A 57,467-nucleotide genomic window follows, 5' to 3' on the forward strand; every position below is an offset into this window, starting at 1 on the left:
GAAGACGGCGTCGTTACCGGTACCGTCATCGAGGTTGTCAAGGGTGGCCTCATCCTGGACATCGGACTGCGCGGCTTCCTGCCCGCCTCCCTCGTCGAAATGCGTCGCGTCCGCGACCTCGCTCCGTACATCGGTCAGCAGATCGAAGCCAAGATCATCGAGCTGGACAAGAACCGCAACAACGTTGTTCTGTCCCGCCGTGCATGGCTCGAGCAGACCCAGTCCGAGGTTCGCTCCACGTTCCTCAACAAGCTGGAAAAGGGCCAGGTCCGCCCCGGCGTTGTTTCCTCCATCGTCAACTTCGGTGCCTTCGTGGACCTTGGCGGCGTAGACGGCCTCGTCCACGTTTCCGAGCTGTCCTGGAAGCACATCGACCACCCGTCCGAGGTTGTCGAGGTTGGCCAGGAAGTCACCGTCGAGGTCCTCGAAGTGGATCTGGACCGCGAGCGTGTCTCCCTGTCGCTCAAGGCTACGCAGGAAGACCCGTGGCAGACCTTCGCCCGCACCCACGCCCTCGGCCAGGTTGTTCCGGGTAAGGTCACCAAGCTGGTTCCGTTCGGTGCGTTCGTTCGCGTCGAAGACGGCATCGAAGGCCTCGTGCACATCTCCGAGCTGGCTGTCCGCCACGTGGAGCTCGCCGAGCAGGTTGTCTCCGTTGGCGACGAACTGTTCGTCAAGGTCATCGACATCGACCTCGAGCGTCGCCGCATCTCCCTCTCCCTCAAGCAGGCCAACGAGGGCGTTGACGCAGACAGCACCGAATTCGATCCTGCTCTGTACGGCATGGCCGCCGAGTACGACGAAGAGGGCAACTACAAGTACCCCGAGGGCTTCGACCCCGAGTCGAACGAATGGCTCGAGGGCTACGAGGCACAGCGTGCCGCTTGGGAGCAGCAGTACGCTGACGCCCAGGCACGTTGGGAATCCCACAAGAAGCAGGTTGCACAGCACGCTGCCGACGACGCTGCTGCTGCAACGTCCGGCGAAGGCGACTCCGGCGCTACCAGCTACTCCTCGGAGCCGGCTGCTGCTGAGTCCAACGCGGGCACCCTGGCTTCCGACGAGGCCCTCGCCGCCCTGCGCGAGAAGCTCACCGGCAACTAATTCCGCCGCACTTCGGGGCTGTGCTGAATAGCCAACAAAAGACCCCCACCCTTCCGGTGGGGGTCTTTTGCGTTGCCTGCAGCCTAAGCCTGGCGGGGAACGTCGATCCATTCGGTTCCCCGGGGCTCCAGGGTGGAACTCCCGGCCGTCAGTGCAGCCACCCTCGACTGCGCCTCCTCGATGGCCGGGACATCGTCGGGAAGGGCCAGCCTCAGGACGGCCTGGTGTGCCTGGTACTCTGTTTCCGCCATCACGAAGCCGCTGCTGCGGAGGTCGTTTTCCAAGCGGCCCGCTTCGGCATGGGGAACGCCGAGGTCACAGAGCCGCAAGCGCTTCCTGTGCACCAGTGGCGCACGTTCCAAGGCCGTGGAAACCGATTCGGAGTAGGCCCGCACCAGGCCGCCGGCACCCAGCAGGATCCCGCCGAAGTAGCGGACGACGACGGCACTGATGTCGCTGAGGTCAGTCACCCCGGGTGCCGTCTCCCGTTTGATCAACGCCTCAAGCATGGGTATCCCGGCGGTGCCGGACGGCTCTCCGTCGTCGGAGGAGCGCTGGATCATGCGGTCGGGGCCGATGACGAAGGCTGAGCAGTGGTGCCCGGCGTCGTGGAACTCCCGGCGTAGCGAGGCAACAAGTTCGCGTGCTGATTCCTCGTCTGCTGAGCGGCGGAGGACGGTGATGAAACGGGACCGTCGGATCTCGAGTTCATGGCGGAAATCGGGTCCCGTGGCGAGGGTCGTGTAGCTGGTCGCGCGGCTTTCGTCCTCATTTTGCACCGCTTCAGTCTAGTGTGGAGGGGTGCTGAAGATTGGGCTGACGGGCGGCATTGCCTCGGGAAAATCGTTGGTGGCCGCTCGACTCCAGGAGTTGGGGGCCACCCTCGTTGACGCGGACCTCCTGGCCCGGCAGGTAGTGGAGCCCGGTACAGCCGGCCTGTCCCGGGTGGTGGCGGCTTTCGGAGAGGGTATTCTCGCTGCGGACGGCAGCCTGGACCGTCCGGCGCTGGGTGCCATTGTCTTCCAGGACCCGTCCAGGCGGCAGATGCTCAACAGCATCATCCATCCCTTGGTCCGTGCGTCGGCTGCTGCAACGCTTGCCGCGGCTGAGCCCGGTGAGATCGTGGTCCAGGACATTCCGCTGCTCGTCGAGACAGGGCAGGGGAGTGCCTTCCATCTGGTCATCGTGGTGGATTCCCCTGACGACGTGCGGTTCCAGCGCATGGTTGAGCTCCGTGGAATGTCTCCGGACGAGGCCCGCTCCCGGATGGCAGCCCAAGCCGGCAGGGAGGAACGCCTGGCCGCGGCAGACGTTGTCCTGGACAACTCCGGCAGCCGTTCGGACATCCTCGGCGCCGTCGACTCCCTCTGGTCTGACAGGCTTGTGCCGTTTGCGGAGAACCTCCAGTGGAACCACCGCGCTCCACGTGTGTCCGGCCCGGTACTGTCGGAATCCCTGCCGGAGTGGCCTCTGGAGGCTGCGCGCCTCCTGGCCCGCATCGAGGCGGCAGTTCCCACCGGCATTCTCTCCTTGGATCATGTTGGATCCACGGCCGTCCCCGGCCTGGCTGCCAAAGACGTTCTGGACCTCCAGTTGGGCGTTCCGGACCTTGATGTGGCCGACCGGCTTGCGCCGCTGCTGGCTGCCGCGGGCTTCCCGGTGGTGCAACACGTCACCGGGGACACCCCGAAGCCGTCCCAGCCGGATCCTGCGGGCTGGCTCAAGAGATTCCATGCCAACGCCGACCCCGGCAGGGCGGTCAACCTGCACGTCCGCGTGGCCGGCTCACCGGGATGGCGGTACGCCCTGATGTTCCGCGACTGGTTGCGGGCCGACGCCGACGCCCGGAAGAGCTATGAGTCGCACAAACGGGACCTGGCTGCGCGGTACGCCGAAGACGAGGACACCGCCGGGTACGCCGACGCCAAAGAGCCGTGGTTCACCGACGTTGCCTGGCCCCGCATGGAGGAATGGGCCACGGACTCAGGGTGGATGCCGCCGTCGTCCACCGCTGAACCCCCGCTGCCGGGTTCTCCCTTGGCGGAAGGGTCCCAATCCGGACAGTAGCTGTCCGTGGGCGGGGGTAGATTGTTTCCATGAGCCTTGCCCAGGAAATCAACCGCGTCGTTGCGCCCTTTGAAGTCGTCAGCGAATACAAGCCTGCCGGCGACCAGCCCACTGCCATCGCCGAACTGACCGAGAGAATCACCAACGGCGAGAAGGACGTTGTCCTCCTCGGCGCCACCGGCACCGGTAAGAGCGCCACGACTGCCTGGCTCATCGAGCAGGTCCAGCGGCCAACCCTGGTTCTGGTCCAGAACAAGACGCTGGCAGCACAGCTCGCCAACGAATTCCGGGAACTGCTCCCCAACAACGCGGTGGAGTACTTCGTCTCCTACTACGACTACTACCAGCCCGAAGCCTATGTAGCGCAGACGGACACCTTCATTGAGAAGGATTCCTCCATCAATGAGGAAGTGGAGCGGCTCCGCCACTCGGCCACCAACTCACTGCTGACCAGGCGGGATGTCATCGTCGTGGCCACCGTGTCCTGCATTTACGGCCTGGGCACCCCCGAAGAGTACATCGCCGGCATGGTGACCCTCCGCAAGGGCGCCGAACTCAACCGCGACCACCTGCTCCGCAAGTTTGTTTCCATGCAGTACACCCGCAACGACATGGACTTCCACAGGGGTACCTTCCGGGTTCGCGGCGATACCGTCGAAATCATCCCCATGTATGAGGAACTCGCCATCCGGATCGAGTTCTTCGGCGATGAGATCGAAAACATCCAGACCCTTCATCCACTGACCGGCGAAGTGATCCGCGATGAGCAAGAGATGTACGTCTTCCCGGCCTCGCACTATGTCGCCGGACCCGAGCGGATGGCACGGGCCATCAAACGGATCGAAGATGAATTGGCGGACCGGCTCAAGGTCCTGGAAAGCCAGAACAAACTGGTGGAAGCCCAGCGCCTCCGGATGCGCACCACGTACGACCTCGAAATGATGCAGCAGATGGGATTCTGCAACGGCATCGAGAACTACTCCGCCCACATTGACGGCCGCGCCGCCGGGACGGCTCCGCACTGCCTGCTGGACTACTTCCCGGACGACTTCCTCCTGGTGGTCGACGAATCCCACGTCACCATCCCGCAGATCGGCGCCATGTATGAGGGCGACATGTCCCGCAAGCGAAACCTCGTGGACTTCGGCTTCCGCCTGCCCTCGGCCATGGACAACCGCCCACTGAAGTGGGACGAGTTCCTGGAGCGCATCGGCCAGACCGTTTACCTCTCGGCAACGCCCGGCAAGTACGAGCTCGGCAAGGCAGACGGCTACGTCCAGCAGATCATCCGGCCCACCGGACTCATCGACCCGGAAGTGGTGGTCAAGCCCACCAAGGGCCAGATCGACGACCTCCTCGAAGAGATCCGGACCCGGACCGCCAAGGACGAACGTGTCCTGGTGACCACCCTGACCAAGCGCATGGCCGAGGACCTCACCGATTACCTGGTGGGCCACGGCGTCAAAGTGGAGTACTTGCACTCGGACGTTGACACCCTCCGCCGAGTGGAGTTGCTCCGGGAGCTTCGGATGGGCGTCTTCGATGTCCTGGTGGGTATCAACCTGCTCCGTGAAGGCCTCGACCTGCCTGAAGTGTCACTGGTCAGCATCCTGGACGCGGACAAGGAAGGCTTCCTGCGTTCCTCCACGTCCCTGATCCAGACCATCGGCCGTGCGGCCCGAAACGTCTCCGGCCAGGTCCACATGTACGCGGACAAGATCACCGATTCCATGGCGCACGCCATCGATGAAACCAACCGGCGCCGCGCTATCCAGGTGACGTACAACCAGGAGAACGGCATCGATCCCCAGCCACTGCGCAAGCGGATCGCCGACATCACGGACCAGCTCGCCAAGGAAGACGCCGATACGCAGGAGCTGCTCAACAACAACCGGCTGGCCAAGGGTGCGAAACGCAGCAAATCCACCGCCAAGGGAGCAGCCACCGTCCGGCAGGATGGCCTCGCTGCCGCACCGGCCGAAGACCTGGTTGGCCTCATCGAGCAGCTGACGGAGCAAATGCACGGCGCCGCCGCCGAGCTGCAGTTCGAGGTCGCGGCAAGGATCCGTGACGAAGTCAAGGAGTTGAAGCGCGAATTACGCCAGATGCAATCCGCAGGGCACGCCTAAGGTAAAGTTAGGTCCACGTAGGGGAGTATCCCAAGCGCTACGTCCGTCAACACGCAAGGCACAGATGCCTCGCCGGGCCTAGCGGGCCGCCACATCATGCCTTGAACGCATTTGGCTGGCCGGAGAGACTTACATCGCTTTCCCGTACCCTGCGAAAGGCCTTCTTTAATGGAGCTCCCTATCTGGTTCGAAGTCGGCTCGTTTGTCGTCCTCGGAATCATCTTGCTGATCGACCTTCTTTTGGTGGTCAAGCGTCCCCATGAACCCTCAATGAAGGAAGCCGGCCTGTGGGTCGCCTTCTATGTTGCTTTGGCGTTGGTTTTTGCCGGCGCGATGTTCTACTTCACGGGTGCCGAATACGGCAGCCAATTCGTCGCAGGTTGGGTCACCGAGTACAGCCTCAGTATCGACAACCTCTTTGTGTTCATCATCATCATGGCCCGCTTCTCGGTGCCCAGGAAGTACCAGCAGGAAGTGCTGATGGTGGGCATCATCATCGCGCTGGTCCTGCGGGGTATCTTCATTGCCCTGGGCGCTGTGGTGATCGAGCAGTTCAGCTGGATCTTCTACATCTTCGGTGCCTTCCTCCTCTGGACAGCATGGAAGCAGGCCACTGATTCCGGTGAACACGAAGAAGACGTTGAAAACCCCCTGATTGCCCGTATCCGCAAGGTGCTGCCCATGTCGGAGAAGTTCGACGGCGGCAAGATCCGCACCACGGTCAACGGCAAAAAAGTGTTCACCCCCATGCTGATCGTCTTCATCACCATCGGCATGACGGACCTCCTGTTCGCGGTGGACTCCATCCCGGCGATCTTCGGCCTGACGCAAAGTGCGTTCATCGTGTTCACGGCCAACATCTTCGCCCTGATGGGCCTGCGCCAGCTGTACTTCCTGCTCGGTGGCCTCATGACCCGTTTGGTTTACCTCAAGCACGCCTTGTCCGTCATCCTTGCGTTCATCGGCGTCAAGCTGGTCCTGCACGCCATGCACGTCAACGAACTTCCGTTCATCAACGGCGGCCACCACATCGAATGGGCTCCTGAGATTCCCACCTTCGTCTCGCTGGGCGTCATCATCGGCACCATCGTGATCGCCGTCGTCGCCAGCTTGCTGAGCCCCGCCGCACGGCAGGCGCAGATCGATGCCCGCCTGGAAGAGGACGCCAAGAAGAGCATGAGCGAGGCGGAGTAACCGCGCAGCAATCGTTGTAGTCTCGTGAGGTGACTACCACTTCATCTACGGCGCTGGACCCCCAACGGGTCCAGCGCCGTACTGTTTTCCTGCTCAGTTCCTCGCAGTTGCTCAGCGGCGTCGGAAACGGCGCCACCCTGTCCATCGGCTCCTTGCTGGCCGTGGATCTCTCGGGTTCCGAGGCGTGGGCGGGGTCGATTACCACCGTGCTCACCCTTGCCGCGGCTTTGACCGCACTGCCCTTGGCCAGGCTCGCCGAAGCCCGCGGACGCAGGGTAGGCCTCGTTACCGGGTTGGTTGCGGCCTTGGCGGGGGCCTTGCTCATGATGGCCTCGGTAGTGGCAGGATCGTTCTTGTTGCTTCTCCTGGGTGGCGCCTTCCTCGGGCTGGGCACCGCCGCAAACCTCCAGGCGCGGTTTGCCGCCGTCGACCTCGCCGAAGCCGAGCACCGCGGCAGGTCGCTGTCCACCGTGGTCTGGGCCATCACCATCGGGGCAGTTGCGGGCCCCAACCTCATCCAGCCGGGTGCGGTGGTGGGTTCTGCGCTCGGCTTGCCGCCGATCGCCGGGCCCTTTGTCTTCTCGGCCGTGGGACTCTTCCTGGCTGCGGCCCTCTTGTTCCTCGGGCTGCGGCCAGATCCCTTGCTGCTGGCCCGACGCCTCGCGTCCGAGGCTGCAGGAACAGCGAAGGCGCCCGTGCGGGGGAGCGTCCGTTCGGGGCTTGGCGCCATCCGATCCTCGCCGCGGGCGCTCCTTGCGCTGGCGGCTGTGGTGGCCGCGCATGGAGTCATGGTGGCCGTCATGTCCATGACTCCCCTCCACCTCCAACAACTGGTGGGCGGTGCGCACGCTGAACATCACACCACAGACAGCACCGACGCACTGGTAGTGATTGGCGTGACCATTTCACTGCATATTGCCGGCATGTTCGCGCTCTCGCCGCTCTGGGGTTGGCTGACTGACAAGGCGGGCCGGCTTCCCACCATCGCCATGGGGCACGGCCTGATCCTGCTTGCTGTCCTGGTTGCGGGACTCGGCCATGCCCAGCCCTTCCTGGTAACGGTGGGTTTGATCCTCCTGGGCCTGGGGTGGTCGGCAGCGACCATCGCCGGATCAACCCTCCTTGCAGAAAGCGTGGCAGAGGGCCAGCGCGTCACGGTCCAGGGTGTGTCCGACACCCTCATGGGTGCTGCAGGCGCCGTGGGTGGCGCCACGTCGGGACTGGTCCTTGCGTGGCTTGGCTATCAAGGCCTCAACGTGGCCGGGGGCATCCTGGCCGCAGCGGTGCTTGCACTGGTACTCACGTCTGCGGCCAGGTACAAGATCCGGCCAGCGGCCTAACGGGCGCCGCGGACCAGTCCGAAGAGCCTGCGGAAGATGCCTTCGCCGTCTTCTCCAATGCCATCATGGTGGAAGTCGCCAGTGACCCACGGCTGGAGGCCGCGTACCGCTGCCACGGTCTCCATGGAGAGTTCGTGGTCCACGTAGATGTCGTCCTTGTAGACGGCGGCGGCAACAGGGATGGTGTTGGTGGCCAGGCGATGCGGATCGTACAGCGGGGCCCAGTCCTCTTTGGCGGCCAACAGTTCGGCGACGTCACGGTAGGGGACCAAGGCCGGATCCTGGTCGAAGTACCAGGGATAGACCATCTCTCCCGTCAGCAGTGGTTCGGCTGCCGTGGGCTCGAACTCCGGGTACTCCTCCAAGACCCGCCAAGCTGCCCATTTGGTGGCCTCGCCCTGGCCGTAGATGGACTCGTGAAGCACCGCATACAGGGGATTGGCAGTCCGGCTGACCAGTGAGCGTACCTGCTCCAGGAATGCCTCGGACAGCCGCGGCCCTGCTGCCGTCTCGACGAACGCATCCTCCAGGAGGTAGTGAAGGGCGTCCACCCGGGTGTTGCCGCCCAGGAACGAGCCAACCATTTGGAAACGTTCCGGCGTCAGCCGTTCACCACTGGCGAGGTACTCGGGCGTCTCCTGCAGATGCCTGGCAATGCGCGTGACCACCTCGCGGTCCTCCGGGTACCAGGCGAAGTACTCCGCGTTGCGGGCGGCCACTCGGCGGAAGGTGGCCCGGTAAACCCGGTCAGCGGGACCCTGGATGGGTGCCAGGCCGCCGGTGATCATGACTTCGCGGAGACCCTCCGGCGCAAAGGACAGGTAAGTCAACGCACAGAAGCCGCCGAAGCTCTGCCCCAGCACGCTCCAGGGAGCCGAGCCAAGTGTCCGGCGGATGAACTCGGAATCGGCAACTATCGAATCCGCGCGGAAGTGTGCCAGGTACTCTGCTTGCTCTGCTGCGTTTCCACGCAATGCCAAGGTGTGCTGCTCCACGGGGGTGGAAAGGCCCGTTCCGCGCTGGTCCAGCATGAGGATGCGGAAGTCCTTGGCCGCAGCTTTCATCCAGCCCGCCAAGGACGTGACCCGGTTGCCGCGACCACCGGGACCGCCCTGCAGGAAGAGAAGCCACGGGAGCCGCGCGGCTTCTTCTTCGCTGTACTCCGTGGACGAGTACTCGCGGGCGAAGACTGTGATGGTCTCCCCGGTGGATTCGTTCGGAACGTGTCCCTCCTTGGTTCCCCAGGCTTCCACGAGTCCATGGTTGAGGGGAACGGTGAAGAAATGCTCCGCGGTCCGCAGCCCACGGAACTCGTGGCGTGCGCGGATCCAGTGCTGTTCAGCCACGTGCCAGCGCCTTCCCGTCGTTCGCGCCCGAGGTCCCGAATGCGGCCAGCGCATCACCCGTTAAACGGAAGGTGGACCACTCCTCCATGGGGAAGGCGCCCAGGTTCTTGTAGAACCTGATGGACGGCTCGTTCCAGTCCAGGACACTCCACTCCACCCGTGCGTATCCATTTTCGACGGCGGTCGCGGCCAGATACTGCAGGAGCGCCTTGCCGTGGCCCTCGCCACGGGCTTCAGGGATGACGTACAGGTCTTCGAGGTAAATGCCGTGGACGCCCTCCCACGTGGAGTAGTTCAGGAACCACAGTGCGAATCCCTGGACCTCGCCGGCGGCGTTTTCGGCCATGGTGGCATAGACCCTCGGGCTCTCCCCGAACAGCACATCCTCCAGCATCTCCGGGGTGTTCTTGACGGCATCCGGTTCCTTCTCATAGATCGCCAGATCATGGATCATGCGCAGGATCGCGGGGACGTCGTCGACAGTTGCGGGGCGGATTAGACTCATGGTTCCGAGCTTACTAGGGGCGGCTGAGCCAAGCCGGTTCCGAGGAACCGTAGGTCACCGGCGCCGTTGAATACCCCAAGGGTGAGCCGTCCACCGTAAGGGGCGGTCCGACGAGCCGGAGGACACCGTGCGTGCTGTCCATCTGCCGGTAATCCGGCTCGGGCAGCGGGCTGTCCGTCCCCTCGCCGCCAGCCGGACCCAAGCGGAACAGCTCCTCTGCTGTCCTGGCCAAGGACATTCGGGCTACCCCTCCGCGACCGTTCGCTTGCCTTTCGGCCAGCAGGGCAAGGACGGCAGCGGCCAGGCCGTATCCCGTGGCGTGGTCCAAGGCCTGCACCGGCAGGGCACCCGGCCGCCACCCGCCGTCGTTCGTTGTTCCATAACCTGCGGCGATGCCGGAAGCTGCCTGGACCAGGCTGTCGAAGCCCCGCCGCTGCCCCCACGGTCCGGCACCCCAGGCGGACAGCGCGGCCACAATGACATCGCCGCGGTCCTGGGCCAATGCCTGGGCGTCGAGTCCGAAGGATTCCAGGGCGCCGGCACGGTACCCCAGGACCACCACGTCCGCTGTGGCCGCCAGGCCCCGTACACGCTCCAGGTCAACGGCATTGCCGAAGTCCGCCACGGCACTTCGCTTGTCGAAGCCTGAATCGATGAATGCGTCCGGCAATTCCGGGATCTGCGGAGGATCAATCCGCAGGACATCAGCGCCCAGCGCGCCCAGCAAGCGCGTTGCCGTGGGACCGGCGATGACACGGGTGAGATCCAGTACCCGCAGGCCCAACAAAGGGCGACCGGGGTCTGAGGAAGGGCGCCACTGCTTTCCGGCCGGCGCGGGTCCCGGGGCCGGATGCGTGTCGATCCATGGGAGGGATGCGACTGCGCCGTGGCCCGGTGCGTCGATCCATGCGGCGCGGCTCCGGACGGCCGCCGCCACTCCACCCCCGGCATTGATGAGCGCTTCGGCTTCCAACGCCGTCAAGTCCAGCAGGGCACCCGCAACCTGACCCTCTGCGGACAGGGACAATGCTTCCAGCAGCCGGGCCGCGTGGTGGGGATAGTTGGCGTGCAGCCTGATCCAGCCGTCCGAGGTCCGCCTGAAACCTGACAGGGGCGCAAAACCCACCGCCGGCCGTCCATCGATGCGCAAGTGTCCCAGGGAATCGAAGGAGTGGGCGGTCCGGACCGCGGAAACCTGGTACCGCCGGCTCGCCGTCAGCGCATTCAACGCTGTGGCTGCGGCCTGGACGGAGCCGATCGCCAACCCTTCCACGTCCAGGGGGCCGTGCCACCAGCGTCGGGGACCGTCCCAGGCCGCCGCAGGAACCGGGCCAATGGCGCCCAGGTTCCGCAGGCTCTCCGACAAATCCGGGACGGTTTCCATGGAGCGATCCTTTACAAGCGGTCGACGGCGGTGACCCTCACCACCGCTGTGCCGGACTGGTCAGAGGCGGCAAGGTCCACTTCGGCGGAAATGCCCCAGTCGTGGTTGCCTGCCGGGTCGTCGAAGATTTGCCGGACACGCCATAGTCCGGGCTCCTCGGTGATGATCAGCAGTCCGGGTCCGCGGGCGTCCGGTCCCGTACCGATGTCATCGTGTTCGTCGAAGTAATCGTCCAGGACGTCTTCCCACTTGTCCGCTTCCCAGCCCGCGTCGGCGTCCAGTTCGCCCAGGGCAGCTGAATCCTCGTCGGCAAACAGCTCCACGCGCCGGAACATTTCGTTGCGGACCATGACGCGGAAGGCCCTTGGGTTCGAGGTCAGGGAGGGCGGCGGTGGCGGCGGGGCATCGTGGGGCGTCGGTGCCAGGCCGGAGGTGAGTTCCTCCCACTCGTCGAGCAGGCTCGAGTCCACTTGCCGCACCAGCTCGCCAAGCCATGCGATGAGGTCTTCCAGGTCTTCGCGCAACGAATCCTGGGGCACCGTCTGGCGCAACGCCCTGAAGCCGTCGGCGAGGTAGCGCAGCACAATGCCCTCGGAACGCGCCAGGCCATAAAACTGGACGAACTCGCCGAAGTTCATGGCCCGCTCGTACATGTCCCGGATGATGGATTTGGGCGCCAGTTCGAAGTCGCCCACCCACGGCGCGGCCTTGCGGTACACGTCGAAGGCCTCTCCCAGGATGTCCGCCAACGGCATGGGATAGGTGACCTCGTCGAGCATGGCCATGCGTTGGTCGTAGTCGATGCCATCGGCTTTCATGGCCGCCACGGCCTCGCCGCGAGCCTTCTTCTGCTGGGCAGAGAGGATTTGCCGGGGTTTCTCCAGCGTCGCTTCGATCACCGACACCACGTCCAGCGCGTACGCGGGCGACTCCGGATCGAGCAACTCCAGGGCAGCCAGGGCGAAGGGGGAGAGAGGCTGGTTGAGCGCAAAGTTCGCCTGCAAGTGGACAGTCAACCGGACCGAACGCCCTTCGGCTGCCTGCTCGTCCTCCGGAACCCGCTCCACCACACCGGCGGCCAGCAGTTCACGATAGATACCCAGGGCCTTTTTCATCAGCTTGAGCTGCGAGGCCCTGGACTCATGGTTTTCGCTGAGCAGCCTGCGGGTGGCAAGGAAGGGATCGCCGGGCCGCTCCAGCAGGTTCAGCAGCATGGCATGCGTCACCGTGAAGCTGGAGGTCAAAGGCTCCGGAACGGATTCGACAAGCCGGTTGAACGTCGGTTCTCCCCAGGAGACGAATCCCTCCGGCGGCTTCTTCTTCACTACCTGGCGAAGCTTCTTCTGGTCATTGCCGAACTTTGCCGTGGCTTTGGCCATCGCCTTGGCGTTTTCCACCACGTGTTCAGGGGCCTGGACCACAACGGTTCCTGCGGTGTCGTACCCTGCCCGCCCCGCCCGTCCGGCAATCTGATGGAACTCACGAGGGTTCAGCACCCGGGTGCGGACGCCGTCGTACTTGCTCAAGGCGGTGAGCAGCACCGTCCGGATGGGCACGTTGATGCCAACGCCCAAAGTGTCGGTTCCGCAGATGACCTTGAGCAAGCCGGCCTGGGCCAACTGTTCCACCAGACGGCGATACTTTGGCAGCATACCTGCGTGGTGGACGCCGATCCCGTGGCGGACCAGGCGGTTAAGGGTCTTGCCAAACCCGGCTGCGAAGCGGAAGTTGGCGATCAGCTCGGCGATCCGGTCCTTTTCTTCCCGGCTGCACATGTTGATGCTCATGAGGTTCTGCGCGCGCTCAATCGCTTCGGCCTGGCTGAAGTGGACCACGTACACAGGCACCTGCTTGGTGGACAGCAGTTCCTCGAGGGTCTCATGGACAGGCGTCTGGTGGTAGTAGTAGTGCAGCGGAATGGGGCGTTCCGCGGAACTGACCGTTGTGGTGGTCCGGCCGGTGAGCTGGGTCAGTCCTTCTTCGAATCGGCTCACATCGCCCAATGTGGCCGACATGAGCAGGAACTGCGCCTGCGGCAACTCCAGGAGTGGTACCTGCCAGGCCCAGCCACGCTGCGGGTCGGCATAGAAGTGGAACTCGTCCATGATCACGGCGCCGACCTCTGCGGCCGCGCCTTCGCGCAGTGCCGTGTTCGCGAGGATTTCAGCGGTGCAGCAGATGATGGGTGCGTCCTGGTTGACGCCGGAGTCACCCGTGATCATGCCGACATTTTCGGCGCCGAAGATCTCGCACAGGGCAAAAAACTTCTCGGACACCAGGGCCTTGATGGGTGCCGTGTAGTAACTGCGCCGGCCACGCGCCATCGCTTCGAAGTGCGCCGCGATGGCCACCATGGACTTGCCGGAACCAGTGGGCGTGGCCAGGATGACGTTGGCTCCCGAAGCAAGTTCCATGACGGCCTCGTCCTGTGCGGGGTACAGCTGCAGGCCGCGGCTCTCTGTCCACTCAACAAAGCGGCTGTAAATGTCGTCCGGACCCAGGGGATTGGAGGCGGTTGAACCGGAAAGCTGCTCAAGAAGTTTCATTGGTTTCCAGCTTAGTGCCCGCAACCACTAGGCTCGCTCCTGCAGGGGTGCCCGTGGCAAGGAGGCTTTAATGAAATGGGATCCGTCCAAGTACGTCGAGTTCGGCAACCATCGCGACCGGCCCTTCCATGACCTCGTAGCGCGGATACAGGCCGTCGACCCCCGCGAGGTGGTGGACCTGGGTTGTGGTCCCGGCAACCTCACCGCAACCCTTGCCGACCGCTGGCCGCACGCGCGCGTCACGGGCATTGATTCCTCCACGGAAATGCTGTCCAAGGCGTCGGCCCTGGGCGGGCGGGAGCCCCGGCTGGACTTTGCCGAGGGCGACATCGCAACGTGGCAGCCTGGACCGGACACGGACGTCGTGGTGACCAACGCCGCCCTGCAGTGGGTCGCCGGACACCAGGAGATGCTCAGCGGCTGGCTTCGGGCCTTGAAACCCGGCGCGTGGTTCGCCCTGCAGGTTCCCGGCAACTTCACCTCACCGTCGCATGCGCTGATGCGGGAACTCGCCGAGTCGTCCACTTGGTCTTCCCGCCTGGGTGGCGTGCTGCGCCACGACGGCGCCGTGGGCAGCCCCGCGGACTACCTGAAAATCATGCTCGACGCCGGTTGCTCGGCTGACGCGTGGGAGACCACCTACCAGCAGCTTCTGCCGGGCAAGGACCCGGTCCTTGAATGGGTCAGGGGAACCGGGCTGCGGCCGGTCCTTGCGGCCTTGCCTCCCGGGGAAGCTGCAGAGTTTGAACGCCAATACTCTGCCTTGCTTAGGGACGCCTATCCGGAATCCGTGCACGGAACCGTCTTCCCGTTCCGCCGGATCTTTGCCGTAGCCCGCAGGAACCCGTGAGGCAGTACAACGCCGCGCGGAATTTCACAGCTAACAGTGCCTTGTCCCGGCAGTGCGTCGCTGGTCTAATTCTCGGCATGGACCAAGGAAGCTTCGTTGAGCCGGACACGGCGTTGTCATCCGGTCGGTGTCCGGCATGATTTCCCCCACTGACTTCCCCGGGACGTGGCGCCCCAACACCAGCAGCGGTGTTGCCTTGTTCGAACAATTGAGGCTCCGGATCATTGAACTCGCCGACTCGGGGGTCCTTGCCGTAGGAGCCAAACTTCCGCCCGTCCGCAACCTGGCCGGCGTCCTGGATGTAGCCCCGCACACGGTTGCCCGCGCCTATAAGGAGTTGGAGGCTGCCGGAGTGGTGGCCACCAGGGGGCGCAATGGGACCGTGGTGTGCGCACGCGATGACCGGTGGGGTGCGTTGGCGGAAGGAGCGGCCCAGTATGCAGCGGCGGCCAAGGCGCAGGGGGCATCGTTCGCCGAGGCGGTACAGCTTCTGGCAGCCGCATATGACGCCGACTGATACCGATCGGTAGGGTGTGAGGAACCACATGGAAATTCGAAGACGTTTTCGACTAGCATTGTGGGGTGCCCAAAGCCTTAGCTGAAGATACAGCCGTCCATGCCCTGAACCGTGTTTCGGTCGCGCCCGACGCCAAACCCGTGCGCCCGGACCTGTCCCGTTTGGTGGTTAAGGGAGCCCGCGAACACAACCTGCGCAACGTTGACCTGGACCTCCCCAGGGATGCCATGATCGTCTTTACCGGGCTTTCCGGTTCAGGCAAGTCGTCCCTGGCTTTCGATACCATCTTCGCCGAGGGGCAGCGTCGCTACGTTGAGTCCCTGTCCGCCTATGCGCGGCAATTCCTGGGACAAGTGGACAAGCCGGACGTCGATTTCATTGAGGGCCTTTCTCCGGCTGTCTCCATCGACCAAAAGTCCACCAGCAAGAATCCCCGTTCCACGGTGGGCACCATCACGGAGATCTACGACTACATGCGCCTGCTGTGGGCGCGCGTCGGCAGGCCGCACTGTCCTGTGTGTGGGGAACCGATTGCGCGCCAGACCCCGCAGCAGATCGTGGACCAGTTGCTTGAGCTGGACAAGGGAACCCGTTTCCAGGTGCTGGCGCCGGTTGTGCGTGGCCGCAAGGGCGAGTTCGTGGACCTCTTCAAGGAGCTCACGGCCAAGGGTTACTCGCGTGCACGCGTGGATGGTGAACTGGTCCAGCTCAGCGAGGCTCCCAAGCTGGGCAAGCAGTTCAAGCACACCATCGAAGTGGTGGTGGACCGCCTGGTGGTCAAGGAGGACATCGGCCAGCGCCTGACGGATTCCGTGGAAACCGCCCTCGGGCTGGCCGAAGGACGTGTGCTGGTGGAATTCGTGGACCTCGATGCCGCGGACCCTGCCCGCATCCGGGCTTTCTCGGAAAACCTCGCCTGCCCCAACGAGCACCCCCTGGCCATCGACGAGATCGAACCCCGTTCGTTCTCCTTCAACAATCCCTTTGGCGCCTGCTCTGCCTGCAGCGGCATCGGCACCAAGCTTGAGGTGGACGAGGAACTGATCGTCCCCAATCCGGAGCTTTCCCTGGCCGAGGGCGCCATTGCGCCATGGTCCCTGGGCACCGCAACCACGGAATACTGGAACCGCCTGCTCGAAGGCCTTGCCTTGGAACTCGGCTTCTCCATGGATACTTCCTGGGAGCGCTTGCCGAAGGATGTCCGGAACACCGTGCTGCACGGCAAGGACCACAAGGTTGTTGTGCAGTACCGCAACCGCTTTGGCCGGGAGCGCAAGTACAGCACCGGTTTTGAAGGCGCCATCCAGTACGTCCACCGCAAGCACGGTGAAACGGATTCGGACTGGGCCCGTGACCGCTACGAAGAGTACATGCGGCAGGTTCCCTGCCCCGAGTGCAACGGTGCGCGCCTTAACCCGGCGTCGCTTTCAGTCCTCATCAACGGCAAGTCCATCGCTGAAGTCGCGGCCTTGCCCATGCGGGAGTGCGCTGCATTCCTCGGCAGTTTGACGCTGACGGACCGTGAGGCCCAGATTGCCCACCAGGTGCTGAAGGAAATCCAGGCCCGCCTGACCTTCCTCCTGGATGTCGGGCTGGAATACCTGAACCTTGAGCGCCCCTCCGGGACCCTGTCCGGCGGCGAGGCCCAGCGCATCAGACTGGCCACGCAGATCGGTTCCGGCTTGGTGGGAGTGCTGTATGTCCTGGACGAGCCGTCCATTGGCCTGCACCAGCGGGACAACCGCCGCCTCATCGAAACCCTGACCCGCCTCCGGGATCTCGGCAACACGCTCATCGTTGTTGAACATGACGAAGACACCATCCACGAGGCCGACTGGGTGGTGGACATTGGACCCGGCGCCGGTGAGCACGGTGGCCAGGTGGTCCACTCCGGGACGTACAAGGAACTCCTTGCCAACGAGGAGTCCCTGACCGGCGACTATCTCTCCGGCCGCCGGAAGATCGATGTCCCGGCCAAGCGTCGAAAATACGACAAAAAGCGTGAACTGAAGGTTGTGGGTGCACGCGAGAACAACCTCAACAACGTTGATGCCACGTTCCCGCTGGGCCTGTTCACCGCCGTGACCGGCGTGAGCGGTTCGGGCAAGTCAACGCTCGTCAACGAGATCCTGTACAAGGTCCTGGCGAACAAGCTCAACGGCGCCAAGCAGGTGGCGGGTCGTCACCGTACCGTCAACGGGCTGGAACACCTGGACAAGGTGGTGCACGTGGATCAGAGCCCGATTGGCCGGACGCCGCGCTCCAACCCGGCAACGTACACGGGCGTTTTCGACAACATCCGGAAGCTGTTCGCCGAGACCACCGAAGCCAAGGTCCGTGGGTACCTGCCGGGTCGTTTCTCCTTCAACGTGAAGGGCGGCCGCTGCGAGGCCTGCTCGGGCGATGGAACGCTGAAGATCGAGATGAACTTCCTGCCGGACGTCTACGTCCCATGCGAGGTGTGCCACGGCGCGCGCTACAACCGGGAAACCCTGGAGGTCCACTACAAGGGCAAGACCATCGCGGACGTCCTCAACATGCCCATCGAAGAGGCAGCAGAGTTCTTCGCTGCGTTCACGCCGATCGCACGTCACCTGAATACCCTGGTGGACGTGGGCCTGGGGTATGTGCGCCTCGGCCAACCGGCCACAACGCTTTCCGGTGGCGAGGCGCAGCGCGTGAAGCTGGCAGCGGAGTTGCAGAAACGCTCCAACGGCCGCAGCATCTACGTGTTGGACGAACCAACGACGGGCCTGCACTTTGAGGACATCCGAAAGCTCCTGATGGTCCTCCAAGGCCTGGTGGACAAGGGCAATACGGTGATCACCATCGAGCACAACCTGGATGTCATCAAGTCCGCTGACTGGATTGTGGATCTGGGACCCAACGGAGGTTCCGGCGGCGGCCGGATCGTGGCTTCGGGGACCCCGGAACAGGTGGCAAAGTCCACGGAGAGCCACACGGCAAAGTTCCTGGCCGAGATTCTGGGTTAGCCACTCCCCGCCACGGAAGAAGTATTCCGGTAGCGGCATGCGAGTTTCGGGCATGCCGCTACGTGTGGGAAACTAACCCGGTGACTCAAACAAAGGTGCCCGTAATATTCGATCTGGACGGCACCCTTGTCGATCCAGCCGGCGGTATCACGGGGGGCATTTCCGCGGCACTGCGTGAAATGGGCCTCCCGGTCCCGGAGCAGGCCGTGCTGAATTCCATGGTGGGGCCCAAGCTGAGCGATTCGTTGCTCCACTTGGCAAATGTTCCGCCGGAAATGGTCGATGAAACCATCGAGCGGTATCGCAGGCACTACAGGGAGTCCGGCATTGCGCAAAGCACGCTGTACCCGGGAATCTTTGATCTCCTTGAATTCTTCACGGAATCGGGCCGTGCAGTAGCAGTGGCAACGCAGAAGCCGCAGGGCATTGCCCGGATGGTCTTGGAGCACCACGGAATTTCAGATTTCTTTGTGGCCATTTGTGGTGCCTCCGATGACGAATCCCTGGGCGCGAACACCGCCCCAGGCAAGGTGGAAATTGTTGGAGCGGCCTTGGCGCAACTCCACTCCCAGCCTGCCGTGATGGTGGGGGACCGGCACCAGGACGTGGCCGGTGCCATGGCCAATGGGCTTGATTGCATTGGCGTGCGCTGGGGGTTCGCGCCCGAGGGTGAGCTGGAAGAAGCCGGTGCAGTAGCGGTTGTGGAGGACACAGCCGGGCTGCGGAGCAAAATCGAAGAACTTGATGCTGTCCGTGCGGCAGCCCTGAGCGAGGTACATAACGATGGCAGTCTTTGATGCGATCCGGTGGACCACGCGTGGTTTGATTTCCACCACGTGCCGCCCCACGGTGATCGGCCTCGAGAACGTGCCCAAGGAAGGCCCGTTCATTGTTGCGCCCAACCACCTTTCTTTCCTCGACAGTGTCATTGTCCAGGCACTCATGCCGCGACCCGTGGCGTTCTTCGCCAAGGCTGAGTACTTCACCACCAAAGGCGTCAAGGGTGCAGTGATGAAGTCCTTTTTCGAAGCCGTGGGTTCCATTCCCGTGGAGCGGGGCGAGCAGGCTGCGAGCGTGCAGGCACTCAAGACACTGCTGGACATCCTTGAAGCGGGCAAGGGCATCGGCATCTATCCGGAAGGTACCCGGTCCCGGGACGGCATCCTCTACCGCGGCAGGACAGGCGTTGGCTGGCTTGCCCTGACCACTGGTGCGCCGGTCATTCCCGTCGGCTTGATCGGGACGGAAAAGCTGCAACCGGCGGACAAGAACGCCGTCCGGCCCCAGCACTTCACCATGAAGGTCGGCGAGCCGCTGTATTTCGACAAGACCGGCCCCGACCACTCTTTGCCTGCACGGCGTGAAGTGACGGATCGGATCATGGACGCCATTGCTGAACTCAGTGGCCAGGAACGCTCCACCAGCTACAACCAGAGCAAGGTTGTGGAGTAGCCGCACAGCACGATTGGCATTTGGTGTCAGTGCCGTTCACTAGACTTGAACCGTGGCACATCCAGCAAGTTACCGCCCCCAAACGGGCGAAATTCCCACCACCCCGGGCGTCTACCGGTTCCGCGACCCGCACGGCCGTGTGATCTACGTAGGCAAGGCAAAGAACCTTCGCTCCAGGCTCAACTCCTATTTCGCCAATCCGGCGGGCCTGCTACCCAAGACGCATGCCATGGTGCATGCCGCGAGCAGCGTCGAGTGGACCGTGGTGGGCAGCGAGCTGGAGTCCCTCCAGCTGGAGTACACCTGGATCAAGGAGTTCAAGCCGCGCTTCAACGTGGTCTTCCGGGACGACAAGACCTATCCCTACCTGGCCGTCACCATGGGGGAGAAGTATCCGCGTGTCCAGGTGATGCGGGGCGAGCGCCGCAAGGGAACGCGCTACTTTGGTCCCTACACCGCCGGGGCCATCCGTGAAACCATGGACACCCTCCTTCGCGTCTTTCCCGTGCGCAGCTGCAGCGCGGGTGTCTTCAAGCGTGCCGAAGCCAGCGGGCGGCCCTGCCTGCTGGGCTACATCGACAAATGCTCCGCTCCCTGCGTGGGCCGGGTGACCCCGGATGAACACCGTGCCCTGGCGGAGGATTTCTGCTCGTTCATGGGCGGCGAGGCCAAGCGTTTCATCAGCAGGCTGGAGAAAGACATGGCCGCGGCCGTCGCGGAACTCGACTACGAGCGGGCGGCTGGTCTCCGGGATGACATCATCGCGCTGCGCAAGGTGTTCGAACGGAACGCTGTCGTCCTGGCCGAGGATACGGATGCAGATGTTTTCGCCCTGCACGACGACGAGCTGGAAGCGTCCGTGCAGGTCTTCCATGTGCGTGGTGGCCGTGTCCGGGGCCAGCGCGGCTGGGTGGTGGAGAAAGTGGAAGATGCCACCACGCCGGAGCTCATCGAACACCTGCTCCAACAGGTCTACGGCGAGGACAGCGAGGTGCAGGGCCGCATTCCCCGCGAGGTCCTGGTCCCGGAGAATCCAAGCAACCATGCCGAGCTTGCCGAATGGCTCGGGGGATTGCGCGGAGCCAAGGTGGACATCCGGGTTCCGCAGCGCGGGGACAAGGCCGCGCTCATGTCCACGGTCAGGGAGAACGCCGAGCAGGCGCTGAAGCTCCACAAGACGCGGCGGGCGGGAGACATCACGGTGCGGTCCCTGGCCCTCCAGGAACTGCAGGAAGCCCTGGAATTGCCGGTGCCGCTGCTCCGCATCGAGTGCTTCGATATCTCGCACGTGCAGGGCACCAACGTCGTGGCCTCCATGGTGGTGGTGGAGGATGGGCTGCCCAAGAAGTCCGACTACCGGAAGTTCTCCATTACAGGACCGGCGGCAGCGGACGATACCGCCGCCATGCACGACGTCCTGACCCGCCGGTTCAGGCACTACCTGAACGACAAAGCGGCGCAGGTCCCGGTTTCAGGCGAAATCGTCAATCCGACGCAAGTTGCGGCAACAGCCGGAACGGAGCAGCCGCCGTCGGATCCCACGCTGCCGGCGCCCAAGGCGAAGTTCGCCTATCCGCCCAACCTGGTGGTGGTGGATGGCGGCCAGCCGCAGGTCAACGCGGCAGCCCGTGCCCTGGCGGAACTGGGGATCGACGACGTCTACGTCGTGGGCCTGGCCAAGCGCCTCGAAGAAGTGTGGCTCCCGGACAGCGACTTCCCGGTGATCCTTCCCCGGACGTCCCAGGGGCTGTACCTCCTGCAGCGAATCCGCGACGAAGCCCACCGTTTTGCCATCACGTTCCACCGGCAAAAACGTGGGAAGGCCATGACGGTTTCGGCCCTCGACGGCGTCCCGGGACTGGGCGAAGCGAAGCGCAAGGCACTGATTGCCCATTTCGGTTCGCTGAAGAAGATCAAAGCGGCCAGTGTCGGGGAACTCACCATGGCCAAGGGGATCGGGCCTGCCCTCGCAGCGGCCGTGGTCCAGCATCTCGGCTCGGGAGAAAACGCAGGTGGGACGGGCCCTGCCATCAACATGACCACCGGCGAAATCCTTGAATCTTAGCTAGGGTAAGAACTTGACCGGTGGCCGCCTTCGCGACGCCACCGGTCCATGGTGCTTCCCTCCGGCAGCACCATGGGCCACATACGACTTCCGAGGAAACGGGGACGACTGATGGACGAGTCAACGGCAGGATCCGGCACGGAGCAGGACGGCATGACGCCCGTCAAGCCACCGGAGGCGGAACTGCTGGTGGTCACCGGCATGTCCGGTGCTGGCCGCAGCACGGCGTCCGATGCCCTCGAGGACCACGGGTGGTACGTGGTGGACAACCTGCCGCCCCAGATGCTGGGTACATTGGCAGAGATTGTGTCCCATGCCCCTAAATCGATTCCCAAGCTGGCCGTCGTCGTGGATGTCCGCAGCAAGGACCTCTTCACGGACATCCAGACGGCGCTGGGCGCCCTGAGTGCCACGGGCATTACTTTCCGCGTTCTGTTCCTCGACGCCAGCGACGACGTCCTGGTGCGCCGCTTCGAACAGGGCCGCAGGCCGCACCCCCTGCAGGGCGGGGGACGCATCCTCGACGGCATCGGCATTGAACGCGAGGTCCTCCGGGAACTCCGCGAGCATGCGGACGTCGTCCTGGACACCACCGATTACAACGTCCACGGCCTCGCTACCGCCATTACGGAACTGTTCAGCGACACCGGGCCCGTGACGTTGCGGCTCAACGTCATGAGCTTCGGCTTCAAGTACGGACTACCCGTGGACGCGAACTTCGTGGCTGATGCCCGCTTCATTCCCAATCCGCACTGGGTCCCGCAGTTGCGCCCCCATACCGGCCTGGACCAGGACGTCAGCGACTACGTCCTGGCCGCCAACGGCGTGCACGACTTCGTGGATCGCTACGTCAGCGCCCTGGAACCCGTCCTGGACGGCTATCGCCAGGAGAACAAGCACTACGCCACATTGGCTGTTGGCTGCACGGGCGGAAAGCACCGTTCGGTGGCTGTCGCCGTCGAGCTTTCCAAGAGGCTGGCGCAGTACCCGCGGGTCACCGTCACCACCACCCACCGCGACCTGGGCCGCGAGTAATGGGCGTCCTGACCGGCCCGCTGCCCCTGATCCCGCCGAAGGGCGTTCCCGGCAGCCAGCAGCACAAGAGTCCATCCGTGGTCGCCTTGGGTGGAGGCCATGGATTGGCTGCGTCCCTGTCCGCCTTGCGTCTGCTGACCTCCGAACTGACGGCGATCGTCACGGTAGCGGACGACGGCGGTTCTTCCGGGCGTCTCAGGGACGAGTACGGTGTCCTCCCGCCCGGTGATTTGCGAATGGCGCTGAGCGCCCTGTGTGACGATACGGACTGGGGCAGGACGTGGCGTGATGTCATGCAGCACCGCTTCGACGCCGGCACGGCGAAGGGTGGCTCGCTGGACAACCATGCCATGGGCAACCTCCTTATTGTCACGCTCTGGGAGTTGCTGGGGGACACGGTGGCCGGCCTCAAATGGGCGGGGGCCCTTTTGGGGGCCCGCGGCCAGGTCCTTCCCATGTCCAGCGTTCCCCTGACCATCGAAGGCCAGGCCCGGGTGGACTTGCCCGGAGGCGGACACGAACTGCGGACCGTCAGCGGACAGGCCAGATGCGCTGTTGCCGGGAAGCTTGAGGACGTCCAACTCCTCCCGGGAGATGCTCCAGCCTGCACGGAGGCCCTGACCGCCATCGAACTTGCCGATTGGGTGATCCTTGGGCCGGGTTCCTGGTACACCTCCGTGCTTCCGCATCTTTTGTTGCCGGAACTGCGGCAGGCCCTGGGCGAAACCACAGCCAAGCGCTGCCTGACCATGAACCTGGACATGGAGACAAAGGAGACGTCGGGCATGACCGCGGCGGACCACCTCGACGTCCTGCGCCGCTATGCCCCCGAGTTCAGCGTGGACGTGGTCCTTGCCGACCCCACGGCAATCCCGGACCTCAAGGCTTTCGAGAAGGCCGCGGGGATGATCGGCGCGGAAGTCGTGTTGGGTAGAGTAGGGGCGTCGAGGCGCCGCCCCGTCCATGATCCCCTGCTCTTGGCAGCGGCATACCACGATATTTTCGGGAACAGTTAGGAACACATACGCGATGGCACTTACCGCGTCGGTCAAGGACGAACTGTCCCGGCTGGACATCAAGAAGTCCTCAGTCCGCAAGGCCGAAGTTTCAGCGATGCTTCGCTTCGCCGGGGGCTTGCACATTATTTCCGGGCGGATCGTCATCGAGGCAGAGGTGGACCTGGCATCCACCGCCAGGCGGCTCCGGGCGGCCATTGCGGAGGTCTACGGCCACCAGAGCGAAATCATTGTCGTGTCCGGCGGCGGCCTCCGGCGGGGGAGCCGTTATGTGGTCCGGGTAGTCCGTGACGGCGAGGCCCTGGCCCGGCAGACCGGCTTGCTCGACGGCCGCGGCAGGCCCGTCAGGGGATTGCCCTCCGTCGTGGTGAACGGTTCTGCGGCCGATGCCGAGGCCGTCTGGCGTGGCGCGTTCCTTGCCCACGGTTCCCTCACCGAACCCGGCCGGTCATCGTCGCTCGAAGTCACTTGTCCCGGCCCCGAGTCGGCGCTGGCTTTGGTCGGCGCCGCCCGGCGCTTGGGCATCCAGGCGAAGGCGCGCGAAGTACGCGGCGTGGACCGGGTGGTCATCCGGGACGGCGACACCATCGCGGCCCTCCTGACAAGGATGGGCGCGCATGATGCCCTGATGGTCTGGGAAGAGCGGCGCATGCGCAAGGAAGTACGGGCAACCGCCAACCGGCTCGCGAATTTCGACGACGCCAACCTGCGCCGCTCGGCCCAGGCCGCCGTGGCTGCGGGTGCCAGGGTGGACCGCGCCTTGGAGATCCTGGGCGACGACGTGCCGGACCACCTCAAATATGCGGGGGAATTACGCGTTGCGCATAAACAAGCCAGCCTGGACGAACTCGGCCGGTTGGCAGATCCGCCCATGACCAAGGACGCCATTGCCGGGCGTATCCGCCGTTTGCTGGCCATGGCAGACAAACGCGCGTTGGATTTGGGAATTCCGGGTACGGAAGCAAATGTGACTCCGGAAATGATGGACGAGTAGTCCACGCCCCTAGAATCAAAAGTGCGCGGAAGGAAATACTGTGAAGCCCCCACGGGTTGACCCCCTTTGGAGGCAATCGCAGGCTTCTTCGCCAAGGATTTCCGGCCGCCCAGCCGGTCGGATGAACACAACGAGAGTTACCAAACCGGACTTCGGTCCATGACATTGGAGGATTTCGTGACAGAGTACGTTCTGCCCGAGCTCGGCTACGACTACGCAGCACTCGAGCCGCACATTTCGGCAAAGATCATGGAGCTGCACCACAGCAAGCACCACGCTGCCTACGTTGCCGGCGCCAACAATGCGCTGGCGCAGTTGGCCGAAGCCCGTGACAAGGGCGACTACGCCAACATCAACCGCCTCTCCAAGGACCTCGCGTTCCACACCGGTGGCCACATCAACCACTCCGTCTTCTGGAACAACATCTCCCCGGACGGCGGCGACAAGCCCGAAGGCGAACTCGCAGCAGCCATCGACGACGCCTTCGGCTCGTTCGATGCCTTCCGCGCACAGTTCACCGCAGCTGCCCTTGGCCTGCAGGGCTCCGGCTGGGCGTTCCTGGCCTACGAGCCCATCGCCGGCAACCTGCTCATCGAACAGCTCTACGACCAGCAGGGCAACGTCGCCGTGGGAACCACCCCGCTGCTCATGCTCGACATGTGGGAGCACGCCTTCTACCTGGACTACGTAAACGTCAAGGCCGACTACGTCAAGGCGTTCTGGAACATCGTGAACTGGGCCGACGTTGCCAAGCGCTTCGAAGCAGCCCGCGCCAACGCCACGGGCCTCATCGTCCTGTAGCTGGTGAGCCCTGGTTGACACTGGTGTAACAAAAGTCACTTTTTCAGTGAATTAGGGCCAAATGCTGAAATGCCTGCCCCCGCAGTTGCGGGGGCAGGCTCAGTTAAACGTAAGATGGGTCACGGAAGGCGGTTAGCCTTCAGCAACGTGGCTGGTCGCCCTCCGATCTGATAATCACCTCTGCCCAATGACGTGCGGGGTCTGTTGGTTGGACCTAAAAACCCAACTCACGAGGCGTGCTTGCAAGAGCACCAAGGAGATTGACAAACAGTGACCACCCGTATTGGTATCAACGGCTTCGGCCGCATCGGCCGCAACTACTTCCGCGCAGCGCTGGCCCAGGGCGCTGACCTTGAGATCGTAGCCGTCAACGACCTCACCAGCCCTGAGACCCTCGCCCACCTTCTGAAGTACGATTCCGTCGGTGGCCGCCTGACCCAGTCGGTGGAAGTTGTGGACGGCAACCTCGTCGTGGACGGCAAGTCCATCAAGGTCCTCGCAGAGCGCGACCCCGCCAACCTTCCGTGGGCAGACCTCGGCGTGGACATCGTCATCGAGTCCACCGGGTTCTTCACCAAGGCCGCAGCGGCGCAGAAGCACATCGACGCCGGTGCCAAGAAGGTCCTGATCTCCGCTCCTGCCAGCGATGAAGACATCACCATCGTCATGGGCGTCAACGACTCCCAGTACGACCCCGCTGCGCACAACATCATCTCCAACGCGTCCTGCACCACCAACTGCCTCGGCCCGCTGGCCAAGGTAGTCAACGACGCCTTCGGCATCGAGCGTGGCCTCATGACCACGGTCCACGCCTACACTGCCGACCAGAACCTCCAGGACGGCCCCCACGGCGACCTCCGCCGCGCGCGTGCAGCAGCCATCAACATGGTTCCCACGTCCACGGGTGCAGCCAAGGCAATCGGCCTGGTCCTCCCCGAGCTCAAGGGCAAGCTGGATGGTTACGCCATCCGCGTTCCCGTCCCCACCGGCTCGGCAACGGACCTCACGGTCACTGTTTCCCGCGAAGTCACTGTCGCTGAGGTCAACGCTGCCATCAAGGCTGCCGCCGAGTCCGAGCAGTGGGCAGGAATCCTGAGCTACACGGACGCCCCGATCGTCTCTTCGGACATCGTTGGTGACCCGGCATCCTCCATCTTCGACTCCGGCCTCACCAAGGTGATCGGCAACCAGGTCAAGGTTGTTTCCTGGTATGACAACGAATGGGGCTACTCCAACCGCCTCGTCGACCTCACGGAGCTCGTCGCATCCAAGCTGGGCTAGGGTAGACACATGACATCTCACACCCTCAACGAACTCATCGCTGAAGGTGTCCGCGGGCGGTACATTTTGGTCAGAAGTGACCTCAATGTGCCGCTCGACGGCTCTACAGTGACCGACGACGGCCGCATCAAGGCCTCCCTTCCGGTCCTCAAGAAGCTCTCGGACGCCGGTGCCCGTGTGCTCGTAACAGCCCACCTCGGACGACCCAAGGGGACTCCCGAGGAGAAGTACTCCTTGAAGCCCGCAGCAGCCCGCCTCGCGGAACTGGCAGACTTTAAGGTCACCCTGGCCGGGGACACCGTTGGCGAGTCCGCCAAGGCCCTTGCAGCCGGCCTCCAGGACGGCGAAGTGCTCGTTCTGGAGAACGTCCGCTTCGACGCCCGCGAAACCAGCAAGGACGACGCCGAGCGTGGCGCTTTTGCCGACGAACTGGTAGCGCTGACCGGAGACAACGGCGCGTTCGTGGATGACGCCTTCGGTGCTGTCCACCGCAAGCACGCGAGCGTTTACGACGTCGCTACCCGGCTGCCGTCGTACCTGGGCGACCTCGTCCACACCGAAGTCGAAGTCCTCCGGAAGCTCACCGCGGATACGCAGCGTCCCTACGTGGTGGTGCTCGGTGGATCCAAGGTTTCCGACAAGCTTGCGGTCATCGACAACCTTTTGGGCAAGGCCGACACCATCCTTGTGGGTGGCGGCATGTTGTTCACGTTCCTGGCTGCCGCAGGGCACAAGGTGGCAGGCAGCCTGCTTGAGGAAGACCAGATCCCCGTGGTCCAGGACTACCTCAAACGCGCAGCCGACGCCGGAACCTCCTTCGTCATCCCCACGGACGTCGTGGTGGCCAGCCGTTTCGCGGCCGATGCCGAGCATGAGGTCGTCAAGGCGGATGCCATCGAGGAAAGTTCCTTTGGAACGGCCGGCATCGGCCTGGACATCGGACCTGAATCCGCAACTGCTTTTGCTGCCCAGATCGAGGGTGCAAAAACCGTCTTCTGGAATGGCCCCATGGGCGTGTTTGAGTTCGAGGCCTTCTCGGCCGGCACGCGTGCCATTGCCCAGGCCCTGACAGATACCGTGGCGTTCACCGTCGTCGGTGGTGGTGACTCCGCCGCCGCCGTCCGAACCCTGGGTTTCGACGACGAGCAGTTTGGCCACATCTCAACCGGTGGCGGTGCCAGCCTCGAGTACCTCGAAGGCAAGGAACTTCCGGGACTCAGCGTCCTGGACCGCTAAATACAGTAACCGGCCGGCGGGACGCGCTTGCGTCCCGCCGGCCGTCCATATTCAACGCATCCCTTTGGAGTTCACGTGACTACCTCTGCCAACGGCAATTTTGTCCGCAAACCCTTTATCGCAGGCAACTGGAAGATGAACATGGACCACGTCCAGGGCATCACGTTGCTGCAGAAGCTCGCGTGGACGCTTGACGACGCGAAGCACGACTACAAGCGTGTTGAAGTGGCGGTCTTCCCGCCCTTCACCGATCTCCGCGGCGTGCAGACGCTGGTTCAGGGCGACGACCTCGAGGTCGCTTACGGTGGCCAGGACCTGTCCCAGTTCGACTCGGGTGCCTACACGGGCGACATTTCGGGCCAGTTCCTCAACAAGCTGGGCTGCTCGTATGTCCTGGTGGGGCACAGTGAGCGCCGGACTATCCACCATGAATCCGACGAGGTCCTGAACGCCAAAGTCAAGGCCGCTTACCGGCACGAGGTCACCCCCGTCCTCTGTGTTGGCGAGGGACTCGAGGTCCGCCAGGCCGGCACGCACGTGGAGCACACGCTTGCACAGCTTCGGACCGACGTTGAAGGCCTCACCGCGGAGCAGGCAGCTGATCTGGTGGTTGCCTACGAACCCGTATGGGCCATCGGAACCGGCGAAGTCGCCGGACCTGAGGACGCACAGGAAATGTGTGCCGCCATCCGCGCCGAGCTGACAGAACTGTTCGATGCCGATGTCGCTGCCAAGACCCGCCTGCTGTACGGCGGATCGGTCAAGGCCAACAACGCCGCTGCGATCCTGGCTGAGCCGGACGTGGACGGTCTCCTGGTGGGTGGCGCCAGCCTTGACCCGGCGGAGTTTGCTAACATTGTCAGGTTCGAGAGCCACCTCGTCACGGACTAGTCCGGCTCCCGCTTTCCGCTTCTTCGAAAGGCCGTCGTGGACGTTCTTCAAGTTATCCTGCAGATCCTGCTGGGCATTACCAGCCTTCTGCTGACGCTGCTCATTCTCCTGCACAAGGGCCGTGGTGGCGGCTTGTCCGATATGTTCGGTGGTGGCATGAGCTCCGGTTTGAGCTCGTCCGGAGTTGCAGAGCGGAACCTCAACAGGTTCACCATCATCCTTGGCATCACCTGGGGAGTGGTCATCATCGGCCTCGGCCTCATCATGCGTTTCACCTCCGGCGGGGATTCCTGATCTTCTCCGGAAAGTTCGTCACGCCATCCTGAACGGCGGCACCAAAGTTTGGTGCCGCCGTCGTGCACCTGGCATTAGACTGTCGGTGTTGGCCGTCAGGCCCAAGGGCCATACGGCCGACCACCGAGTCGCTAGGGGTTCGAAATGGTTCATGGCACGCCCGGTTACCGGGGGACCCGAGTGGGAGTAACCCAAGGGTCCGCACCGAGAAATCAGAGCGACCACAGTGACGGAGAACAATTGCCGCGTATTCGTGTTCCCTATTGGTGCGCCAAGGGACACGAAACGCGGCTTGTTTTTCTTAAGCTGCCGGACGAGCAAATTCCCAAGACCTGGGACTGCCCTAAGTGTGGGCTACCGGCGTCCCGTGACCCGCTGCATCCAGCAGCAGCACGCCCGGACGACGAAATCTTCAAGTCGCACTTGGACTACGTTAAAGAAAGACGCTCCAGCCAGGACGCAGAAATTGTCCTGGCCGGAGCGCTTGAGAGGCTACGCGCCCGCGGGGTCCTTCCGGACCAGCTGCTGCGGGACACGTGAGGCGGCGTTCTCGTCGATCAGCCACAGGGTCCTTGAGCGGCCCACCGGGCCGGCTGCAGGCACCTGTACGGGATTGGCGCCGGCCAAGGCAAGCCCGACAGCACCGGCCTTGTCTTCTCCGGCTACTACCATCCAGATTTCCTGGGCGGTGTTGATGGCGGGCAAGGTCAGGGAAACCCGCGACGGCGGCGGCTTGGGTGAGTTTTCAACGCCCACCACAGTACGGTCCTTGACCCGGATGGCTGCCTGCTCCGGGAACAACGAAGCAACGTGGGCATCCGGGCCGACGCCCAGCAGGAGGACGTCGAAGCGGGGCAAGGTGCCCGGTTCCTCGGGCCGGTCATCAGACATGTCGGCCGCGTGTTCGGCTTCGGCGGCCGCCTTCAAACGGTCCGCATAGTCCGCGGCAGCTTCCTCGGCCGTTGCGAAGTCATCCGAGGAGCCAGGTTCGTGGATGCGCTCGGGATCCACCGGAAGGTGCGCCAGAAGCGCCTCACGGGCCTGCCGTGTGTTCCGGTCACCGCTGTCGGCGGAGACGAAGCGTTCGTCGCCCCACCAGAAGTTCACCCTCGACCAGTCCACCGCGGGAGCGGCTGCCGAGTCGGCGACCGCCCGCAGGGTACCGATACCCACTGTTCCGCCGGTGAGGACCACCGTGGCTTCGCCGTGCTTGTCCTGGACGTCCACGAGCTTGGTGATGAGTCGTGCCGCAATGGCGGCCATCAACACTTTGGAGTCTGGGTGGATGCTTACTCTTGGCTCAGCGTGCACTGGTCTGGACTCTCCTCTGGCTGGTAAGTGGCAGTCCCATCGTAATCACTTCTCCGAAGACTTCGTCGGGGTCGAGCCGGCGGAGTTCTTCGGCGAGGCAGTCCTTGAGGCTGCGCCGCGGCAGGGTGATGCGCTGCGCCGGCTGGCCTGGCTGGGTCAGTTCGGCGACGGACAGTCCTGGACGGAACAGTTGCACATCCCCGCTGGCGCGGGTCAGCCGCACACGGCGGATGCCCGTACCGGCAGGATCGGCCACGATGGTCACCGGCGCTTCAAGTGCCAACGTCAACCATGCAGCAAGCAGAAGCGTGCTGGGGGAGTCTGAGGCACCTTCGACGGCAATGGCGGACACCGGATCACTGTCCACCTGGTCGAGCACGGCGGCGAGTTGGATGCGCCAGTTGGTGAGGCGGGTCCAGGCGAGGTCGGTGTCTCCGGCTTTGTAGGTTTGGCGGATGGTGTCGAGGGCTTGGGCGGGGTCGGGTTCGTTGGCGGAGTCGGTGATGCGGCGGTGGGCGATGGCTCCGATGGAGGTTTCGCAGGCCGATGCGGGGGCGCCGTGGGGCCACCAGGCGACGATGGGTGCGTCGGGGAGGAGGAGTCCGGCGACGAGGGATTCGCTTTCGTGGGCCATTTGGCCGTAGCCGCGCAGCACGATCACTTCGGACGCGCCGGCGTCACCGCCGACGCGGATTTGCGCGTCGAGCCGGTCCGGGGCTTCGGCGCCGGCGTCGGCCAGGACGATGATCCGGCAGGGGTGTTCCCGGCTGGCTTCGTTCGCGGCTTCGATCGCTTCTTCTTCTTGCCCGGATTTGGTCACGACGACCAGGGTCAGGACCCGGCCCAGGGCGATCACCCCGCCTTGCTCGCGCAGGGAGGTGATTTTCTTGGAAATTTTCGAGGTGGTGGTGTCCGGCAGATCGACAATCATGGCCTTCTCCAGGTTCGTCCGTCACGGGCCAGGAGCTCATCGGCGGCGGCCGGCCCCCAACTGCCCGGTGCGTAGGGTTGCGGTTGTTCATCCAGGGACGCCCAGTAGTCCTCGAACGGGTCAAGGATCTTCCAGGACAGTTCCACTTCCTGGTGGCGGGGGAACAGCGGCGGCTCGCCCAGGAGCACGTCCAGGATCAACCGCTCGTAGGCTTCCGGGGAAGATTCGGTGAAGGAGTGACCGTAGCCGAAGTCCATGGTCACGTCCCGGACTTCCATCTGGGTGCCCGGGACCTTGGACCCGAACCGGATCGTGGCGCCCTCATCGGGCTGGACCCGGATCACGACCGCGTTCTGCCCGAAGTCATCCTCGCCGTGGTCACGGAAGAGCAGGTTCGGGGCGCGTTTGAACACCACCGCGATCTCCGTGACCCGCCGACCCAGGCGTTTCCCGGCGCGGAGGTAGAACGGCACCCCGGCCCACCGGCGGGTGTTGATGTCCACCCGGATCGCCGCGAACGTTTCCGTCTTCGAATCGGCGGGGATGCCGTCTTCCTCCAGGTACCCCTGGACTTGTTCCCCGCCCTGCCAGCCACCGGTGAACTGCCCCCGCGCCGAATGCGTGGACAAATCCTCGGGGAGTTTGACCGCGGCGAGGACCTTTTCCTTCTCCGCCCGCAAATCATCGGCGTTGAAGGAGATCGGCTCTTCCATCGCCGTCAACGCCAGCAACTGCAGCAGGTGGTTCTGGATCACGTCCCGGGCCGCACCCACACCGTCGTAATACCCGGCACGGCCACCGGTACCGATATCCTCGGCCATGGTGATCTGCACATGGTCCACGTAGTTCGCGTTCCACAACGGCTCGAACAACTGGTTCGCGAACCGCAACGCCAGGATGTTCTGCACCGTTTCCTTGCCCAGATAATGGTCAATCCGGAACACCGCATCCGGCGGGAACACCGACTCCACGATGTCATTCAACGCACGGGCCGAGTCCAGGTCATGACCGAACGGCTTCTCGATCACCACCCGCCGCCACTGCCCGGTCTTGGCCTGCGCCAACCCATGCTTGGACAACTGCCGGCAGACCTGCTCAAACGCCTTGGGCGGGATCGAGAGATAGAAGCCGTGATTGCCGCGCGTGCCGCGGGTTTCATCCAACTCCTCCAACACGTCCCCGAGCCGCTCGAACGCGTCATCATCATCGAACTCGCCCTGAACAAAGCGGATCCCCGACGCGAGCTGCTCCCACACGGCCTCATCGAACTTCGTCCGCGCGTGCGCCTTGACGTTCTCTTTCACCTCAGCGGCGAAATCGGCGTTGTCCCACTCACGCCGGCCGAAACCCACCAACGCGAAACTCGGCGGCAACAACCCACGATTAGCCAGGTCATACACCGCAGGCATCAACTTCTTCCGGGCAAGATCACCAGTGACCCCGAAGAACACCAACGACGACGGCCCAGCAATACGACTCAAACGACGATCCCGCGGATCCCGCAACGGATTCCGCAAACCAGCAGTCTTCCTGCAGTTTTCAGTATCTGGCATTTTAGGTTTTGTGCCTTAGCTTTCGAGTGCGCTGGGCTGACCGGCCAACGCAGCGATGACATCCTGGAGCTGTGCTACGCCTGCGGCACGCTCGGTGAGGTGCAGGCGCAAAACTGGTCGGCCGTGGCTTTCGAGGACCTGGGCATCGCCCGAGGCCTGGGCCGCAATGAGTTGACCGAAGGTGAAGGGCCGCTCAGGAATTTCAAGATCAAGGGAGGACGCTGCAGTGACCTGCAGGAAGACACCGATGGCGGGGCCGCCCTTGTGGAACTGCCCGGTGGAGTGCAGGAAGCGGGGCCCCCAACCGAATGTCACCGGACGCCCGCTGGCAGCTGCGAGTTCATCGCGGATGCCCTCCAGGGGTGCATGGCTGATGCGGTCCAGGTACGCCTGGACGCTGAGGTAACCATCGGTGCCGAGCTGGCCTAGAAGCGCCTGCACAGCATCCGCAACAGTTGCCGAGGAGCCGAGCCAATCGCCGCCGCGTACTTCCACGGCACCGTCGGTGAAGGCAGCAGGCGTCGGTTCGGGACGGGCATCGAGCAGGCCACGAGCGGCAACCTTGGCGGCTTCCACGTCGGGCTGGTCGAACGGGTTGATGCCCAGGAGGCGACCGGCGACGGCGGTAGCAAATTCCCAGACGAACATCTGCGTGGCCAGGCCGCCGGCGATGGCCACCTCGTTCTCGCGAAGTTCGACGTCGTCATCCGCACCGACCAGGCGGATGACCAGCACGTCGTCTGCACCGCCGAGGGCTTCGGGGGAGTCCGGGCCAGCGACAACAGGCAGGACACCGGTGCCGAGCTTGCCGGTGGATTCGGCAATGAGCTGTTCCGCCCAATCAGCGAAGCCAACAATGCCGGATCCGTCCTCTGCGATGACGATCTTGTTCCGTAGCGGGTTGGTCCCGCCCAGGGCAACACCGAGGGACAGGCCAATGTTGTCCGAGGAGTCCTCGTTGAGGACCTCTCCGGCTTCTTCGGCCTCATCAAGGAACGCCTGGATATCCACGCCGGCCAAGCCGCACGGGACCAGGCCGAAGGCCGTCAGGGCCGAGAAACGGCCGCCGACGTTCGGGTCTGCGTTGAACACGGCACGGTAACCGGCTTCGCGGGACGCCTTGTCCAGGGGCGAGCCCGGATCGGTCACGATGATGATCCGGCTCTTGGCGTCGATCCCGGCGTCGTTGAACGCCTTCTCGAACACCCGGCGCTGGGAATCCGTCTCAACAGTGGAACCGGACTTGGACGAAACGACGATCGCCGTTTCAGCCAGCCGGTCCGCGAGGGCAGCACTGACCTGTTCAGGATCGGTGCTGTCGAGAACAGTCAGCTCGACGCCAGCGGTGCCGGCAATGACTTCCGGTGCCAAAGACGATCCACCCATGCCACACAGGACAATATGGGAAACGCCTTCGGCGCGGAGCGCGTCACGCAACTCGAGGATCTGGCCGACCAATGGCTGGGAAATGGCCGGAGCCTCAACCCATCCAAGGCGGATAGCGGATTCCGACTCCGCGTCCGGACCCCACAGCGTGTGGTCCTTGGCGAAGATCCGCGTAGCGATCCTGTCTTCGACCAGGCTGTCAATGTGCTGGGCGATTGCCTGCTGTGCGGCACCGCTGGCGTCAAAGCTGATTGTGCTCATTGTTGGTTAGGAAGCCTTCCGTGCGGTAGCAAGTGCGCCTTCGACGTCGGCCAGCAGTTCCTTCCAGCTGGCCACGAACTTCTCGAGTCCCTCGGACTCGAGGAGCGCAACGACGTCGTTGTAGGAGACACCGAGGTTTTCAAGGGCGTTGAGGACGGCGTTGGCGTCTTCGTACGTGCCGCTGATGGTGTCGCCGGTGACCACACCGTGGTCGAAGGTGGCATCCAGGGTCTTCTCCGGCATGGTGTTCACTACGCCGGCGGCAACCAGTTCGGTCACGTAGAGCGTGTCCGGGTAGGCCGGGTCCTTGACGCCGGTGGAAGCCCACAGCGGACGCTGGGGGAGTGCGCCCGCTTCTGCAAGCACGTTCCAGCGTTCCGTGGAGAACAGCTCTTCGTAGACCTGGTAGGCAAGGCGTGCGTTGGCGACGCCTGCCTTGCCCTTGAGGGCCTTGGCCTCGTCGGTGCCGATGCCGTCAAGGCGCTTGTCGATCTCGGTGTCCACGCGGGAAACGAAGAACGAGGCGACCGAGTGGATCGTGGACAGATCGTGGCCGTTCTCCTTGGCCTGCTCAAGGCCGGACTGGAAAGCGTTGATGACTGCACGGTACCGCTCCAGCGAGAAGATCAGGGTCACGTTGACGCTGATGCCCTCAGCCAGCGTGGCCGTGATGGCTTCGAGGCCTTCCAGGGTTGCCGGAATCTTGATGTGGACGTTGTCCTTGTTGACCTTGGCGTAGAGGTGCTTGGCCTCGGCGATGGTGCCTGCGGTGTCCCAGGCGAGGCGCGGGTCGACCTCGATGGATACACGGCCATCAACACCGTTGGTGGCCGCTGCGAGCGGGGCGAACAGGTCGCAAGCGTCCGCCACGTCAGTGGTGGTGATCTCGAAAATGGTTTCTTCGACGCTGGCACCCTCTGCGGCCTTGGCTGCAATGGTTGCGTCGTAGTCCGTTCCGGAGGTGATGGCGGCGTGGAAGATCGACGGGTTGGTAGTCACGCCAACCACGTTCTTCTCGTCAATGAGCTTCTGCAGCGTGCCCGTTTCCAGGCGGTTGCGGGAGAGGTCGTCGAGCCAGATGGAAACGCCGGCGTCAGACAGCTGCTGCGTGGGAGTGCTGGTCATTGGTTTTCTCCTTGATGGGATTTCAGACGATTACTAAGAAAGGTCTGCGAGGGAGTCTTTGGCAGCGGCTGCAACAGCTTCGGCGGTGATGCCGAATTCGTTGAACAGGCGCTTGTAGTCGGCGGAAGCGCCGAAGTGCTCGAGGCTGATGGAGCGGCCGGCGTCGCCGACGAATTCCTGCCAGCCGAGCGCGAGGCCTGCTTCGACGGAAACACGTGCCTTGACATAGCCGGGAAGGACGGATTCGCGGTAGGCCTCGTCCTGCTTCTTGAACCACTCGACGCAAGGCATGGAGACAACGCGGGTGGCGATGCCCTCGGCCTGGAGTGCTTCACGGGCCTGGACGGCGAGCTGGACCTCGGAGCCGGTGCCGATCAGGATGACCTGCGCGTCAGCTGTTTCGCCGTCCTTGGAAGCCTCGGCCAGGACGTAGCCGCCCTTGGCAACACCCGCGGTGGACGCAAAGGTGTCACCGTTTGCTGCACCTTCGCCACGGGCGTAGGTGGGGATGTTCTGGCGGGTCAGGACAATACCGGCCGGGTTCTCGTGGTTCTCCAGCATGGCCTTCCATGCGGCGGAAACCTCGTTGGCGTCACCGGGGCGGACAACGTCCAGGCCGGGGATGGCGCGCAGGGTAGCGAGCTGCTCCACAGGCTGGTGCGTCGGACCGTCTTCGCCCAGGCCGATCGAGTCGTGCGTCCAGACATACAGGGAGGGAACACCCATCAGTGCGCCGAGGCGGATGGCCGGGCGCTGGTAGTCACTGAAGATCAGGAACGTGCCGGAGAACGCACGGGTCCGGCCAGCCAGGGAGATGCCGTTCACGATCGAGGCAGCGGCGTGCTCGCGGATACCGAAGTGCAGCACACGGCCGTACGGGTTGCCCTTCCAGGCTTCCGTGGAACGCGAGGCCGGGATGAACGACGGCGAACCTTCGATGGTGGTGTTGTTGGACTCGGCCAGGTCGGCCGAACCGCCCCAGAGTTCCGGAAGGACCGGGCCGATCGCGTTCAGGACCTTGCCCGACGCGGCACGGGTGGAAACGTCCTTGCCGGCCTCGAAGACCGGGAGGGCGGCGTCGATGCCCACGGGCAGCTTCTTGGCTTCGATGCGCTCGAGCAACGCGGCGCCGTCCGGGTTGGACGCCTGCCATGCCTCGAACTTGCTCTGCCACGCGGCGCGCTCTTCGGAACCGCGCTCCACAACCTTGCGGGCGTGGGCCAGGACCTCCTGGTCCACCTCGAAGGACTTGGCGGGGTCGAAACCGAGGACCGACTTCAGCGCGGCAACTTCTTCGGCACCCAGGGCGGAGCCGTGGATCTTACCGGTGTTCTGCTTCTTCGGAGCCGGGTAACCGATGATCGTGCGCAGCGAAATGATGGACGGCTTGGACGTTTCAGCCTTCGCAGCCAGCAACGCCGAGTACAGTTCCTGGACGTCTTCGACGTACTCGCCGGTCTTGGTCCAGTCCACGCGCTGGGTGTGCCAGCCGTAGGCCTCGTAACGCTTCAGGACATCTTCGGTGAACGCGATGTCGGTGTCGTCTTCGATGGAAATGTGGTTCTCATCGTAGACAACAACGAGGTTGCCCAGTTCCTGGTGGCCGGCCAGCGAGGAAGCCTCGGAGGTGACGCCTTCCTGCAGGTCGCCGTCGGAAGCGATAACCCAGATGGTGTGGTCGAACGGCGATTCGCCGGCGAGAGCATCGGCGTCGAACAGGCCGCGCTGGCGGCGCTGGGAGTACGCGAAACCGACCGAAGAGGCAAGGCCCTGGCCCAGCGGGCCCGTGGTGATTTCCACACCGGCGGTGTGCTTGTACTCCGGGTGGCCCGGAGTCAGCGAACCCCAGGTACGCAGTGCCTCGAGGTCCTTCAGTTCCAGGCCGTAACCGGAAAGGAAGAGCTGGATGTAAAGGGTCAGGGACGTGTGGCCCGGGGAGAGGATGAAACGGTCCCGGCCAATCCACTCAGGGTTCTTCGGGTCGTGGCGCATCAGCTTCTGGAACAGCAGGTACGCCGCCGGAGCCAAGCTCATGGCCGTACCAGGGTGGCCGTTGCCGACCTTCTCCACAGCATCAGCAGCCAACACCCGAACAGTGTCAACAGCCTTCTGGTCCAGATCGGTCCAGGACAGTACTTGCTCTTCCAAATGTGGCACGAAAACCGAGCCCCTCTCTGTGCTGACGGCAGGTTTTGGAAACACGGCGCGCAGGAAGCTCAGGATGGCGCCCGCTGCAATGTGTCTACCAGCCGTTCACCATTGAAACGTTGATCTCTCATCCAGTCGCACGGAGAATCCGAGAATACGGTTTCCCGGAAAGTCGACGTGTGCTGATCTGTTTCACAGCTTAGCCCTAAACGTGGCGTGGGACTCAGGGAATCCCACTAACTGGACAGAAATTCGCTTATATGAATCACCAAGGCGCCCCGAACACGTGAAGATTCGGAAACATTGGCGTATTTTGCGGACATTGGTCCACTTCCGGCCACGGTATGATATCTGGAGGCCACCAGCGGTGTCCGGCCCCCGGTTCCACCATCAACCGGACGCTGCCGCTGCGAGAACCCCAGAGCATAGAACAGAGTGACTGCCGCCGTGAGCACAACTGATACGCCCCTTAACGCGTCCCCGGCCCGGGGAGGCATCGGAATTTCCCGTAAGTTCAAGGCGTATCTGGCCCTCACCAAGCCCCGGGTCATCGAACTGCTCCTGGTCAGCACGCTGCCCACCATGATCTTCGCCCAGCGAGGCTTCCCGTCCATTGGCCTGATCCTTGCAACGCTGGTGGGCGGAGCCTTTGCCGCCGGCAGCGCGGGCGTCTTCAACTGCTACATCGACCGGGACATCGACAAGTTGATGCACCGCACCGAGAAGCGTCCGCTGGTGACGGGAGAGGTGACTCCCCGCGAAGCGCTCGTGTTCGCCTGGATCCTCGGGGCCGCGTCCATCGCGATCCTTTGGTTCGGTGCCAACCCGTTGTCTGCGTGGCTCGGCCTCGGTGCAATCGTCTTCTACGTCGTCATCTACACGATGATCCTCAAGCGCCGCACCGCGCAGAACATCGTCTGGGGCGGCGCAGCGGGTTGCTTCCCGGTACTCATCGCCTGGTCGGCAGTGACCAACACCGTTGAATGGCCGGCGATCGTCCTTTTCATGGTGATCTTCCTCTGGACCCCGCCGCACTACTGGCCCCTTTCCATGCGCTATGGCGAGGACTACCGCAATGCCAAAGTGCCCATGCTGGGTGCCATTGCCGGCGCCAAGGTGGTCTCGGTGCAGGTTGTCCTTTACGCATGGGCCATGGTGGCATGTTCGCTGCTGATGATCCCCGTTGGCGGCGCGGGCTGGGTCTACACCATCGCGGCGGTCGCCGCCGGCGCCTGGTTCCTCTACGAAAGCCACGCCTTGTACAAGCGGGCCCAGGGTGGCGACGTTTCGAACAAGGGTGCCATGAAGGTCTTCCACGGTTCCATCAGCTACCTGACGCTGCTGTTCATCGCCCTCGCGGTCGATCCCTTCGTGGGTGCGCCACTGATCGGCGGCTAACGCCCCAAGGCTCCAGTTACGCACAGTCCGACGTCGGCCACTCACGTGAGTGCCGACGTCGGACTTTTTCCGTTAATCACCCGCCGCACGCTCTCTCACCAAATCCCCCATCGTTGGCGATCGCTCTCTCACGAAACGCCGGTGTCCTGCCCAACGCTCTCGCATCTATGCGCCGCGTCAGACCGACGCTCGCTCACTTTCGTCAGGAAAGTGAGAGAGCGTCTTCGGGCCGGGGGGTCGTGAGCGAGCGTTCTCCAGACGGATGTTCTCACACGGCAAGCCCCTCACTGCTGTCGTGATCCGGCTACGAAGAAGCCCGACGGCGTCACTCACCTGAGTAACGCCGTCGGGCCTGTCGGCTGGCGGCAGGGCGCCAAGCCTCCCGTGCTCTTACTTGACCGGGCTCGCCTTCGCCAGGTCTGCCGCGTTGGTCGAGGCGCTCATCAGGAGCGCCGCGCCGAGCATGTGGGCGCCAACCAGGAGGGCGGGGATGCCGTTGTAGTACTGGGTAAAGCCGATGATGGCCTGCAAGACGGTGACCGCCACCATGAGGTAGGAGGCCGTGCGGAAGGGCCCGGCAATCTTGTGCCGGAACACCACGTAGACGGCAAAGAGCGAGCCTGCCGTGATCAGGTAGGCCGGAACGGCGTGGATGTGCGAGAAGAGGTCCCAGTCGAGGTCGTTCCTCGGTGCGTCGGCATCGCCTGCGTGCGGGCCGGCGCCCGTCACCACTACTCCGAGCATCACCGCGATGGCAGAGAACACGGCCACTGCGAGCATTGCCGGGCGCAGAACAGTCGGGAGCGGAACCAGGGTGCGGTTCATGAACCGCCCTGTGCGCCCGTAGGCCCGGTTGACCAGGAGGGTGGCAAACACCACCAAGGCCATGGAGACCAGGAAGTGCAACCCCACCACCCAGGGATTCAAGCCGGAAAGAACCGTGATGCCGCCGATGACGGCCTGCGCGGGTATGCTGGCCAGAAGTCCAAGTGCCAGAAGGAAGAGGTCACGCCGTTCTTTGCGGAGGTTCCACAAGTAGACCAGCATGAGGGCGGCCACGGCCGCCAGTGCGAACGTCAGGAGGCGGTTGCCGAACTCGATGAATCCGTGGATGCCCATTTCCGGAGTGTTGACGAGGGAGTCCGAGGTGCATCGTGGCCAGGTGGGGCAGCCAAGGCCGGAGGCCGTCAGGCGAACGGCGCCGCCGGTCACGACCAACACCGTTTGGCCGATCAGTGACAGGACGGCCAGGCGCCGGATGGTCCGGTTTACCTCGGTGGGGAGCTTGGAAGTGAACCGCTGAACGGTTTGGGGAAGGCGTGATGCCGTGCTCACAGGTTTCTCGTTTCTCAGTTCTCGTTCGGTGGTCAGTTCCACTTGAACCAGCGGATGGCGGCGGCGCCCGCAATCAGTGTCCACAGCAGCAGGACCAAGGCGGCGGGCCAGGCGATGGCTCCGTGCAGGAACGCCTCGCGCAACGCTTGTCCGAGGGCGCCGGAGGGCAGGAAATGCACAATGTTCTGGGCCAGCGCCGGGAGTCTCTCGGCCGGAACCACAATGCCACCCAGGGCGCCGAGGAGGATCCACAGGAGGTTGGTGATGGCCAACGTGGCCTCCGGGCGCACCGTACCCGCAACCAGAAGCCCCAGGGCGGTGAACGCTGCAGCACCGAGGACCAACAGAGCCAGCCCCGGCAGCCAGCCTGCCGCTTCGGGGCGCCACCCCAGCAAGCCGGCAATAGCGGTGACCACCACTACCTGCAGGAACAACACCACCAGGACGGCCAGGATCTTTCCCGCGATCAGGCCACCCCGGCCCAACGGGGTGGTGGACAGGAAGCGCAGAACGCCATAGCGGCGGTCGAATCCTGTGGCGATGCCTTGACCCGTGAAAGCCGTGGACATGGCGCAGAGGGCCAGGATGCCCGGCGTCGCGATGTCCACGCGGGAGCCGCCAAGTCCGTCCAGCAAGGGAGTCACCGACAGGCCTACCAAGGCCATGAGCGGCAACACGATGGCCAGGATAAGTTGCTCCCCATTGCGGAGCATGGTGATGGTCTCGTACTTGCCCTGTTGAACGATGCGGCGGGAAAGGGAGGCCGGACCGGCGTTGGGTGCCAGTAGCTTGCTCATCGAAGGTCCCTTCCGGAAAGGTCCAGGAATACGTCCTCCAGGCTGCGTGCTTCAAGGCGGAGGGATGCAGGCATGATGTTCCGTTCTGCCCACCACGCGGTCAGGGCTGCCAGGTCCGCCGGAGTCAGGGCGCCGCTGACCGAATAGCTTCCTGACCTTGTTTCGGTGACCTGGAGGCCTGCGCGGAGAACTGCGCTGAAGTCCAGCCCGCCGGGTGCGTCGAAGTAAAGGGTCCTGTCGGCGATGTCCGTCGAATGGTCGTTCGCCAAAAGTTCGGCAACGGTTCCTTCGGCGACGTTGTGCCCGCCGTCGATGATGTAGACGTAATCGGCGAGCCGCTCAGCGTCGTCCATCAGGTGGGTGGTGAGCACAATGCCCATGCCGGCGTCGCGGAGTTCGGCGATGAGGTCGAAGACGATCTGGCGCGATTGCGGATCAAGCCCTGCGCTGGGCTCGTCCAGGAAGAGGATGTCCGGATTGCCCACCAGGGCGGCAGCCAGGGCGAGGCGCTGTTTTTGCCCTCCGGACAGCCGGCGGACGCTGGTCCTGCTGAACTGGTTGATGCCGAGCCGTTCCACCAGGAGGTCAAGGTCCATGGGGTTCGCGTACATGCCGGCCACATGGCGCAGCAAGGGAAGAGGACGGGCCGACGGCGGGAGGCCACCGTCCTGGAGCATCACACCAACGCGGGACCGCAGTTCCGCCCCTGCGGTGTCCGGGTCTTCGCCGAGGAGCGAGATGGTGCCCCCTGTCCGTTGCTGCAGGCCTTGGGCGCACTCGAGGGTGGTGGTCTTGCCGGCACCGTTGGCGCCAAGGAGGGCGGTGATCTGCCCGCGCTCCGCTACCAGGGAAAGGCCACTCACAACCCTGAGCATTTTGCCGTCAAGGGAGGCCAGGGGGCCAACATCCTTGATGAGTCCGTCTATGGTGAGGACAGGGGAGTCGGTGGATCGCACCAAAGTATTCTACGCGAAGTAGTACGGTCACATGCGGCGGGTAAGGCAAGGTCAGTCTTGCCTTACTGGAGGCCGGAATGAAATTACGACATGATTGTGTTGTGTATTCCATGAGCACTCCAGTTTCCATGCCCTCAAAGCGGCATGCTGCGGCGGCCGGCCCCCTCGCGCCCGCGCCTGCGCTGCCGGATGCTGAAGACCGCACGCGCGACCGGGTCCTCGGCGCCGTCCTGGAAAACGGACCGGTCAGTGCCGCGGAACTCGGTGACCTGCTTGGATTCACCCCTGCCGCCGTGCGACGGCACTTGGACCACCTGGAACGAAACGGCGTTATCGAAGTCAAGCGGGTGGCAAAGGCCGGAGCCGGTGCCGGCCGTCCGGCACGGCGGTACGTCCTCAGTTCACAGGGCCAGTCCACGCTGGGCGACGACTACCTCAACATCGCAACCTCGGCCCTGCGCCGCTTGCAGGATATCGCGGGGGAAGACGCGGTCCGCGATTATGCGGAAGAACGGTTTGCTGAGATGGAACGCCGCTATGCGCCCGAGGTGGCTGCTGCCGGCGAGGACATCGGTGCCCGCGCTGTGGCCTTGTCCAAGGCTCTGAGCCGCGACGGCTACGTCGCCTCCGCCCACTCCATTGAGGCGAAGGCTCCCTTGCCCGCCGAGTTCTCCAGCGTGCAACTGTGCCAGGGACATTGCCCCATCCAGCAGCTCGCGGCTGAATTCCCCGTGTTCTGCGACACCGAGACCACGGTGTTCTCGCGATTGGTGGGCGTCGATGTCCGGCGCCTGTCCACGCTGGCGCAAGGCGGTCACGTCTGCACCACCCACATACCTACCGGGCGACCGGCTGCCACGGTGCTCCCAGGCACTGCAGAGCAGACCGGAAGCCTGTCCCAGGAATCAAACAACCAGCAAGAAAGGCCGTGATGACGGGTCAATTAGCTGAAGGAACAGCAGAGAAGGCGGTAGCTGACGGCACTGTGATCTCGGAGATTCTGGAAAAGAATCCCGAGCTGCATGGTATCGGCAACTACGAGTACGGCTGGGCCGACAAGAATGACGTCGGCGCCAACGCCCGCCGTGGCCTCGATGAGGAGGTTGTCCGTGATATCTCGGACAAGAAGAGCGAGCCCGAATGGATGCTCGATCTGCGCCTCAAGGGCCTGAAGTACTTCGACCGCAAGCCCATGCCCACCTGGGGTGCAGACCTCTCAGGCATCGACTTCGACAACATCAAGTACTTTGTGCGCTCCACCGAGAAGCAGGCGGCCACGTGGGAGGACCTGCCCGAGGACATCCGGAACACCTACGAGAAGCTGGGTATCCCGGAAGCTGAGCGCAGCCGTCTCGTCTCGGGCGTCGCAGCCCAGTACGAATCCGAGGTTGTCTACCACCAGATCCGTGAGGACCTCGAAGCCCAGGGCGTAATCTTCCTGGACACCGACACCGCATTGAAGGAACACCCGGAGATCTTCCAGGAGTACTTCGGCACCGTGATCCCCGTGGGTGACAACAAGTTCGCCTCGCTGAACACGGCGGTCTGGTCCGGTGGTTCGTTCGTGTACGTTCCCAAGGGCGTCCACGTGGATATTCCCCTGCAGGCCTACTTCCGTATCAACACGGAGAACATGGGCCAGTTCGAGCGCACCCTGATCATTGCCGACGAAGACTCGTACGTGCACTACATCGAAGGCTGCACGGCTCCGATCTACACCTCGGATTCCCTGCACTCGGCAGTGGTGGAAATCATCGTGAAGAAGGGCGCACGCGTCCGCTACACCACCATCCAGAACTGGTCCAACAACGTGTACAACCTGGTCACCAAGCGCGCCATCTGCGAAGAGGGCGCAACCATGGAATGGGTCGATGGCAACATCGGATCCAAGGTGACCATGAAGTACCCGGCCGTCTACCTTGTGGGCGAACACGCCAAGGGTGAGACGCTCTCCATCGCCTTCGCCGGCGAGGGCCAGCACCAGGACACCGGTTCCAAGATGGTGCACATCGCTCCGAACACCAAGAGCTCCATCATTTCCAAGTCGGTGGCCCGCGGCGGCGGCCGTGCCGCCTACCGTGGCCTGGTCCAGGTCCGCGAAGGCGCCAAGCACTCGGCCAACACCGTCCGTTGTGACGCACTCCTGGTGGACACGATTTCGCGTTCGGACACCTACCCGTACATCGACATCCGCGAGGACGACGTCGTACTGGGCCACGAGGCTACCGTTTCCCGCGTCAGCGAAGAGCAGCTCTTCTATCTGATGTCCCGCGGCATGCCGGAGGACGAGGCCATGGCCATGATCGTGCGCGGCTTCATCGAGCCGATCGCCCGTGAATTGCCCATGGAATACGCCCTCGAGCTCAACCGCTTGATTGAACTTCAGATGGAAGGATCCGTCGGTTAACAATGACTGATATCACTACTGAGAAGGCACGCATCGGCGCGCCGTCAGCACAGCCCTTTATCGACGGCTTCACCGAAGAAGGCGAGAACCTCTCGCCGATCAACGCCGGCTCGACGACGGAACAGCCTTCTGCGGGACCGCTCGCCGGTGCATCGGCGAAGGGCCACTCGCACGGCGGCGGCGTCGGCGTCCCCGACAGCTCACGCGCCGGCCGCCTGACGTCCTACAAGGTGGAGGACTTCAAGGCACTGACAGGCCTGGAAGAGGACTGGCGGTTCACCCCGCTGCGCCGGCTCCGCGGGCTGCACAGCGAAGCCCTGACCGGTGCTGCTCCGGCCGTGTCCGTCAGCGCCCCAGCCGGCGTGACGGTCGAGACCGTGGGTCGGGAAGACCGGCGCATCGGCCAGGCAGGCATTCCCGAGGACCGCGTCTCCGCAAACGCCTGGGCGAACTTCAAGGAAGCCACTGTCATCACGGTTCCCTCGGAGACCTCCCTTGAGTCGGAGATCAGTGTCACCCTCGCTGGTGCCGGCACGGATGCCGCCGCCCAGCACGTGGTGGTCGTTGCAGAGAAGTTCTCCAAGGCCGTCCTGGTCCTGGGTCACGAAGGCACTGCCGTCGTGTCCGAGAACGTGGAGATCATCCTCGAAGACGGCGCAGAACTCACCGTCGTTTCGCTGCAGGAATGGAACGATGATTCGGTTCACGCTTCCTCGCAGCAGGCCAGGATCGGCCGTGACGCCAAGTTCAAGCACATTGTCGTCAGCCTCGGTGGCGACCTCGTCCGCGTGACGCCGACCGCCCGCTTCGCAGCCCCCGGTGGTGAAGTGGAACTCTTCGGCCTGTACTTCGCCGACGCCGGCCAGCACCTTGAGCACCGCACGTACGTTGACCACGGGCAGCCCAACTGCGTCTCCAACGTGCTGTACAAGGGCGCGCTGCAGGGCAAGGGCGCGCATACCGTCTGGGTGGGCGATGTCCTGATCCAGAAGAACGCCGAAGGCACTGACAGCTACGAGAAGAACCAGAACCTGGTGCTGACCGATGGCTGCCGTGCGGACTCCGTGCCGAACCTCGAAATCGAGACGGGCCTGATCGAAGGCGCGGGCCACGCCAGCGCCACGGGCCGTTTCGACGACGAGCACCTTTTCTACCTGATGGCGCGCGGTATTCCGGAAGACGTTGCCCGCAGGCTCGTGGTCCGTGGCTTCCTCAACGAGATCATCCAGAAGATCAAGGTTCCGGCCATCGAGGACCGTCTGACCGAAGCCGTCGAGCGCGAGCTCGCCGCAACCGACAACTAACGTCCACCGACAACCAGGACAGGCCAACAGGACAACCATGAGTGATCACATCAAGGGCGAACTCGTGTGCAACGCCAACGACATCAAGGTCAAGCAGGCGCTGCGCGTCCTGATCGATGACTACCCCGTAGCCATCGTGAAGGACTCGATGGGCGAAATTCACGCCGTCGGAGACACCTGCTCGCACGCTGACATCTCGTTGTCCGAAGGCGACGTCGAAGGCTGCGCGATCGAGTGCTGGGGACACGGTTCCCAGTTCGATCTGCGCAGCGGACAGCCCCTGCAGTTGCCTGCCTACGATCCTGTCCCGGTTTTCGCCGTCGCCATCGATGGCGACGACGTCTACGTGGATGTGACCAACGTTGTGAACGGCGCTCCGGTAAACAACTACTGAGCGCTAAGTACCGCCAGACTTACGAACGGAAAGAAAGAAGAGCATGTCTACTCTTGAGATCAAGGACCTGCACGTCAGCATCGAGACGGAGCAGGGCACCAAGGAGATCCTGAAGGGCGTCAGCCTGACCATCAGGACCGGCGAAACCCACGCCATCATGGGCCCCAACGGTTCCGGCAAGTCCACCCTTGCTTCCACCATCGCCGGCCACCCGCGTTACACGGTGACCAGCGGCAGCATCACCCTGGACGGCGAAGATGTCCTGGAGATGAGCGTTGACGAGCGCGCCCGTGCTGGCGTCTTCCTCGCCATGCAGTACCCGGTAGAGGTTCCGGGTGTCACCATGACCAACTTCCTGCGGACGGCAAAGACCGCCATCGACGGCGAAGCGCCCGCGCTCCGCACGTGGACCAAGGACGTCAAGGCAGCCATGCAGCAGCTGCGCATCGACGCAGACTTCGCCCAGCGCAACGTCAACGAAGGCTTCTCCGGCGGCGAGAAGAAGCGCGTCGAGATCCTGCAGCTCGAGCTCTTCAAGCCCAAGTTTGCCGTGCTTGACGAGACCGACTCCGGCCTGGACGTCGACGCCCTCAAGGTGGTTTCCGAAGGCGTCAACCGGGCACACGCCCAGGGCAACATGGGCACTCTGCTCATCACGCACTACACTCGTATCCTCCGCTACATCAAGCCGGACTTCGTGCACGTCTTCGTTGACGGCAAGGTAGTCGAAGAAGGCGGCCCCGAGCTCGCCGACCGCCTCGAAGAAGAAGGCTACGACCGCTACGCCGCCGGTGCCGGCGTCGCTGTTGCTCCTGCCGCACAGGCCTAGTTAGGATCACCTTATGACCGAAATCAACGCTGCGCGCACCAGCCTCGAGGACGTCGAGGAAGCGCTCAAGGACGTCATCGACCCCGAGCTTGGGGTCAACGTCGTTGACTTGGGCCTGCTTTACGGCCTGAAGTACTCGGACGACGACGGCGCCCTCCTGATCGACATGACACTCACCACGGCGGCTTGCCCGCTGACGGACGTGCTTGAAGAGCAGGTTGGCAAGTCCTTGGACGGCATCGTCGATGACTGGCGCCTGAACTGGGTTTGGATGCCGCCATGGGGTCCGGAGCGGATCACCGACGACGGCAAGGACCAGATGCGGGCCCTCGGTTTCAACATCTGATCACCTGGCTGTCCCGCTTTATGCGGACAACAGAAATGGTTCCGGGCTTGTGCCCGGAACCATTTCCGTTGAATCCCCGGCTATGGTGTGGCGACGCCGAACGTGTCGCACTTGTTGATGTCTGAGGTGGAGTAGCCCTGGGAGAACCACTTCTGCCGCTGTTCGCTGGAACCATGCGTCCAGGACTCGGGTGAGACCCTGCCGGTGGCCGCTTCCTGGATGCGGTCGTCGCCCACTGCCGATGCAGCGGAGAGCGCATCCTGAAGGTCCTGCTGGGTGATCGGGTCCAGGAAGGGCTTTCCTGTTGCAGGGTCGGCCTGCGTTGACGCGTAACGCACCCACAGGCCGGCGTAGCAGTCGGCCTGCAGTTCCACCCGGACTCCGCCTGATTGGGGGCCCTGCGGATCCTGTTGTGCCCGGTCAAGGTTGCCCAGGATGTTCTGGATGTGGTGCCCGAATTCGTGCGCCACCACGTACTCCTGCGCGAGGGGTCCACCCGAGGAGCCAAACCGCGTCACCAACTCGTCAAAGAAACCAGGGTCGAAGTAGGCCTTGACGTCGGCAGGGCAGTAGAAGGGCCCTACGGCAGTGGTCGCCTGCCCGCACCCCGTATTGGTGACTTGGTCGAAGATGACCGTTCCCGGCCGCGAATACTTCACGTTGTAGTCGGCCAGGTACGCGGGCCAAAAGGCGTTCAGGCTGTTGACCGTCCCGGTGATGCGGCAATCCAGCCGCTTGTCGGCATCCGCACCCGTCTGGCATTCCTGGACGCCGCCTGTCCCGGTTCCGCTCTCGACGGCGGGTGGCTGGCCGCTTCCGGTGATGTCACCGAGGATGTTGGGATTTACTCCCAAGAGCACGAGCAGGAGGGCAACAATGCCGCCCCCGATTCCGCCGCCGATCTTGGTTCCGCGTCCGATGCCGCTGCCGCGTCGGTCTTCAACCTGCGAGGGATCGAGCTGTGCGCCGTCATTGAAACTCATACAGCCAGAATAGACGTCACCTTTGGTGCCTGACGGCGGACACTGCCGTAAAATTGCGGGGATGCCTTTCCTGGACAAACTTCAACTCTGGGCCGATGAACGCCCGCACCACACGGCCGTGGTTGTGGGCAGCAGCCGGCTCACCTGGGCGGAACTCCGCGACGCCGCCACGGACCTATTGGGCACCCGGGCTACCACGGTGCTGGCCGAACAGAACTCGGTTCCCTTCATCGAACGCTACGTTGCCGCGGTGGCCGGGACCCGCCGCTGCGCCGTCCTCGACCCGGCTTGGCCCGGGCCCATGGTTGAGGAGGTCGCCGCGAGGGTGCAGGACTCGACGACGGTTACCGATAGGCAACTGCTGGATGGCGATCCCGCCAGCACGTTCCTGGTTGGACTGACCTCCGGCACAACCTCCATACCCAAGGCCTTCACCCGTTCGCGCCGTTCCTGGCAGGTCTCCTTCGATGCCTCCATCGAATTTTTCGGCTTGGAACAGGAAGACCGTACGCTCGCTCCCGGGCCGCTTTCGGCATCCCTGAACCTCTACGCATTGTCCGAGTGCCTTTACGCAGGAGCCTCGTTCCATACCTTGGACACCTTCGATGTTGGCGACGCCCACGCGGCCATCAGCCACGACGGCATCACCAGGCTGGTGTTGGCCCCCACCATGCTCCGCCTCCTCAGTGAACGTGGCCTGGCCGGCGATGTGGACGCCTCGGGGATCCGCAGCATTGTCTCCGCCGGTTCCAAGCTCGATGCCCGCACGTTGGAGGCAGCCCGCCGCTGGGCTCCCAATGCGGTGATTTACGAGTACTACGGAGCCTCCGAACTGAGCTTCGTGTCCGGCACCCGGCTGGCCGCCGGGGAGCCGTTGGACATTGGCGGGACCGGCATTGGACGCCCGTTTCCTGGCGTGCACGTACGGATCCTTGATGACGCAGGTAACGAACTCGAGCACGGTCAGCACGGAAATATCAGCGTCCGCAGCGGGATGGTCAGCAACGGCTACCTTTGGGGCGATGATGGCCAGGCGCTTCGCTGCCTCGACGGCTGGTACACGGTAGGGGACCAGGGCTACCTGGATCATGGGACCCTGCATATCCTCGGCCGCCGGGCGGACATGATCATCACCGCGGGCAAGAACGTTTACCCGCACGAGGTGGAGCTCGCCCTTGCTTCCGTGCCGGGCATTGAATCCGCTGTTGCGGCCGGGGCGCCGGACGACATCAGGGGACAAAGGGTGGTCGCGGGAATCGTTCCCGCATACGGGGCTGTCACAGCCACCCAGCTTCGCACGGGCCTGGACGGATTACTGCCACGGGACAAATGGCCGCTGCAGTACTTCGTCATGGCCGAGCTGCCCATGACGGACCGCGGCAAGGTGAGCCGCAAGGTTCTTCTGGATTGGATCAAGAACCACGATCCGCGGGTCCAGCCCCTTGGCTAAGGCAGACAGCCGGGTGACGTCCGATCCGTCCCGACAGGCCGTCATCCTTGCGGCGTTGCGGACGCCCGTGTGCCGTGCCAACGGCCGGCTTCAGCACTTGCGGGCCGGGGATCTGCTGGCTCCGGTGCTGGCAGCCCTGGTGGAGGACGCCCACGTGGACCCGGCTGTGGTGGACGACGTCATCATCGGCAACGCAGTGGGCGGTGGCGGCAACGTGGCCCGGTTCGCTGCGCTCCAGGCAGGTTTCCCCGTCAGCATTCCCGGCATGACGATCGACCGGCAATGTGGTTCGGGACTTGATGCGATAGCAGTGGCGGCTCGACTGGTTGCCGCCGGGGACAGCCCCCTGTTCATCGCCGGCGGCGTGGAAAGCGTCAGTACGGCGCCCGCACGCGCCAACCGGAACGACGACGGCGGCCTGGACTTCTACTCCAGGGCCAGCTTCGTACCGAAGGACTTTGGTGACCCGGACATGGGGGTGGCCGCCGAAAATGTGGCCCGGCATTTCGGCATAGATCGGGAACGGCAGGATGCCTACGCGCTGGAAAGCCACCGCCGTGCCATCGAAGCTTCCGCGGCTGGCCGCTTCGAGGCCGAAACAGTGCCGCTGGCCAGCGCTGGAACGACTGTCACCCAGGACGACGGACCCAGGAAGTCACTCAACCCGACCCTGATGGCGCGGTTCCCGGCAGCGTTCGTTCCTGGCGGAAGCGTTACCGCCGCGAACTCGTGCTTTGACGCTGACGCTGCTTCCGCCGTCGTTGTTACCTCGCTCGACCGTGCCCGGTCGATGGGTGCGCAGGACGCCTTGCTTGTCCTGGACTGCGATACAGCAGGGGTGGACCCGGAGTTATTGGGCATTGGCGCCGCCCATGCTGCCGAACGGCTCCTGGGCCGCGCAGGCCTTTCGGCCAGGGACGTGGACCTGGTGGAATTCAACGAGGCGTTTGCCTCCCAGACCATCGCCTGCCTGGACCAGCTGGGGATCGACCCGGCGGCAGCGAACCTGGAGGGTGGAGCGCTGGCTCTGGGTCACGCTTACGGCGCGTCCGGTGCAGTGCTGGTGACGCGATTGATGGCCCAGGCCAGGGACCGCTACCACTCCGACGGCGCCGAGTCGCTGGGGCTGGCGATGATCAGCATCGCCGGCGGAATGGGGACGGCAGCCCTGCTGCGGTACGCGAGGCTCTAGCGGCCCTCTGGTTCCTCGTCGGGTTCGCCAAGACCCCTGGCAGCAAGTGCGTCCCCGGTCTGGCGGGCATAGGCCACGGTGGTGATGAAGACAGGAAGCACCAGCGCGCGCGGGCTGCGTTCGAGTCCGCGGGCCCTCGCGGCGTCCCGGACATCGGAGAACGCGCCGGCAATGAACGGGATGCTGCGGAGCATGATGGCGATGGTCAGTGCGAAGCGCTCGGGATCTGCACCCCAGCGCTTAAAGGGCCGGGCCAGCGAAACCACACCGTCCAGCAGCTTCTGTACCGGTGTCGTGGCCGTGAGGACAGAGGCAGCGACGACGCACACCAGGACATTCAGGACAATCCTGGCAGCAGTGGGGCCGCCCAGCTGCCACCATTGGAACAATCCGATGACTGCCACAATCGGCGCGACCATCCTGATGACCCGCGCAAGGCGGCGGGGACCCGCACCGCTCAGCAGGAACAAGGCGCACATGGCCCCGAAGACCGCCAGCGAAACAGCCCAGTCGACTATGAGGAAGGACGCGGCCCCGCAGACCGCCACCACCAGGAACTTCAGCCACAAGGGAGTCCTGTGTATCAGTGAGTCCCCTTGGACGTAGTTCGCGATGAGGAAGCCATGGCCCCTCACGGCGTGGTCCCGTTAATGCTGGCCGCACAAAGCTCCCGGTAATGGGCAATGGCCGCGGCGGGGATGCCGTCGAAGACGATCCGGCCAGACTCGACCACCAGGACACGGTCCATGTCCTGGGCGAGTTCCATGTCATGGGTGGACATGATGACCTGCTGTTCGAGCCCGGCGATGGTGCGTCGAAGCAGTTCGCGGTTCCGCAGGTCCAGCAAGGTTGACGGTTCGTCGAGGACCAACACCTTGGGATTCACTGCGAGGACGGCGGCCAGGGCCAGCAATTGCCGCTCGCCGCCGGAGAGTTCGTAGATGCTTTGGTCGGCCAGGTGCAGGATGCCGAATCTGTTCAGGACCGCCTCGGCCCGGAGGGCACGCTCGCGCCCGTTCTTCACCGAACGGCGCAAGGACAACTCCACGTCTTCGCGTCCGGTGGGCATCACCAACTGCGACAACGGGTCGGTGAACACGAAGCCCACATTGGCGCGGACCCGCCGCACGGCAGCCACGGTGTCCTCTCCATGGACCGTTACCGACCCGGAAGTGGGTTCGACCAGGCCGTTGACCAGGCGCAGCAAGGTGGACTTGCCGGAACCGTTGGCGCCGATGACACCGATGCGCTGTTCGGCCAGGCTGAGGGACACATCCCGCAGCAGGGTCTTGTCTGTTGCCGCACCGTCCACGGCAACACGGACGGAGACCCCGCTGAAGTTGATGGAAGTCATTAGCCTGCCTGTTTGACCCGGCGCACCAGCACGTCCGGAAATGCCTTATGGAGTGCCACCGCGATGAGGACCGCGAGGACGTTCTTCAGGATATCGCCCGGATAATAGGGGAGGTCCGCGATGAATGCCTTGGTGAAGTCGAGTTTGCCGTTGACCATCATGCCCAGGACGCCGAGCCCGTGGATGATGACCACGCTGCTGACCATGGTGGCGACGAATAGCAGGAGGGCACGGAAGCGCACCGTCTTCCGGATGATCACGGCAGCCAAGGCGCCTGCCGCAGCGGCAGCCAGGGGGAACGCGATGATGTAGCCCGCGGAGGGAGTCGCCAGGATGCCGAGCCCGCTGCGTCCGCCGCTGAAGATCGGGAGTCCTGCCAGCCCCAACAGGACATAAAGCCCGACGGCGGCAAAACCGCGCCCGGCGCCCAGCACCAGGCCGCTGAGCATGACAGTCAGGGTCACCAGGGTGATCGGCACGCCAAGGGCACCCACCGGGATGCCCGGAACGATCGATGAAGCGGCCACGAGCGCCGCAAAGACGGCGATGAGGCCAAGGTCCGTTGCTGTCCACCTCTTGCGGGCGACAGTGCGCGCTGGTGGAGCCGGATTGGTTTGAGTCATTGGGGGTCCTTGTTAGCTGCAGTGATGGTGGGTTGGGGCCCACCTTTCGAGAATACGGAGGCGCGGGACCTCCTATTTTGGAGTCTCTCCACAAATGCACCGGAGCAATCTTTGGTGGGTGGCACAGTTTCCCCCGATGTCCGGTCCCGGCCAGGCTGCCGGTAGACTTGGACAGGCCGTTCTCATGGCCGTCCCCGCCGCAACCACCGGCCCACCGGCCCCGCAGGCGTTCCCCGTTGAAAGGCATCACCCGAATTGATTACCGTCCAGGAACTCGAACTCCGCGCCGGCGCACGCCTGCTGATGGACCAGGTCAACTTCAGGGTGGACAAAGGGGACAAGATTGGCCTTGTTGGCCGCAACGGCGCCGGCAAGACCACCCTGACCCGCGTCCTCGCGGGGGAGGGACTTCCGGCAGGCGGCAAGGTGACGCGGAGCGGCGAGATCGGGTACCTTCCGCAGGATCCCCGCACCCCGGACATGGAGCAGTTGGCACGGGACCGCATCCTCTCCGCCCGTGGCCTGGATGTGGTCCTCGGCAAGCTGAAGAAGGCCCAGGCGGAGATGTCCAGTGAGGACGCAGCCGTCCAGCGCAAGGCCATGAACCGCTACGACCGCCTGGAGGCTGAATTCCTCGCAGGCGGAGGGTACGCAGCAGAGGCGGAAGCGGCCGCCATTTCGTCCAACCTTGCCTTGCCCGAGCGCATCCTCAACCAGCCGCTCAAGACGCTCTCCGGCGGCCAGCGTCGCCGCGTGGAGCTGGCCAGGATCCTGTACTCGTCCGCAGAAACCCTGCTGCTGGATGAACCCACCAACCACCTGGATGCTGATTCCATCACCTGGTTGCGCGACTTCCTGAAGAACCACCAGGGCGGGCTCATAGTTATCAGCCACGACGTGGAACTGCTCGAAGCAACGGTGAACAAGGTCTACCACCTTGATGCCAACCGTGCCCAGATCGATTACTACAACATGGGCTGGAAGCGCTACCTCCAGCAGCGGGAAACCGACGAGCGCGCGCGCCGCCGTGAACGCGCCAACGCCGAGAAGAAAGCCCAGGTCCTCCTGGACCAGGCCAACAAGATGCGTGCCAAGGCCACCAAGGCCGTTGCCGCGCAAAACATGGCCAAGCGTGCCGAGCGGCTCCTCAGCGGGCTCGAGGCTGTCCGTGAGCAGGACCGGGTGGCCGCGTTGCGCTTCCCCGAGCCCTCGCCTTGCGGCAAGACGCCGTTGACGGCGGAGGGCCTCAGCAAGTCCTACGGATCCCTGGAGATCTTCACTGACGTCGACCTTGCGATTGATCGCGGCTCCAAGGTGGTCATCCTGGGCCTCAACGGTGCCGGCAAGACCACGCTGCTGCGCATGCTCGCAGGAGTGGACGCGCCGGATACCGGGGACATCATCCCGGGACATGGCCTCAAAGTCGGTTACTACGCCCAGGAACATGAAACCCTGGACCACGACCGCACCGTGCTGGAGAACATGCGTTCCTCGGCGCCGGACATGAAGGATGCCGAGGTCCGCGGCATCCTTGGTTCGTTCCTGTTCTCCGGCGATGACGTGGATAAGCCGGCCGGAGTGCTCTCCGGTGGTGAGAAGACCCGCTTGGCCCTGGCAACCATCGTGGCTTCCAGCGCCAACGTTCTGCTTCTCGACGAGCCCACCAACAACCTGGACCCAGCCAGCCGCGCGGAAATCCTCGGGGCCTTGAAGAACTACACCGGTGCCGTGGTGATGGTGAGCCACGACGAGGGCGCAGTCGCCGCCCTGAACCCCGAGCGCGTAGTGCTGCTGCCCGACGGCGTCGAGGACCACTGGAACGAGGATTACCTGGACCTGATCACGCTGGCGTAAGGCCGGCACTGCGGCGCGGCTAAGGCCGGCCCGGTTCCGCTGCGCGGCGCGGATGATTTGCCGCGTGCTCGCTCGTTCCTCGCTTAGACGCACGCTACGCAAATCAACCGCGTCGTTTCGCTCGCGGCTGCTAGCGTACTGGGAGCTCGGCCGCGCCGGTTATGCGCAGCAGGTCCTCGTAGGTGATGGAGAACATTGAATTGTGGTCTCCCGCGCCGGCCCACAGTTCTCCGTGATCCTGCAACGAGCTGTCCAGGATGGTCCTTATCGGCTGGGGGTGGCCTACGGGTGCCACTCCGCCCACTTCTTGTCCAGTGTGTTCAAGGACGAAGTCAGGCTTGGCGCGCCGGATCTTGCCCGTCCCCAGTTGGCGGGCCACCAGGACCGTGTCCACCTTTGCGGCGCCGCTGGCGAGGATCAGCAGGGGAGTGCCGTCCACTTCGAAAACAAGGCTGTTGGTAATGGCAGCGACCTCACAGCCCAGTACGGAAGCTGCTGCCGCCGCCGTCGGGACCTTCTCCTCGAAGATACGGACCGTATCCTTGGCTCCGAGCGCAAGGAGGGTTTTCCTGACGGTTTGGACAGGATCGCGGAGACTCTCAGTAGCCTTGGGCATCCAGGATGGCGTCTTCCTCTTCTTCGGACGTACGGCGCTTGTTCTTTCGTGGGGCAGGGGCGGGCCGCTTGCGGGGACCAACGGCGGACATGGTTTCCTCGTCGTCCTCATCTTCGGCATCAATCGCTGCGTTGCGCGCCTGCTGCCGGGCGGCGTAGCCGAACCCGATGAACATCAGGACGCCGAAGGCAAACCACTGCAGCGAGTAGGACAGATGGGTGCCTTCTTCCGTTGCCGGTTTCGGGAACGGGGTAGGCATGGGTTGCACGGCCGGTGCTTCGCTCGCCAATTGGCCGTACGCGCCCGTTTCGATCGTATAGGGCAACTCACCAGCGAACCCCGGCAGATCGATGGACGCCAGTTGCCCCTCCACCGCCCCGCGGTCCAGCTTCGGTTCCGATGGCTTGAGGCGGGCCACCACGGTGACCTCACCTGTGGGTGGGGACGGAACGACGTCGGGCCGTCCCGGGGTGTTGTTGCCGATCGGCAACCAGCCACGGTCGATCACCACGGCCTCACCGGTGGTGAGGCGGAAAGGAACCACGACGTCGTAGCCCGGCTGACCGTTCAACGGCCGGTTCCGGACCACTCGCTGTCCGTCAAGATCGTAGGTTCCGCGCAGTTCCACCTGGGTCCATTCGCGCTCGGGATCGAGTTGGCGGAACTCGTCCTTAATGGCGGCGAAGGGCACCGGGGTGGCCGAATAGTTGCTGACCACGCGGTTGATTTCGGCCAGTGTTTCCGCGCGCCGGTCCATTTGCCAGCGTCCCAGGAACACACAAGCCGTAGCGAAGATAACGGCCAGGACAAAATAGCCCAGCCACTTGCTGGAAAACAGGAAGCGGTACATTCAGCGGGCCCCGCCTACGGACGCCTCGTCCGACTCGAACGGCACCGTTTCCTTCCATAGTCCGCGCGTCTGCAAGTAGTCTTCGAGCCACGCGCGGTGTTCGTCACATGCCAGCCACACCTTCCGGCGCTCAGGGGTGTGAATGCGTGGGTTGTTCCACAGGAGTTGCCAATCCGCGCCATCACGGCAGCCTTTGCGGGAGCACAGCGCCTTTTCCGGTACCGCTTCCTGGCCGCCTTGACCAAGGCCGCCGAGGGTGAAGATGTTCATGAAGCCGCCCGTTCGTCGCCGGCGTTCCCGGCCTTCGTAGATGGTGTGTCGTCGGTGGTGCCTTGGGGCGGAGTGCTGTCCTGGTCCGGATCCTCGTCCACCAACTCCCCCTGGAGGACGGTGACCGTTTCTTCGGGTTCTTCTTCGGCTGGTTGCTGCGACCCCTCGATTTCGGGCGTGGCAACATAGTCCAGCAAGGACTCACTGTGGTCCTCTGCCATGTCGCTGCCATTGGCGATGACAACCGCGATCCACGGCAGGAAGACGGCGCCGGCCACCGCGACGATCTTGAACCAGCCATCCACCACGAAGATCAGGATGATGCAGACCATGCGGATACCCATGGCCAGTGAGTACTTGATCATCCGCTGACGCATGTCCTCGGAGTGGGCGGTGGCGGCGTCCGTGATGCTGTGCACTTCGGGGTCGCTGGAAACAGCGTCCGGGTCCCCGGGCACCTGCTGCATGGGACTGTTCTCTCGTGTCACAGCTGAATCATCACGCTCCAAAGGCTCCTATCAATTCTCTCACCATCGCGGTACTGGCCCAAACCGCTGGCCACACCGGTTACCCGCGCGTTGCCGGGTCCGGCGGCTAAGATCGAGGCAGGTAAAAACCCCTCTTCACCGTGGCACACCCCTGCCGCAGAACCTGGAGCGAATGAATGTCTGAAGCAGTATCCACCGGCCGGAGCGTCCTGGTTACGGGTGGCAACCGAGGAATCGGCCTGGCGATCGCTGAGTCCTTCCTGGCC

Annotated in this window: 53 protein-coding genes (2 of these 53 running past the window's edge); 31 read left to right on the forward strand and 22 right to left on the reverse strand. The window is 63.9% G+C overall.

The annotated features are described in order from the left end of the window. A protein-coding gene (gene rpsA, locus ACIPY3_RS07970; RefSeq protein ID WP_397321759.1) for a 30S ribosomal protein S1 crosses the window boundary here: on the forward strand, window positions 1-1,104 show its 3' portion. 372 nt of this gene lie to the left of the window's left edge; 1,104 of the gene's 1,476 nt are visible here — the last part of the coding sequence; the start codon falls outside the window, past its left edge; its stop codon occupies window positions 1,102-1,104. A gap of 83 nt (window positions 1,105-1,187) precedes the next feature. On the opposite strand, the gene ACIPY3_RS07975 is transcribed toward rpsA, so the two are convergent. Next, window positions 1,188-1,883: an IMPACT family protein gene (locus tag ACIPY3_RS07975; RefSeq protein WP_400332259.1), complete on the reverse strand. Its 696-nt coding sequence runs from the start codon at window positions 1,881-1,883 to the stop codon at window positions 1,188-1,190. Window positions 1,884-1,905: 22 nt separating this feature from the next. On the opposite strand from ACIPY3_RS07975, the gene coaE reads away from it, so the two are divergent. The 4 genes from coaE to ACIPY3_RS07995 all read left to right on the forward strand — a co-directional run bounded on the left by coaE (window position 1,906) and on the right by ACIPY3_RS07995 (window position 7,834). Continuing rightward, complete coding sequence (coaE, locus tag ACIPY3_RS07980) at window positions 1,906-3,171, forward strand: dephospho-CoA kinase (protein ID WP_400332261.1); 1,266 nt, start codon at window positions 1,906-1,908, stop codon at window positions 3,169-3,171. Between the two features lie 29 nt (window positions 3,172-3,200). Beyond that, window positions 3,201-5,300, forward strand: coding sequence for an excinuclease ABC subunit UvrB (gene uvrB, locus ACIPY3_RS07985; protein ID WP_400332264.1), 2,100 nt, complete (start codon window positions 3,201-3,203; stop codon window positions 5,298-5,300). Window positions 5,301-5,468: 168 nt separating this feature from the next. Beyond that, entirely contained in the window at window positions 5,469-6,494 is a 1,026-nt protein-coding gene (locus ACIPY3_RS07990) for a TerC family protein (RefSeq protein ID WP_400332266.1), read from the forward strand. Window positions 6,495-6,523: 29 nt separating this feature from the next. Next, window positions 6,524-7,834 carry an MFS transporter gene (locus ACIPY3_RS07995; RefSeq protein ID WP_400332269.1) on the forward strand — a complete coding sequence of 437 codons (1,311 nt, stop codon included), beginning with the start codon at window positions 6,524-6,526 and terminating at the stop codon, window positions 7,832-7,834. Here the strand turns inward: ACIPY3_RS07995 and ACIPY3_RS08000 are convergent. The 4 genes from ACIPY3_RS08000 to ACIPY3_RS08015 are packed head-to-tail and all read right to left on the reverse strand — an operon-like array spanning window position 7,831 to window position 13,615. Further along, window positions 7,831-9,180, reverse strand: coding sequence for an alpha/beta fold hydrolase (locus ACIPY3_RS08000; protein WP_400332272.1), 1,350 nt, complete (start codon window positions 9,178-9,180; stop codon window positions 7,831-7,833). The two genes, ACIPY3_RS07995 and ACIPY3_RS08000, sit on opposite strands and share 4 nt — an antisense overlap. Beyond that, window positions 9,173-9,685 (reverse strand): GNAT family N-acetyltransferase, encoded by a 513-nt coding sequence (locus ACIPY3_RS08005; protein ID WP_400332275.1) that lies wholly within the window; start codon window positions 9,683-9,685, stop codon window positions 9,173-9,175. The genes ACIPY3_RS08000 and ACIPY3_RS08005 overlap by 8 nt, the downstream gene beginning before the upstream one ends. 13 nt (window positions 9,686-9,698) lie before the next feature. Beyond that, entirely contained in the window at window positions 9,699-11,069 is a 1,371-nt protein-coding gene (locus ACIPY3_RS08010) for a CoA transferase (protein WP_400332278.1), read from the reverse strand. Between the two features lie 11 nt (window positions 11,070-11,080). Further along, window positions 11,081-13,615, reverse strand: coding sequence for a DEAD/DEAH box helicase (locus ACIPY3_RS08015; RefSeq protein WP_400332280.1), 2,535 nt, complete (start codon window positions 13,613-13,615; stop codon window positions 11,081-11,083). Between the two features lie 70 nt (window positions 13,616-13,685). Here ACIPY3_RS08015 and ACIPY3_RS08020 point away from each other — a divergent pair, with 70 nt between their 5' ends. The 15 genes from ACIPY3_RS08020 to ACIPY3_RS08090 all read left to right on the forward strand — a co-directional run bounded on the left by ACIPY3_RS08020 (window position 13,686) and on the right by ACIPY3_RS08090 (window position 29,580). Continuing rightward, window positions 13,686-14,465, forward strand: coding sequence for a trans-aconitate 2-methyltransferase (locus ACIPY3_RS08020; RefSeq protein WP_400332283.1), 780 nt, complete (start codon window positions 13,686-13,688; stop codon window positions 14,463-14,465). A 136-nt stretch (window positions 14,466-14,601) separates the two neighbouring features. After that, a complete protein-coding gene (locus ACIPY3_RS08025; RefSeq protein WP_397321770.1) occupies window positions 14,602-14,982 on the forward strand; it encodes a GntR family transcriptional regulator in 381 nt (126 codons plus the stop codon). A 65-nt stretch (window positions 14,983-15,047) separates the two neighbouring features. After that, on the forward strand, window positions 15,048-17,975 hold the full coding sequence (gene uvrA, locus ACIPY3_RS08030; protein ID WP_400332286.1) for an excinuclease ABC subunit UvrA: 2,928 nt from the start codon (window positions 15,048-15,050) through the stop codon (window positions 17,973-17,975). Window positions 17,976-18,055: 80 nt separating this feature from the next. Continuing rightward, window positions 18,056-18,772, forward strand: coding sequence for an HAD hydrolase-like protein (locus tag ACIPY3_RS08035; protein ID WP_400332288.1), 717 nt, complete (start codon window positions 18,056-18,058; stop codon window positions 18,770-18,772). Then, on the forward strand, window positions 18,759-19,427 hold the full coding sequence (locus tag ACIPY3_RS08040; RefSeq protein WP_400332291.1) for a lysophospholipid acyltransferase family protein: 669 nt from the start codon (window positions 18,759-18,761) through the stop codon (window positions 19,425-19,427). The genes ACIPY3_RS08035 and ACIPY3_RS08040 overlap by 14 nt, the downstream gene beginning before the upstream one ends. A gap of 52 nt (window positions 19,428-19,479) precedes the next feature. Then, on the forward strand, window positions 19,480-21,492 hold the full coding sequence (uvrC, locus tag ACIPY3_RS08045; RefSeq protein ID WP_400332293.1) for an excinuclease ABC subunit UvrC: 2,013 nt from the start codon (window positions 19,480-19,482) through the stop codon (window positions 21,490-21,492). Window positions 21,493-21,603: 111 nt separating this feature from the next. Then, entirely contained in the window at window positions 21,604-22,527 is a 924-nt protein-coding gene (rapZ, locus tag ACIPY3_RS08050) for an RNase adapter RapZ (protein WP_400332295.1), read from the forward strand. Then, window positions 22,527-23,543, forward strand: a complete 1,017-nt coding sequence (yvcK, locus tag ACIPY3_RS08055) for a uridine diphosphate-N-acetylglucosamine-binding protein YvcK (protein WP_400332298.1) — start codon at window positions 22,527-22,529, stop codon at window positions 23,541-23,543. The genes rapZ and yvcK overlap by 1 nt, the downstream gene beginning before the upstream one ends. A gap of 13 nt (window positions 23,544-23,556) precedes the next feature. Continuing rightward, window positions 23,557-24,537, forward strand: a complete 981-nt coding sequence (whiA, locus tag ACIPY3_RS08060) for a DNA-binding protein WhiA (protein WP_018777554.1) — start codon at window positions 23,557-23,559, stop codon at window positions 24,535-24,537. Window positions 24,538-24,714: 177 nt separating this feature from the next. After that, entirely contained in the window at window positions 24,715-25,338 is a 624-nt protein-coding gene (locus ACIPY3_RS08065) for a superoxide dismutase (RefSeq protein WP_400332301.1), read from the forward strand. A 270-nt stretch (window positions 25,339-25,608) separates the two neighbouring features. Further along, complete coding sequence (gene gap / locus ACIPY3_RS08070) at window positions 25,609-26,619, forward strand: type I glyceraldehyde-3-phosphate dehydrogenase (protein ID WP_400269409.1); 1,011 nt, start codon at window positions 25,609-25,611, stop codon at window positions 26,617-26,619. 9 nt (window positions 26,620-26,628) lie between these two features. After that, window positions 26,629-27,855 carry a phosphoglycerate kinase gene (locus ACIPY3_RS08075; protein ID WP_400332303.1) on the forward strand — a complete coding sequence of 409 codons (1,227 nt, stop codon included), beginning with the start codon at window positions 26,629-26,631 and terminating at the stop codon, window positions 27,853-27,855. Between the two features lie 75 nt (window positions 27,856-27,930). After that, window positions 27,931-28,746 carry a triose-phosphate isomerase gene (gene tpiA, locus ACIPY3_RS08080; protein ID WP_400332306.1) on the forward strand — a complete coding sequence of 272 codons (816 nt, stop codon included), beginning with the start codon at window positions 27,931-27,933 and terminating at the stop codon, window positions 28,744-28,746. A 36-nt stretch (window positions 28,747-28,782) separates the two neighbouring features. Next, the gene (gene secG / locus ACIPY3_RS08085) at window positions 28,783-29,040 is read left to right on the forward strand and encodes a preprotein translocase subunit SecG (RefSeq protein ID WP_017198454.1); all 258 of its coding nucleotides are present in this window, start codon (window positions 28,783-28,785) and stop codon (window positions 29,038-29,040) included. Window positions 29,041-29,184: 144 nt separating this feature from the next. Continuing rightward, window positions 29,185-29,580, forward strand: a complete 396-nt coding sequence (locus ACIPY3_RS08090) for an RNA polymerase-binding protein RbpA (RefSeq protein ID WP_400269412.1) — start codon at window positions 29,185-29,187, stop codon at window positions 29,578-29,580. Here ACIPY3_RS08090 and pgl read toward each other — a convergent pair. The 6 genes from pgl to tkt are packed head-to-tail and all read right to left on the reverse strand — an operon-like array spanning window position 29,533 to window position 37,755. Next, a complete protein-coding gene (pgl, locus tag ACIPY3_RS08095) occupies window positions 29,533-30,351 on the reverse strand; it encodes a 6-phosphogluconolactonase (protein WP_400332309.1) in 819 nt (272 codons plus the stop codon). The two genes, ACIPY3_RS08090 and pgl, sit on opposite strands and share 48 nt — an antisense overlap. Further along, on the reverse strand, window positions 30,341-31,282 hold the full coding sequence (locus tag ACIPY3_RS08100) for a glucose-6-phosphate dehydrogenase assembly protein OpcA (protein ID WP_397321782.1): 942 nt from the start codon (window positions 31,280-31,282) through the stop codon (window positions 30,341-30,343). The genes pgl and ACIPY3_RS08100 overlap by 11 nt, the downstream gene beginning before the upstream one ends. Beyond that, window positions 31,279-32,835, reverse strand: a complete 1,557-nt coding sequence (gene zwf / locus ACIPY3_RS08105) for a glucose-6-phosphate dehydrogenase (protein ID WP_400332312.1) — start codon at window positions 32,833-32,835, stop codon at window positions 31,279-31,281. Before zwf ends, ACIPY3_RS08100 begins: the two co-directional genes overlap by 4 nt. A 15-nt stretch (window positions 32,836-32,850) precedes the next feature. Further along, window positions 32,851-34,482 carry a glucose-6-phosphate isomerase gene (locus ACIPY3_RS08110; protein WP_400332315.1) on the reverse strand — a complete coding sequence of 544 codons (1,632 nt, stop codon included), beginning with the start codon at window positions 34,480-34,482 and terminating at the stop codon, window positions 32,851-32,853. Between the two features lie 6 nt (window positions 34,483-34,488). Continuing rightward, the gene (gene tal, locus ACIPY3_RS08115) at window positions 34,489-35,607 is read right to left on the reverse strand and encodes a transaldolase (RefSeq protein ID WP_400332318.1); all 1,119 of its coding nucleotides are present in this window, start codon (window positions 35,605-35,607) and stop codon (window positions 34,489-34,491) included. Window positions 35,608-35,640: 33 nt separating this feature from the next. Continuing rightward, the gene (gene tkt / locus ACIPY3_RS08120) at window positions 35,641-37,755 is read right to left on the reverse strand and encodes a transketolase (RefSeq protein ID WP_400332622.1); all 2,115 of its coding nucleotides are present in this window, start codon (window positions 37,753-37,755) and stop codon (window positions 35,641-35,643) included. A 435-nt stretch (window positions 37,756-38,190) separates the two neighbouring features. Between tkt and ACIPY3_RS08125 the strand changes: the two genes are divergently transcribed. Further along, entirely contained in the window at window positions 38,191-39,153 is a 963-nt protein-coding gene (locus tag ACIPY3_RS08125; protein WP_397321786.1) for a heme o synthase, read from the forward strand. A 390-nt stretch (window positions 39,154-39,543) separates the two neighbouring features. Here ACIPY3_RS08125 and ACIPY3_RS08130 read toward each other — a convergent pair whose 3' ends face one another. From ACIPY3_RS08130 to ACIPY3_RS08140, 3 genes are read right to left on the reverse strand one after another with little or no spacing between them, the layout of a single operon-like run. Next, window positions 39,544-40,488, reverse strand: coding sequence for a heme A synthase (locus ACIPY3_RS08130; protein ID WP_400332322.1), 945 nt, complete (start codon window positions 40,486-40,488; stop codon window positions 39,544-39,546). 32 nt (window positions 40,489-40,520) lie between these two features. Continuing rightward, a complete protein-coding gene (locus tag ACIPY3_RS08135; RefSeq protein ID WP_400332325.1) occupies window positions 40,521-41,285 on the reverse strand; it encodes an ABC transporter permease in 765 nt (254 codons plus the stop codon). After that, window positions 41,282-42,241, reverse strand: coding sequence for an ABC transporter ATP-binding protein (locus ACIPY3_RS08140; RefSeq protein WP_400332328.1), 960 nt, complete (start codon window positions 42,239-42,241; stop codon window positions 41,282-41,284). Before ACIPY3_RS08140 ends, ACIPY3_RS08135 begins: the two co-directional genes overlap by 4 nt. A gap of 110 nt (window positions 42,242-42,351) precedes the next feature. On the opposite strand from ACIPY3_RS08140, the gene ACIPY3_RS08145 reads away from it, so the two are divergent. Genes ACIPY3_RS08145 through ACIPY3_RS08170 form a run of 6 tightly spaced genes read left to right on the forward strand, consistent with a single transcriptional unit; the run spans window position 42,352 to window position 47,521 of the window. Next, window positions 42,352-43,173, forward strand: a complete 822-nt coding sequence (locus ACIPY3_RS08145; protein WP_400332331.1) for a helix-turn-helix transcriptional regulator — start codon at window positions 42,352-42,354, stop codon at window positions 43,171-43,173. Further along, complete coding sequence (sufB, locus tag ACIPY3_RS08150) at window positions 43,173-44,648, forward strand: Fe-S cluster assembly protein SufB (RefSeq protein ID WP_144658782.1); 1,476 nt, start codon at window positions 43,173-43,175, stop codon at window positions 44,646-44,648. The genes ACIPY3_RS08145 and sufB overlap by 1 nt, the downstream gene beginning before the upstream one ends. Window positions 44,649-44,650: 2 nt before the next feature. Further along, window positions 44,651-45,952, forward strand: coding sequence for a Fe-S cluster assembly protein SufD (sufD, locus tag ACIPY3_RS08155; RefSeq protein WP_400332333.1), 1,302 nt, complete (start codon window positions 44,651-44,653; stop codon window positions 45,950-45,952). Between the two features lie 37 nt (window positions 45,953-45,989). Continuing rightward, complete coding sequence (locus ACIPY3_RS08160) at window positions 45,990-46,346, forward strand: non-heme iron oxygenase ferredoxin subunit (protein WP_400332335.1); 357 nt, start codon at window positions 45,990-45,992, stop codon at window positions 46,344-46,346. Window positions 46,347-46,389: 43 nt separating this feature from the next. Continuing rightward, on the forward strand, window positions 46,390-47,175 hold the full coding sequence (gene sufC / locus ACIPY3_RS08165; protein ID WP_397321794.1) for a Fe-S cluster assembly ATPase SufC: 786 nt from the start codon (window positions 46,390-46,392) through the stop codon (window positions 47,173-47,175). A gap of 13 nt (window positions 47,176-47,188) precedes the next feature. After that, a complete protein-coding gene (locus ACIPY3_RS08170; RefSeq protein WP_144658786.1) occupies window positions 47,189-47,521 on the forward strand; it encodes a metal-sulfur cluster assembly factor in 333 nt (110 codons plus the stop codon). An 80-nt stretch (window positions 47,522-47,601) separates the two neighbouring features. On the opposite strand, the gene ACIPY3_RS08175 is transcribed toward ACIPY3_RS08170, so the two are convergent. Continuing rightward, window positions 47,602-48,504, reverse strand: coding sequence for a neutral zinc metallopeptidase (locus ACIPY3_RS08175; protein WP_400332338.1), 903 nt, complete (start codon window positions 48,502-48,504; stop codon window positions 47,602-47,604). Between the two features lie 61 nt (window positions 48,505-48,565). On the opposite strand from ACIPY3_RS08175, the gene ACIPY3_RS08180 reads away from it, so the two are divergent. Together ACIPY3_RS08180 and ACIPY3_RS08185 are read left to right on the forward strand one after the other, a co-directional pair. After that, window positions 48,566-49,954, forward strand: a complete 1,389-nt coding sequence (locus tag ACIPY3_RS08180; protein ID WP_400332341.1) for a class I adenylate-forming enzyme family protein — start codon at window positions 48,566-48,568, stop codon at window positions 49,952-49,954. Between the two features lie 13 nt (window positions 49,955-49,967). Then, window positions 49,968-51,146, forward strand: a complete 1,179-nt coding sequence (locus tag ACIPY3_RS08185; RefSeq protein ID WP_400332344.1) for a thiolase family protein — start codon at window positions 49,968-49,970, stop codon at window positions 51,144-51,146. Here the strand turns inward: ACIPY3_RS08185 and ACIPY3_RS08190 are convergent. Genes ACIPY3_RS08190 through ACIPY3_RS08200 form a run of 3 tightly spaced genes read right to left on the reverse strand, consistent with a single transcriptional unit; the run spans window position 51,143 to window position 53,123 of the window. Then, window positions 51,143-51,781, reverse strand: a complete 639-nt coding sequence (locus ACIPY3_RS08190; RefSeq protein ID WP_400332346.1) for an energy-coupling factor transporter transmembrane component T family protein — start codon at window positions 51,779-51,781, stop codon at window positions 51,143-51,145. The two genes, ACIPY3_RS08185 and ACIPY3_RS08190, sit on opposite strands and share 4 nt — an antisense overlap. Then, entirely contained in the window at window positions 51,778-52,500 is a 723-nt protein-coding gene (locus ACIPY3_RS08195; RefSeq protein ID WP_400332348.1) for an energy-coupling factor ABC transporter ATP-binding protein, read from the reverse strand. Before ACIPY3_RS08195 ends, ACIPY3_RS08190 begins: the two co-directional genes overlap by 4 nt. Beyond that, window positions 52,500-53,123 (reverse strand): biotin transporter BioY, encoded by a 624-nt coding sequence (locus ACIPY3_RS08200; RefSeq protein WP_400332351.1) that lies wholly within the window; start codon window positions 53,121-53,123, stop codon window positions 52,500-52,502. The genes ACIPY3_RS08195 and ACIPY3_RS08200 overlap by 1 nt, the downstream gene beginning before the upstream one ends. 255 nt (window positions 53,124-53,378) lie before the next feature. On the opposite strand from ACIPY3_RS08200, the gene ACIPY3_RS08205 reads away from it, so the two are divergent. Further along, complete coding sequence (locus tag ACIPY3_RS08205) at window positions 53,379-54,977, forward strand: ABC-F family ATP-binding cassette domain-containing protein (protein ID WP_397321801.1); 1,599 nt, start codon at window positions 53,379-53,381, stop codon at window positions 54,975-54,977. 130 nt (window positions 54,978-55,107) lie between these two features. Here ACIPY3_RS08205 and ACIPY3_RS08210 read toward each other — a convergent pair whose 3' ends face one another. Genes ACIPY3_RS08210 through ACIPY3_RS08225 form a run of 4 tightly spaced genes read right to left on the reverse strand, consistent with a single transcriptional unit; the run spans window position 55,108 to window position 57,222 of the window. Then, on the reverse strand, window positions 55,108-55,593 hold the full coding sequence (locus ACIPY3_RS08210; protein ID WP_400332354.1) for a YbaK/EbsC family protein: 486 nt from the start codon (window positions 55,591-55,593) through the stop codon (window positions 55,108-55,110). Continuing rightward, entirely contained in the window at window positions 55,577-56,443 is an 867-nt protein-coding gene (locus ACIPY3_RS08215; RefSeq protein WP_400332357.1) for an SURF1 family protein, read from the reverse strand. The genes ACIPY3_RS08210 and ACIPY3_RS08215 overlap by 17 nt, the downstream gene beginning before the upstream one ends. Continuing rightward, window positions 56,444-56,713 (reverse strand): hypothetical protein, encoded by a 270-nt coding sequence (locus ACIPY3_RS08220; protein WP_400332359.1) that lies wholly within the window; start codon window positions 56,711-56,713, stop codon window positions 56,444-56,446. Further along, on the reverse strand, window positions 56,710-57,222 hold the full coding sequence (locus tag ACIPY3_RS08225; RefSeq protein ID WP_400332361.1) for a DUF3099 domain-containing protein: 513 nt from the start codon (window positions 57,220-57,222) through the stop codon (window positions 56,710-56,712). The genes ACIPY3_RS08220 and ACIPY3_RS08225 overlap by 4 nt, the downstream gene beginning before the upstream one ends. Before the next feature lie 155 nt (window positions 57,223-57,377). Here ACIPY3_RS08225 and ACIPY3_RS08230 point away from each other — a divergent pair, with 155 nt between their 5' ends. Then, window positions 57,378-57,467 carry the beginning of a beta-ketoacyl-ACP reductase gene (locus ACIPY3_RS08230; protein WP_400332363.1) on the forward strand. Its footprint extends 636 nt past the window's final position, so the window shows 90 of its 726 coding nt (coding positions 1-90); the start codon lies at window positions 57,378-57,380; the stop codon falls past the right edge of the window.

This window comes from Paenarthrobacter sp. NPDC089714, from assembly GCF_044748905.1.
In the GTDB taxonomy this organism is placed as follows: domain Bacteria; phylum Actinomycetota; class Actinomycetes; order Actinomycetales; family Micrococcaceae; genus Arthrobacter.

What these genes read in the sequence shown, in the direction of transcription:
- sufB (WP_144658782.1), top strand. Translation starts at nt 43,173, where the DNA reads ATGACGGGTCAATTAGCTGAAGGAACAGCAGAGAAGGCGGTAGCTGAC.
- ACIPY3_RS08160 (WP_400332335.1), top strand. Translation starts at nt 45,990, where the DNA reads ATGAGTGATCACATCAAGGGCGAACTCGTGTGCAACGCCAACGACATC.
- ACIPY3_RS08025 (WP_397321770.1), top strand. Translation starts at nt 14,602, where the DNA reads ATGATTTCCCCCACTGACTTCCCCGGGACGTGGCGCCCCAACACCAGC.
- ACIPY3_RS08145 (WP_400332331.1), top strand. Translation starts at nt 42,352, where the DNA reads ATGAGCACTCCAGTTTCCATGCCCTCAAAGCGGCATGCTGCGGCGGCC.
- ACIPY3_RS08200 (WP_400332351.1), bottom strand. Translation starts at nt 53,123, where the DNA reads ATGACTCAAACCAATCCGGCTCCACCAGCGCGCACTGTCGCCCGCAAG.
- ACIPY3_RS08175 (WP_400332338.1), bottom strand. Translation starts at nt 48,504, where the DNA reads ATGAGTTTCAATGACGGCGCACAGCTCGATCCCTCGCAGGTTGAAGAC.
- ACIPY3_RS08135 (WP_400332325.1), bottom strand. Translation starts at nt 41,285, where the DNA reads ATGAGCAAGCTACTGGCACCCAACGCCGGTCCGGCCTCCCTTTCCCGC.
- ACIPY3_RS08110 (WP_400332315.1), bottom strand. Translation starts at nt 34,482, where the DNA reads ATGAGCACAATCAGCTTTGACGCCAGCGGTGCCGCACAGCAGGCAATC.
- sufD (WP_400332333.1), top strand. Translation starts at nt 44,651, where the DNA reads ATGACTGATATCACTACTGAGAAGGCACGCATCGGCGCGCCGTCAGCA.
- ACIPY3_RS08015 (WP_400332280.1), bottom strand. Translation starts at nt 13,615, where the DNA reads ATGAAACTTCTTGAGCAGCTTTCCGGTTCAACCGCCTCCAATCCCCTG.
- rapZ (WP_400332295.1), top strand. Translation starts at nt 21,604, where the DNA reads ATGGACGAGTCAACGGCAGGATCCGGCACGGAGCAGGACGGCATGACG.
- ACIPY3_RS07990 (WP_400332266.1), top strand. Translation starts at nt 5,469, where the DNA reads ATGGAGCTCCCTATCTGGTTCGAAGTCGGCTCGTTTGTCGTCCTCGGA.
- sufC (WP_397321794.1), top strand. Translation starts at nt 46,390, where the DNA reads ATGTCTACTCTTGAGATCAAGGACCTGCACGTCAGCATCGAGACGGAG.
- ACIPY3_RS08010 (WP_400332278.1), bottom strand. Translation starts at nt 11,069, where the DNA reads ATGGAAACCGTCCCGGATTTGTCGGAGAGCCTGCGGAACCTGGGCGCC.
- ACIPY3_RS08215 (WP_400332357.1), bottom strand. Translation starts at nt 56,443, where the DNA reads ATGTACCGCTTCCTGTTTTCCAGCAAGTGGCTGGGCTATTTTGTCCTG.
- ACIPY3_RS08100 (WP_397321782.1), bottom strand. Translation starts at nt 31,282, where the DNA reads ATGATTGTCGATCTGCCGGACACCACCACCTCGAAAATTTCCAAGAAA.
- ACIPY3_RS08210 (WP_400332354.1), bottom strand. Translation starts at nt 55,593, where the DNA reads ATGCCCAAGGCTACTGAGAGTCTCCGCGATCCTGTCCAAACCGTCAGG.
- whiA (WP_018777554.1), top strand. Translation starts at nt 23,557, where the DNA reads ATGGCACTTACCGCGTCGGTCAAGGACGAACTGTCCCGGCTGGACATC.
- ACIPY3_RS08220 (WP_400332359.1), bottom strand. Translation starts at nt 56,713, where the DNA reads ATGAACATCTTCACCCTCGGCGGCCTTGGTCAAGGCGGCCAGGAAGCG.
- ACIPY3_RS08090 (WP_400269412.1), top strand. Translation starts at nt 29,185, where the DNA reads ATGGTTCATGGCACGCCCGGTTACCGGGGGACCCGAGTGGGAGTAACC.
- zwf (WP_400332312.1), bottom strand. Translation starts at nt 32,835, where the DNA reads ATGCCAGATACTGAAAACTGCAGGAAGACTGCTGGTTTGCGGAATCCG.
- ACIPY3_RS08180 (WP_400332341.1), top strand. Translation starts at nt 48,566, where the DNA reads ATGCCTTTCCTGGACAAACTTCAACTCTGGGCCGATGAACGCCCGCAC.
- ACIPY3_RS08170 (WP_144658786.1), top strand. Translation starts at nt 47,189, where the DNA reads ATGACCGAAATCAACGCTGCGCGCACCAGCCTCGAGGACGTCGAGGAA.
- ACIPY3_RS08005 (WP_400332275.1), bottom strand. Translation starts at nt 9,685, where the DNA reads ATGAGTCTAATCCGCCCCGCAACTGTCGACGACGTCCCCGCGATCCTG.
- tal (WP_400332318.1), bottom strand. Translation starts at nt 35,607, where the DNA reads ATGACCAGCACTCCCACGCAGCAGCTGTCTGACGCCGGCGTTTCCATC.
- yvcK (WP_400332298.1), top strand. Translation starts at nt 22,527, where the DNA reads ATGGGCGTCCTGACCGGCCCGCTGCCCCTGATCCCGCCGAAGGGCGTT.
- ACIPY3_RS08020 (WP_400332283.1), top strand. Translation starts at nt 13,686, where the DNA reads ATGAAATGGGATCCGTCCAAGTACGTCGAGTTCGGCAACCATCGCGAC.
- ACIPY3_RS08075 (WP_400332303.1), top strand. Translation starts at nt 26,629, where the DNA reads ATGACATCTCACACCCTCAACGAACTCATCGCTGAAGGTGTCCGCGGG.
- uvrB (WP_400332264.1), top strand. Translation starts at nt 3,201, where the DNA reads ATGAGCCTTGCCCAGGAAATCAACCGCGTCGTTGCGCCCTTTGAAGTC.
- ACIPY3_RS08040 (WP_400332291.1), top strand. Translation starts at nt 18,759, where the DNA reads ATGGCAGTCTTTGATGCGATCCGGTGGACCACGCGTGGTTTGATTTCC.
- ACIPY3_RS08195 (WP_400332348.1), bottom strand. Translation starts at nt 52,500, where the DNA reads ATGACTTCCATCAACTTCAGCGGGGTCTCCGTCCGTGTTGCCGTGGAC.